Below are 57671 nucleotides of genomic sequence, written 5' to 3' on the forward strand. Positions count from 1 at the left end.
ATCAACTGGTCAAAACCTACCCGGAACTGCGCACCGCACTGGAAAACTACAAACAGCAGATGCTGCCATCGCTGACTCAAGCCTGGGATAAACAGATCGATCTAACCCATCTGCCAGTGGTGCTCGACTGGTTCAATGGCCGCCGCACCCCTTACGCCAACCAACGCCTGAAAGGCACGATCACCGGCCTGAATCTGGGTTCGGATGCACCAGATATGTTCGGTTCGCTGATCGCCTCCACCGCCTTCGGTGCCCGCAGCATCATGGAATGCATGACCAGTCAGGATGTGCCGGTGGAGCAAGTCACCGCACTGGGCGGTATTGCCCGCAAATCTACCACCGTGATGCAGGTGTGCGCTGATGTGATGAACCGTCCGATTCAGGTGGTTGCCTCTGATCAGTGCTGCGCCTTAGGCGCCGCGATTTTTGCGGCTGTGGCTGCCGATATCTACCCATCTATCAATGCAGCACAAGAAACAATGGCCAGTGCCATTGAACGCACCTATCAGCCGCAACCGGAAAAGGTCACTGAATACGAAGCGCTCTACCAGCGTTATCTGAAATGGAGCGAAGCCGCTGAACCACTCTACAACGAGGGGAAATCAGAATGAGCCTGCAACAACTGAAACAACAAGTGCTGGAGGCAAATCTCGATTTGCCTCGTTACAACCTGGTGACGTTCACCTGGGGTAATGTCAGCGCTATCGACCGCGAACGCGGGCTGGTGGTGATCAAACCCAGCGGCGTCAGCTACGAAACGATGAAAGTCAATGACATGGTGGTATTGGATCTGCAAGGAAACCGTGTCGAGGGAACGCTGCGTCCTTCTTCCGATACCCCAACCCATCTGGTGATGTACCGCCGCTATCCAGAACTGGGTGGCATGGTGCATACCCACTCTACCCATGCGACCGCATGGGCGCAGGCGCGCCGTGAAATCCCAATTCAGGGAACGACACAGGCCGACTATTTCCACGGCAATGTTCCCTGCACCCGGCTGTTATCAGAATCAGAAGTTCACGAAGACTACGAAGGTCTGACGGGGCATCTGATTGTTGAAACACTGCAGGAAACACCACCGCTGACCATGCCCGGCATTCTGGTGGCCAATCACGGCCCCTTCAGTTGGGGCAAGGATGCACATGATGCCGTGCACAACGCTGTCGTGCTGGAAGAAGTCGCACGGATGGCATGGATCACTCATCAATTGAACCCACAGGCTGCTGCACTACCTGATTACATGCTGGAAAAACACTACCAGCGCAAACATGGAAAAAATGCTTATTACGGTCAATCAACCGCAAAATAATAGACGAGGAATGAATCATGGAATTTTTAAAACAATTAGAAGTCTGGTTTGTAGTCGGTAGCCAACATTTATACGGCCCGGAAACGCTGAAACAAGTGGCTGATCATGCACAAACCATCACGAATCAGTTAAACGAAGCCGCAGGTTTGCCGTTGAAGATTGTGCTGAAACCAACCGGCACAACACTTGATGAAATATCTGCCATTGCCCGCGATGCCAACCACAGCCAGCAATGCGTTGGTGTCATGGTGTGGATGCACACCTTCTCGCCTGCCAAAATGTGGATCCCTGCACTGACGCAGTTGAACAAACCGCTGCTGCAATTCCATACCCAATTCAATAAAGATCTGCCATGGGGCGAGATCGACATGGATTTCATGAACCTGAACCAGACCGCTCACGGTGGTCGTGAATTCGGGTTTATGGGTGCCCGTTTACGCCTGCCTCGCACTGTGGTGGTAGGTTATTGGGAAGATAAAGCCGCTCACGCCAAAATCGCCCGCTGGATGCGTATTGCAGCCGCTGTCTATGACAGCAAGAACATGAAAGTGGCACGTTTCGGCGATAACATGCGTAATGTGGCGGTGACTGAAGGCGATAAAGTCGAAGCACAGATCCAGTTTGGCTATCAGGTGAACTACCATCCAGTTGGTGATCTGGTCAACGTGATCAATGCAGTTTCCGCTGGCGACATCAACGCGCTGCTGGATGAATATGAAACCGCTTATACGCTGACTGACGCCGTGAAAGTCGGTAGCACATACCGGGAATCACTGTATGAAGCTGCCCGTCAGGAATTGGGGATGAAAAAATTCCTGCAAAACGGCGGTTTCGGTGCCTTTACCACCACCTTTGAAGATCTGTACGGCATCCATCAGTTACCGGGGTTGGCCTGTCAGCGTCTGATGCAACAGGGCTATGGCTTTGGCGCGGAAGGTGACTGGAAAACAGCGGCACTGCTTAGAACATTAAAAGTGATGGGACATGGTCTGCCAGGCGGCACCTCGTTCATGGAAGATTATACCTATCATCTGGAGGAAGGTAACAACCTGGTACTGGGTGCACATATGCTGGAAGTCTGCCCATCGATTGCTGGCAAAAAACCAGTGCTGGACGTTCAACACTTAGGCATTGGTAAAAAAGCACCGCCAGCGCGCCTGCTGTTCTCTGCGCCAGCAGGAAAAGCCGTAAATGCCAGCCTGATTGACATGGGCAACCGTTTCCGTCTGGTCGTCAACAATCTGGATGTGGTCGATCTGCCACAGTCTCTGCCAAAACTGCCTGTCGCCTGTGCGTTGTGGGAACCAAAACCAAATCTGGAAGTCGGTGCAGAAGCCTGGATCCTGGCTGGTGCGGCGCACCATTCCGTATTCAGTCAGGCGCTCGATGCCGAATATCTGCGGATCTACGCTGAAATGACCGGCATTGAATTCCTGCTCATTGATGAGAACACCACGATTCCAGAGTTGAAGAAGGAAATTCTCTGGAATGAGGTTTATCACAAATTTTGTAAATAAATTTAACACCTCCGTTACCAGACGGGGGTATAACATCTGTATAAATTAATTAGAGCCATTCAGAGTGACAAGGAGTCATCGTGAGCAGTTTGTTACAACAATTACGTGCCGTCACCACTGTGGTTGCCGACACTGGCGAACTTCCCGCCATTAAGATGTATTCTCCCGAAGATGCAACCACTAACCCATCATTGATTCTCAAAGCCGTCTCCAGCCCGGAATATGCCCCGTTGCTGGAAACTGTGATTACTCAAGCCAAACAGCTTTCCGGCGACGTGGCGACTCAAATTGAAGAAGCGGCTGATCGTCTGATCGTCGCCATCGGCTGTGAAGTGTTAAAACATGTACCGGGCCGCATCTCGACCGAAGTCGATGCCCGTCTGTCGTTTGATACCCAAGCCACCATCGAAAAAGCCCGCAAACTGATTGGTCTGTATGAATATCAGGGAATTCCACGTTCACGTGTGCTGATAAAGATCGCCTCCACATGGGAAGGTATTCGCGCTGCCGAACAGCTCGAAAAAGAAGGCATTAACTGCAACCTGACGTTGCTGTTCAGCTTCGCGCAAGCGCGCGCCTGTGCTGAAGCCGGAGCCTATCTGATTTCCCCATTCGTTGGTCGAATTCTGGATTGGTACAAAGCGAAAACAGGTCAAACCTACACCGCCGAAACAGATCCTGGCGTGTTATCCGTCAAAGCCATTTACCAATATTACAAACAACACGGCTGTGCCACTGTGGTAATGGGCGCGAGCTTCCGTAATCTGGATGAAGTGCTGGCACTGGCGGGTTGTGATCGCCTGACTATCAGCCCCAATCTGCTAAAAGAATTAGAGGAAACCTCTGGCGAATTGGTTCGTGCATTGTCCGATGACGGCTCTCGTGTCGCGCGTCCTGCCGCCATGACTGAAGCCGAATTCCGCTGGCAACACAACGAAGATGCCATGGCAACCGAGAAACTGGCGGAAGGCATTCGTAACTTTGCCATTGACCAGGTGAAACTGGAGCAGTTGTTGGCGACACGGTTGGCGTAGTTGGTTTGGGCGTAGTGGATGGGGCGTTTGATTCAAGGTCAGTGGCTCGGAACCATATCCCTGTCTCCTGACACGTCATAAACCCATCCATGGGAACTCCGCCGCGCCATCCGTGGCGCGGAGGGTCATCCGACAGGGATATCATTCCTCGTTTCCCATTTGTGTTGTTTCCGCCCCATCAACGCCAGTCTTATCAAGATTCCTATTTATTTAATTGAACTAATTCCTTAGCTTGAAACTGGAGTTTTCTAAATGAGTTTAGATGCTAAAACCCTTGCCAATGCCGTGCGCATGCTCAGTGTCGATGCAGTACAACAGGCCAACTCCGGCCACCCTGGTGCTCCAATGGGCATGGCCGATATCGCCGAAGTGCTGTGGCGTCATCATTTAAAACATAACCCAGCCGACCCACAATGGCTGAACCGCGACCGCTTTGTGTTATCCAACGGTCACGGCTCGATGCTGCTCTATTCCCTGTTACACCTGACCGGTTATGAACTTTCTATTGACGATTTAAAACAATTCCGCCAACTGCATTCCAAAACACCGGGGCACCCGGAACATGGTTATGCGCCTGGTATTGAAACCACCACTGGCCCGCTCGGTCAGGGTATCGCCAATGCCGTCGGTATGGCGCTGTCTGAAAAAATTCTGGCGGCACAATTCAATAAACCCGGACACAACATCATTGACCATTACACCTATGCGTTTATGGGTGATGGCTGTCTGATGGAAGGCATTTCGCATGAAGTCTGCTCTTTGGCCGGAACATTAGGCCTTGGTAAATTGATAGCCTTCTGGGATGACAACGGTATCTCAATTGATGGTCATGTGGATGGTTGGTTCACTGATGATACTCCCGCTCGTTTCCGCGCTTACGGCTGGCAGGTTCTGGATTCTGTCGACGGACACAATCCGCAGGAAATTGAACAAGCTATTCAGGAAGCCCAAGCCGATACACAACGCCCAACCCTGATCTGCTGCAAAACCATTATCGGTTACGGTTCACCGAATAAATCCGGCAGTCATGATTGCCACGGTGCACCCTTGGGTAAAGACGAAATCGCCCATGTACGAGAATTCCTGAAATGGCCTCACGCTCCTTTTGAAATTCCGCAGAATATCTATCAGGCGTGGAATGCCAAAGAACAGGGGCAACATTATCAGGCCAACTGGCAACAACATTTCAGCGCCTATCGCGCCGAATACCCAGAGTTAGCAGCCGAACTCCTTCGTCGATGCTCAGGCCAGTTGCCAACAAACTGGGCCGAACAAGCCAACGCCTATATCGCCGACTTGCAGGCTAATCCGGCCAACATAGCCAGTCGTCAGGCCAGCCAGAAAGCACTGAATCAATACGCCAAGATACTGCCTGAACTATTGGGTGGCTCTGCGGATCTAGCCCCATCAAACCTCACCCGCCACACATCAGCTCTTGATGTGAGTGTCGATGTTCCGCAAGGGAACTACATGCACTATGGCGTCCGTGAGTTTGGCATGTCTGCCATCATGAATGGCATGGCGCTGCATGGTGGGTTTATCCCTTACGGCGGCACCTTCCTGATGTTTATGGAATATGCCCGCAACGCCGTACGTATGGCTGCACTGATGAAGCAACGTTCTATTTTCGTCTATACCCATGATTCGATTGGTCTGGGGGAAGACGGCCCGACACACCAACCAGTAGAGCAACTGGCCAGCCTGCGCTTAACACCGAATATGGAAACCTGGCGCCCATGCGATCAGGTAGAAAGTGCTGTTGCGTGGAAAGCCGCGATTGAGCGGGCAAACGGCCCAAGCGCGCTGATCTTCAGCCGTCAGGCACTGACGCAACAGGCAAGAACAGGCCAACAGCTCAGTGACATCGAACGCGGTGGCTACATCCTCAAAGATTGTGACGGCACGCCGGAGCTCATCATCATGGCGACAGGTTCTGAGGTCAGCCTTGCCATCAATGCCGCCAACACACTCCAGGCAGAAGGTAAGAAAGTCAGAGTCGTTTCGTTACCCTGTACCGAGCGTTTTGACAAACAATCGGCAGAGTACAAAGAACAGGTTCTGCCTAAAGCCGTCCGAGCACGCCTCGCGATTGAAGCCGGTATTGCCGGTTACTGGGAGCGCTACACCGGGTTGGATGGTGACGTGATTGGCATGACCAGCTTTGGTGAATCTGCACCGGCAGACCAGTTGTTCAAACTGTTTGGGTTTAGCGATGAGAATGTTTTAGCGAAAGCGCGCGCATTATTGTCTTAATGCCTCGCCCATACGACAAAGCCACCGATCTCGGTGGCTTTGTTATTTTCAGCGAACGTCTAACCGCCGCTCCACAACAAGATAATCAACAGTTGCGGTGAAATAATGCGTAAAAACATCACCATCGGATAAACCGTCGCATACGATAAGGAAGCCGCATCACAGGTTGGATGGATCGCATTGGCAAAAGCCAATGCTGGGGGATCTGTCATCGACCCGGCCATCAAGCCGCACAACGACAAGTAATTTATCCGCCCGAAGATTCTGGCCAGCACACCCACGATCAGTAATGGGAGTAAAGTGATTGCCGCACCACATGCCATCCAGAGTAACCCGTCACCATGAATCAAAGTCGCAATAAATCCGCCCCCTGATTTCAGACCGACCACCGATAAAAACAAAACGATCCCGATTTCACGTAACGCCAAATTCGCGCTCGGCGGCATAAACCAATACAAAGAACCGACATTACCAATACGGGATAGTATTAACGCCACAATCAGCGGTCCACCCGCCAGCCCCAGTGATAACGCCGCCGAAAATCCCGGTACATAAAAGGGAATCGATCCGACCAATACCCCCAATCCAATACCGATAAATACAGGTAACATCTGCACCTGTTGCAATTTGTTCTGCGCATTCCCCACCACCCCAGCAACGGCATCAATCGCTTCAGGCCGCCCCACCAGATTCAGAATGTCGCCGAATTGCAATCCTGAGCCACTGGTTGGCACCAATTCGATACCCGCCCGGTTTAAACGTGAAACCACCACATCGTATTTATTTTTAAATTGCAGCTCGCCCAGATTTTTACCCAATACTTTCTCATTCGTCACCACCACCCGTTCCACCCGCATGTCTGTGCCCTGGGTTGACAGCGAGGCAGCCACTTCATCACCAATAACCAGTCTGACCTTACGCAGCGCTTTCTTATCACCAACCAGATGCAACAGATCCCCCAACTGAATCACAGTATCTGATTTAGGAACCAGCAATTCGTTATTTCGTTTCAGGCGGGAACAGACCACCTCACCTTCCTCTAAATCCGGAATTTCCTGTAAGGTCAGTCCATTAAGATTCGTATTTTTAACTTCCACATTCATCGTCTGCAATCCGGCATGTCCCAAGCCAGATTGTTGCTGATATAACCGGGCCTCACTGTCTACATTGATCCTGAAAACCAATCTGACCAGCCACATAGAAAGCAGGATGCCGCAAATACCGAATGGATAGGCTACGGCATAACTCAGTGCCATCACATTGGAATCTGCCCCCAGCGAGCTCAACATTAATTGCCCCGCTCCCAATGAAGGCGTATTGGTCACCGAGCCGGAATAAATGCCCAAAATTACAGGTAATGGAATATTTAAGACTTTATGAATAATCACCGCGATCACGGCGCCCAGCACCACCAATAACGCAGCGAACGCATTCAACTTTAATCCCGATGAACGTAACGAAGCAAAAAAGCCCGGGCCGACCTGGATCCCGATGGTATACACAAATAAGATAAGACCAAATTCCCGGATAAAATCGAGTGTATGAAAATCAATAACCAGCCCATATAACTTCGCAAAATGACCAACAGCTATCCCGCCAAATAACACGCCGCCGATGCCTAACCCCACGCCATAAACCCGCAAGTTTCCAAGCCACAATCCCACTATGGCTACCAGAGATAACACACTCACTGCCAACGCAATTTCATTCATGCTAAAGGTCTCCTGACATATTCCAGTATCCCTCAAGCCCGGAACATCTGATCCAAGCCAGAACTTTCCCACATCATTATCAATACGTTAATGTTAGAGAGGATCCTGTGTGCCATTTGGCAAAATCAGTAAATTTCCTTAGAAATGAGAGGGACATCGCCAAAAGAGTTCTAAAATTAATGTGAATGAAGGCACCGCCATCACTACATGAGGGATAACATGATGAAGTCTCAAACATGGATCCTATTCAGCACATTACTCATCACTTCTGCCGCACAGGCTAACGACAGCTTTAATGCTGAACTCAGCCATTTTATCGGCAATACGGCCATCGCAAGTGGAACCACTGTGCTCACCGACAAATATTGGCCGGAAAATAAACACCCCGCCATGACCGGTTTTGTCGTCAGTACATCAGAAGCTTTTTTAGGTGAGGCAGGTGATTATGCCTTGGGTGGGCATTTTTCAGTGCTTGATGTCGTCGTTGGTACTTTTGGCGCCGCAGTTGGTTCTTATGCCACAGATAAGTTGTACATCGCCCCGAAAATAAGTCATCAAGATGGTGACGCAACTTATGGTATGATGATGATCTATCGTTTCTGATCAATACGTGGTGGCGCGGCAACATGGGTGAAGCAAACCATCAGGAACAACTGGAACTCTTTCCTATTCCCAGTCCTTGCATCGGATATTGCCAGACAGATAACAAAGGTTACTGTCTGGGCTGTTTCCGTTCTCGTGAAGAGCGTTTCAACTGGCTGAAATATACGCCGCCACAGCAACGCGAAATTATCCGTCTTTGTAAGCAACGCAAATACCGCCGATTACTCGCGGCACAACAAAAACAGGCAACGCCGGAAGACGAAGCCTCAACCACGTTGCCACTATTTGGTGATGATTACGAAGCCTGAGTAATCTGCTGTAAACGACCGCAAATATCCGCAAATGAAGGGCGATATGCCATTTGAGGTTGTAAACAAGCCGCGATCAATTGCTGCAGCGCTTCCTGAACGGAAACGCTTAAATCATCACAACGCGCCGTCAGTTCCTCTAATAAACAACCAAACGCCCTCACCTCCAGACGCTGGAATTGCTCAGAACGATGCAGCTCTGCCGGGTCAAAAAATGATGCTGCACCAAAATCACTGAGTAAGGCATCACCTGTGTTTGTCCATAAAATATTATGCGCATAAAGGTCACCATGCATGACCCCTTGCTGATGCAGATGACAAGCAGCTCCTGCGATCTGAGCGGCTATTCGCAACAAGACAGATTGAGAACAGCGTAGTTCTGCCGGATAAACATCGCGGGTACATGACTCAAGACTCGGTGGCCCGGCCAGATTGCCAAACTCATTCGGGATCAATGCCATGACCAAACCGTCGACGCCGTCCGGATGATTCTGAATCTGGCCCACCGTTTGTGTCAGACCGGTATGCCGACCGGTTTTCATCGTGGCGGCCATTTCGCACAACGGCAGACCATCACTGGTCATCGCTCCTTTAAACAGTTTCACGGCCACCGGTTGCAAATAATCGTTTTGCCGGAGCGTTGCCCGGTAAATCAGGCCCGACGCGCCCTCACCCAGCAGTTCAGCGATATCTAACCGATGCCAGTCAATTTTTCTTTGCTCAGCGCGCAAAGCCTGTTGTTCCAACTGATGCGAAAATGGATTACCTGCATACGCCAGCCACGTTAAGCGCGGCAATGACAACAACCAGTCAGGAAATACAGCCAAGCGGTTGGCCGCAATCCGGATCAATTCCAAAGCCTGACAGTTAGCCAGTGAGACCGGTAGTTCAGAGAGCTGATTTCCGGCCAGCATGAGCTTTTGTAACGCAGTACAATCGCCGATATTATCAGGCAGGCTTTTCACTCGATTGTCCGTCAGGATCAGCCAACGTAATTGTGAAGGCAACGATTCTGCCGGCACATCCTCAATCTGATTGGATTTAAATCCAACCATACTAAGTGACGGACATTGCCCCAACACAGCGGGTAACTGGGTAAACTGATTCTGTGAACAAAAAATCACTTTCAGCCGGGAAAGCCGAGCGAGGTCATCGGGCAACGATGAGAGATGATTACCCGAAAGATCAAGAATCTCCAGCGAGTCTGCCAGTGAGAAAATCTCTCGGGGGAACTCCGTTAAACCGCAACAGAGCGTTAACCGGCGGATCCCTTTTAATTTCCCCGCCCGCAGTTGTTCAAGTGTGTGCATCATCATCCCTATCAAAAAGAAACCCGCAGATAGCGGGTCTCTTATACAACCTTTGAAAACGACTGGATTATATCAAATACATAAACCACACGGGGGTGCTTTTATTTCTCGATGGTTTTGATTCTCACCACCAGCGCGCTGCCACAGGTAAAAAGTAACATGATCCACGTCATCGTCCATGGAGTCTGATTACCAAAAAAAGCCAGTAATAACGATGAAATAATACCGCTGCCATATTGCAAAGAACCGATCAATGCTGACGCAGAACCGGCTATTTCCGGCACTTCATCTAAAGCAGCCGCTGTTGCTGACGCCGCAATAACTCCATTCATTGAGAAAAAAATGAAGATCAGCCCCAGCATAAGATATAACCCACCGACATCCATTCTGACCGCAATCCCCATCGCCAGCATGGCCAGCGCAGAGATCAGGCTGGAAACCCGTAACAGGCGCTGTAATGAAAATCGCCGAACCAACGTACGATTGACAAAACTGATAGCAACAACGCCCAAAATATTGACCGCAAATAACCAGCCGTAATACTGAGCCTCCACGCCGAAATAAGAAATATAAACGGCCGGAGACCCCGTGATAAACGCATACGCAGCGACATAATATAAGGTCACGCATAAGGTATATTTCATGAAAGCGACGTTTTTCAGTAACCGCGTGTAATTAGTAAACACCGACTGAAACGACGCTTTGGTGCGTTTTTCCGGTGCCAACGTTTCCGATAACCAGGCCAAAGAGATAAACATCAGCGAGCCGATGATCGCCAGTAACCAGAAAATGCTATGCCAATCGGAAAAACGGATGATCTGCCCACCCAACAGCGGTCCGGCAATTGGCGCGATCGCCATGATGATCACCAACGTAGAAAGCATCCGGGCGCCTTCTGTACGAGAAAACAGATCCCGTATCATGGCTCTCGCCAGCATCGGGCCGGTACAAGCGCCAAGTGCCTGGAAGACACGCCAAAAGACAATGCCCGTCATACTGTGCGATGACGCACAACCTATCGAACCAATGACAAACAACACCATGCCAATAAACAAGGGAATGCGACGACCAACATGATCGCTGATTGGCCCCCAGATCAACTGGGCAATCATGAAACCGATGAGAAAGCCTGTTACCGTGAGTTCAACATTCCCATGAAGCTCGCGGGCCATTCCCGGCATCGCAGGCAGATAAATATCCGTCGATAGCGAAGTAAAGGCCATTAAAGCACCCAGAATCGACATCAGCCAGATACTGGTTTTTGCTGTTACCGACTCATCCGGCAGGCTCACGACTTGTTCTGCGGTATTACTCATCAACATCTTCCTCGAAAAACATCAATGACTCTGGATATTCAGAGGCATTCATTTCCAAGAAAGATAATAACAGCGATCGGTTTGCGCATAATCAGTGAAAACCGCAATGCCGTTATGAGTGATATTCATGAATCAATGAAAGGAAAGAAAAATGACTGAAAGCGAGCAAATTAGAGTTAACAAAAACCCCGAATAATCGGGGCTTTTGTTTGAACACAGATGGGAGATTATTCCCACTCGATTGTTGCTGGCGGCTTACCAGAGATATCGTAAACTACACGGCTTATACCATTGATTTCATTGATTATTCTGTTAGAAACATGACCTAAGAAATCATATGGCAGGTGTGCCCAATGAGCAGTCATAAAATCGATCGTTTCTACCGCACGCAGTGAAACAACCCAGTCATATTTACGACCATCGCCCATTACACCCACAGAGCGTACTGGCAGGAATACGGTAAATGCCTGGCTCACTTTGTGATACAGATCCGCCTTGTGCAGTTCTTCGATGAAGATCGCATCAGCGCGACGCAGTAAGTCGCAATACTCTTTCTTCACTTCACCCAGCACACGAACACCTAAGCCTGGGCCTGGGAACGGATGACGGTAAAGCATGTTGTATGGCAGACCCAGCTCCAGACCAACACGGCGAACTTCATCTTTAAACAGTTCACGCAGTGGTTCAACCAAGCCCATTTTCATATCGTCAGGCAGACCGCCAACGTTATGATGCGACTTGATCACATGGGCTTTACCAGTCTTAGACGCAGCAGACTCAATGACGTCAGGGTAAATGGTGCCCTGAGCCAGCCACTTCGCGTTAGTCAGTTTCTTCGATTCATCATCGAATACTTCGACAAACACACGGCCGATTGCTTTACGTTTCAACTCAGGGTCAGCAATGCCTTTCAGCGCAGACAGGAAACGCTCTTCCGCATCCACTTTAATGATGTTCAGACCGAAATGATCGCCGAACATTTCCATGACTTGATGGCCTTCATTCAGACGCAGCAAGCCGTTATCAACGAATACACAAGTTAATTTCTTGCCGATAGCACGGTGGATCAACATAGCAACAACTGATGAATCCACACCACCAGACAGGCCCAGAATCACTTCATCGTCACCTACCTGCTCTTTGATGCGTTTCACGGCATCTTCGATGATGGTGGCTGGCGTCCACAACGCGTCGCATTGACAGATGTCTTTTACAAAACGCTCCAGCATACGGGCGCCTTGTTTGGTGTGAGTTACTTCAGGGTGGAACTGCACGCCATAGAAACGTTTAGCTTCATTCGCCATCGCCGCATGCGGGCAAGTTGGTGTCGCCGCAATAGTCACAAAGTCAGCTGGAATAGTCGCCACTTTATCGCCGTGACTCATCCAAACATCCAGTTCAGGACGACCGTTGTCAGCCAATGAATCTTCAATGCTATGGAACAATTCGCTGTCTTTTACCAGCTGCACTTTCGCGTAACCAAACTCACGTTTGTCTGAGCTTTCTACACTGCCGCCCAGCTGTTCAGACATGGTCTGCATGCCATAACACACACCCAGAACAGGTACACCAGCATTAAACACATACTCTGGCGCACGCGGGCTACCCGCTTCCGTCACAGACTCAGGGCCGCCAGACAGAATGATCCCGTTTGGATTAAACTCGCGGATCTGCTCTTCAGTTACGTCCCACGCCCACAGCTCGCAGTAGACGCCAATTTCACGCACACGACGTGCAATCAGCTGGGTATATTGCGAACCGAAGTCCAGGATCAGAATACGGTGATCGTGAATATTTTTACTCATGGTCGTCCTAATCATCATTAAGGAGTGGCCAATACGACAACATCCGTTGTCGTATGAAATAAATCAGGGCGCTGTGCGCCCTGACTGTTGGTCAATTTAGCCCATGCGATAGTTCGGGGCTTCTTTCGTGATCGTCACATCGTGTACGTGTGACTCCTGAATACCTGAGCCGGTGATCTTCACGAATTCTGCCTTAGTACGCAAGTCCTCTATTGTAGCAGAACCAGTGAGGCCCATGGCAGAGCGTAAACCACCCATTTGCTGATGAATGATCTCTTTTAACCAGCCTTTGTAAGCTACACGGCCTTCAATACCTTCCGGAACCAGCTTGTCAGCCGCGTTATCAGACTGGAAGTAACGGTCAGAAGAGCCTTTCGACATCGCACCTAATGAACCCATACCACGGTAAGATTTGTAAGAGCGACCCTGATACAGCTCGATTTCACCTGGAGATTCTTCAGTACCAGCAAACATGGAACCCACCATCACCAGACTTGCACCAGCAGCAATAGCTTTGGAAATGTCACCAGAGAAGCGGATACCGCCATCAGCGATGACTGGAATACCAGTGCCTTTCGCTGCTTCAGCAGCGTCAGAGATTGCAGTGATCTGTGGCACACCACAACCAGTAACGATACGGGTTGTACAAATAGAACCTGGGCCGATACCCACTTTCACCGCACTCACACCCGCTTCGATCAGTGCTTCAGCACCTTTCGCGGTCGCAATATTACCGCCAACGATAGGCAGATTCGGGAACTGCTGACGAGTTTCACGGATACGATCCAGAACACCCTGAGAGTGACCATGAGAAGAGTCGATCAATAACACGTCAACACCGGCAGCAACCAGTGCAGCAACACGTTCTTCGTTACCCGCACCGGCACCGACAGCAGCACCAACACGCAGACGACCCATCGCGTCTTTACACGCGTTAGGCTTGCGTTCTGCTTTCTGGAAATCTTTTACGGTGATCATCCCTGACAGTTTAAAATCGTCATTTACGATCAGCACTTTCTCGATACGGTGTTTTTGCATCAAAGATTGTACTGATTCACGAGATGCATTTTCATGCACCGTCACCAGACGTGACTTCGGTGTCATCACTTCATGCACTTTCATGCTCAGATCCGTCACGAAACGGACGTCACGACCCGTAATGATCCCCACCAGCGAACCATCGGTATCAACAACAGGAAAACCACCGAAACCACTGCGGAAGGTCAGCTCCTTGATCTGAGCAATGGTCATATCCGGGAACACAGTCACCGGGTCAGTCACGATACCACTTTCGAATTTCTTAACACGGCGAACTTTGTCAGCCTGTTGTTCGATAGACATGTTTTTATGGATGAAACCTAAGCCACCTTCCTGAGCCAGTGCAATGGCCAGACGCGCACCGGTCACGGTATCCATCGCAGCAGAAACCATAGGAATGTTCAGCACGATATCTTTTGTCAGATGAGTGCGCAGATCGGCGGTATTAGGAAGAACAATGGAGTGTGCAGGGACCAACAGAACGTCGTCAAAGGTCAATGCTTCTTTAGCTATGCGTAACATGGCAACATCTCACCGTTAATGTATGAAAGGGGGTGGGTAAAATATTGCAGCGAGATTTTAGGCACTTCATGGGTCGAGGTAAAGCAATTTTGCGTTTTAAATCACAAAATTTTTTACCTCTGTCTCAGGTCATTGTTATTATTAGACTCTATTCCGGCTAATCGAAGAGTGTAACAGTGGCGATTTCTCAACCTGTAATTTATACCGTCAGTCGACTAAACACTGTTGTTCGTCTCCTTTTGGAACAGGAAATGGGCTTGGTCTGGTTGACCGCTGAAATCTCTAATCTGGTACAACACAGTTCCGGTCACTGGTATTTCACGCTGAAAGATCAACAGGCACAAATTAAAGCCGCTATGTTCAAAGGGCAAAACCGTCGTGTCAGTTTCCGCCCACAAAATGGCCAGCAAATACTGGTTCAAGGGCAGTTATCGTTGTATGAGGCGCGGGGCGATTATCAATTGATCGTCGAAAAAATGCAGCCTGCTGGCGATGGTCTATTGCAAATGAAACTGGAAGCCCTGAAAACTAAACTGTCAGCCGAAGGGGTATTCGATTCACAACGAAAGCGTGCTTTACCAACACAACCGAAGCAAGTCGGTATTATCACCTCCCCAACAGGCGCAGCCGTGCACGATATGCTGACGATTCTGGCCCGGCGAGATCCAGCATTACCCGTGATCCTCTATCCCAGTGCCGTACAAGGTGAAAGTGCTGCTCCTGCGCTAATAAAAGCGTTAGAAACCGCCTGGCAACGCAACGAATGTGATGTGTTGATTATCGGCCGAGGTGGCGGTTCTTTAGAGGACCTCTGGTGCTTCAATGACGAAAGCGTCGTAAGGGCCATAGCTGCCAGCCCAATCCCGATTATCAGTGCTGTGGGCCATGAAACAGATGTAACACTCTCTGATTTCGCCGCCGATTTACGTGCTCCCACGCCATCAGCGGCGGCTGAATTAGTCAGTCGGGATCAGCAACAACAATTGCACAAAGTAGCGCAATATCAACATCGTCTGCAGCAGGCAATCCAGCTTCGGTTACAACAGTATCACCTCAGCTGGCAGCAAAAATTTACTCAACTCAATATTCAGAATCCTGAATTTCAGCTCCGGCAAAAAATACAAAAACAAGACGAACTGCAATCTCGTCTGGAAAGAGCTATGGTGCAAAAAATGCGGCAGAGCAGACAACAATGGGAAAGAGAGCACCAGCGATTACAACACCAGTCCCCTCAACAACGTCTACCGCTTCTGACAAAGCAGCATTCTCATCTGCTCCAGCGACTGTTAGCCGCTATACAGAATAAGCAACACACTAGTGAACAAACGCTATCCCGTTTAAGTAGTCAACTCAATGCATTAAGCCCACTGCAGGTTCTTGCCCGAGGTTACTCGGTAACCACAAATGCCAACGGTGAATTGATCCATAACAGTCATCAGGTAACGGAAGGCGAAAAACTCAGTATCCGATTACATGAAGGAACTTTGCTGGTAACAACAGAAAAGGTTCAACCCGGAAGTTAAACCTTAGGAACAACTCTGGACTGCCCTGCATCATCAATGGCGACATAGGTAAACACACCCTCAGTGACACAATAACGCTCGAAACTATCTGATCGAAGCAAGGGCTTTATCCAGACCTCAAGATGAATCGTCATGGATGTATTGCCAATACGAATACATTCACCATGTACGCATACCGCATCACCAACTTTAACCGGTTTGTGAAATGTCATTCCCTCAACGGCAACAGTAGCAATACGGCCACGGGCAATTTCTGTTGCCAGCATCCCACCCGCCAAGTCCATCTGCGACATGATCCACCCACCGAAAATATCCCCATTCTGGTTCGTATCAGCCGGCATGGTCTGGGTACGAATAATCAATTCACCACGGGGATAACGGATTACATCACTCATCGACAACTCTATTATGTAATGAAAGTGTTAAATATACGCCTGAAGTTCATCAACGGCCAGATTCAACAAATACTTAACAGATGATTCATACTATCGATTCAGCATGTACATATATTCATTACGCCAATACGGGAAACATATGTTTAATACCCGCCACCATAATTTCAATCCCAAGGGACATCATAATCAGCCCCATGATACGGGTAACCACGTTGATGCCGGTACGTCCCATCAAGCGAAACAATAAAGGGGCAGCACGAAAAATCAGCCAAGATAAAAAACAAAAAACCACCACAACCAAGCTCATGCCAAGTAACTGTTTTGCTGAGTTAAATTGAGAAGAATAAACAATGGTTGAACTGATCGCACCTGGTCCGGCCATTAAGGGTAATGCCAATGGTACAACCGCTATCGACTCCTTCGCCAAGGTATCACCTTTTTCCTCTTTGTTATGGCGAACCTCACCCAACTTGCCCTGTAGCATTGACCAGGCAATCAACACGATCAATGACCCTCCTGCTATACGGAAAGAGGCAATCGAAATATCGAACGCATCCAGAATTATTTGCCCAAAAAACATAGAGACCCACAAGATCACCATGACTGCAAAATTAGCCGTAGTATTCGTTCGCAAGCGTTCCTGGGGTGTTTGCTGACTAGTCAGACTAACGAAGACTGGTAGCAACCCCAACGGATTAATAATCGCGGTCAGACCAATAAAAAATTTCAGATAAACCGAAAAAGAGAGAGGATCCATAGTACGGCAAGCGGCCTCGTGCAGTAGAAAATAACAGTGAAGGAAACAACAGCAGAGTAACTAAAACAAATCTTTTTCACCAGCAAGATTAATTTATGAGCATAAAGTTTCGGATTAGTTTTTTTTATCCAAATTAGGTAAGTTGTCGTAATTCATACACAGAGTGTCATTGCCAACAAAATACTGGTCAGTCCATCAATATGCGTATGTTTTAGACAAAATTAAATTCTTCAGCAGGTATTGCCTATATTTCTGTCTAAGAAAAGTACAATCCGTCAATAAATCACTCACCGCCTTATCTGGTGCGGCAATTGTGATTTTTTAGTTACAGAAATGTCAAAAAACATCAAATCCTAATCCGTGTTTTTAATATGGTTTTGCCAATGACAATACTTACGTAACTAAAAGAAGGAATTAAGACATTAATTATATCGCTTGCTTACAACTGTTGATTCAGATCAAATTTTTACGCATTACCTACTTCTATAATCGACTACGAAAATTGTTTACTAAGTCACACTATAAAAACAGCTGCTATAGTGATGTACGTGCCTTAATAAACCGTTTTTCAAACTCACTAGGAGAAATGTATGCCAGTAACCAACGTTGCTGAATTGGATGAGCTGATTGCCCGCGTTAAAAAAGCACAACGCGAGTTTGCAACTTTCAGCCAAGAACAGGTAGACAAAATCTTCCGCGCTGCTGCTCTGGCAGCAAACAATGCCCGTATTCCTCTGGCTCAAATGGCCGCTGCTGAATCAGGCATGGGTATCGTTGAAGATAAAGTGACTAAAAACCACTTCGCGTCCGAGTACATCTATAACAAATACAAAGACGAAAAAACCTGTGGCATTCTGGAAGAAGACAAAAACTTCGGTACCATCACCATTGCAGAGCCAATCGGTATCATCTGTGGTATCGTTCCAACTACCAACCCAACTTCTACTGCGATCTTCAAATCTCTGATTGCACTGAAAACTCGTAACGGTATCGTTTTCTCTCCGCACCCACGTGCTAAGAACTCTACTGCAGCCGCTGCACGTATCGTTCTGGAAGCTGCTGTTGCTGCTGGTGCACCTGCTGACATCGTTGGCTGGATCGACGCGCCAACTGTAGAAATGTCAAACTACCTGATGAAGCACAACGACATTAACCTGATCCTGGCTACTGGTGGCCCTGCAATGGTTAAAGCTGCTTACTCTTCTGGTAAACCAGCAATCGGTGTGGGTGCTGGTAACACTCCAGTTGTTATCGATGAAACTGCAGACATCAAACGTGCTGTTGCTTCTATCCTGTTATCAAAAACTTTCGACAACGGCGTAGTTTGTGCTTCTGAACAGGCCGTTATCGTAGTTGATTCAGTTTATGACGCAGTGAAAGAGCGTTTCGCTTCTCACGGCGGCTACATCCTGAACAAAGACGAAGCTGATAAAGTTCGTAAAGTTCTGCTGATCAATGGCGCTCTGAACGCAGCCATCGTAGGTCAGCCAGCGACTAAAATCGCTGAACTGGCTGGCATCAAAGTGCCTGCTGACACCAAGATCCTGATCGGTGAAGGTGCTAAGATCTGCCACGAAGAAGAATTCGCTCACGAAAAACTGTCTCCATCTCTGGGTATGTTCCGTGCGAAAGATTTTACTGAAGCTGTTGATTTCGCTTGCCAGATGGTTGATCTGGGCGGTATCGGTCATACTTCAGCTCTGTACACCGACCAAGACAAAAACGACGATCGCGTTCGTTACTTCGGTGACAAGATGAAGACTGCTCGTATCCTGATCAACACCCCAACTTCTCACGGTGGTATCGGTGACCTGTACAACTTCAACCTGGCTCCATCACTGACTCTGGGTTGTGGTTCATGGGGTGGTAACTCCATCTCTGAAAACGTAGGTCCAAAACACCTGATCAACAAGAAGACAGTAGCTAAGCGAGCAGAAAATATGCTGTGGCACAAACTTCCAAAATCAATCTACTTCCGTCGTGGTTCTCTGCCTGTAGCACTGACTGACCTGGAAGGCAAAAAACGCGCAATGGTTGTTACCGACAGCTTCCTGTTCAACAACGGTTATGCTGACGAACTGGTTCAAATCCTGAAAGACAAAGGCATGGAAGTAGAAGTATTCTACGAAGTGGCTGCTGACCCAACTCTGACCATCGTTAAGAAAGGTGCAGAGATGATGAAGACTTTCAAACCAGACGTAATCCTGGCTCTGGGCGGTGGTTCACCAATGGACGCTGCGAAGATCATGTGGGTTATGTACGAACACCCAGAAACTCACTTCGAAGAACTGGCAATGCGTTTCATGGACATCCGTAAACGTATTTACAAGTTCCCTAAAATGGGCGTGAAAGCTGATCTGGTATGTATCACTACTACTTCAGGTACCGGTTCTGAAGTTACTCCATTCGCAGTTGTAACTGACGACCTGAACGGCGGTGTTAAATACCCACTGGCTGACTACGAGCTGACTCCAACCATGGCAATCGTTGATGCGAACCTGGTTATGAACATGCCTAAGTCTCTGTGTGCGTTCGGTGGTATCGACGCTGTTACCCACGCTACCGAAGCTTATGTTTCTGTACTGGCTAACGAATACTCTGACGGTCAAGCTCTGCAGTCTCTGAAACTGTTGAAAGAATACCTGCCAAGCAGCTATGCGAACGGTTCTAAGGATCCAATCGCTCGTGAGAAAGTACACAACGCTGCAACCATCGCTGGTATTGCATTCGCTAACTCCTTCCTGGGTGTTTGCCACTCAATGGCTCACAAACTGGGTGCTGAGTTCCACATTCCTCACGGTCTGGCGAACGCACTGTTGATCGCTAACGTTATTCGTTACAACGCGAACGACAACCCAACTAAACAAACTGCGTTCTCTCAATACGACCGTCCACAAGCTCGTCGTCGTTATGCAGAAATCGCTGAACACTTGGGTCTGACTGCTGCTGGCGACCGTACTGGTGCGAAAGTTGAGAAACTGTTGACTTGGTTGGAAGGTCTGAAAGCTGAGCTGGATATCCCTGCATCTATCCGTGAAGCGGGTGTGAACGAAGCAGCATTCCTGGCAAAAGTTGACCAACTGGCTGTTGAAGCGTTCGATGACCAATGTACTGGTGCTAACCCACGTTTCCCACTGATCTCTGAACTGAAACAGATCCTGTTGGATTCTTACTACGGTCGTCCTTATGTTGAAGCAACTGCTGTTGCTGTAGCAGAAGAAGCAAAAGAAGCGAAAAAAGACGAAGGCAAAAAGAAAAAATAATTTCTGATGCTGAATATCCCGCCGTAAAATTGGCGGGATATTAAAATTAATGCTTCATAAAAAGCCTTCATGAATTTGAAGGCTTTTTTTTATATATGCGTTTTGGCTTTACCAGTGCTTCATTTTTTGCAATAACCCTGTTGTTGTAAATAATCGAGCATAAACGGTCTGGCTTCTTTACTCAGAATGCCCTTGATCTGGCTTGTCCAGCTATGTTCTTTATTGTTGCTTGAACGAGAAGCATAATAATTTTGTATTTCCTGATCATATTGCTCAAGCACCGCTCTATTGACAGGCTGATAGTGATTTTCATGCAACATCAACGCTTTGGGTAACCGGGGTTTAATCTGCGGATCTTGAGCTGGATGGCCAAGACATAATCCAAATAATGGGATCACCAATTCTGGTAAACCCAGCAATTTGCTGATTTCAGCAGGATGATTACGTACAGCGCCAATAAAAACGCCGCCTAACCCCAACGATTCCGCTGCTACTAACATATTTTGCCCCATCATTGCAGCATCAATGGCGCCAATTAATAGTTGTTCGACGAAACCTGTTTTTGCTTCCGGTGCAATTTGCACGTGTCGATTGAAATCAGCACAATATAATAAAAACTCTGCAGCCTCTGAAATATAAGGTTGTTCTGCAGCAAGATGCATGATTTGTTGACGTATTTGTTTATCGGTAATACGAATAATCGAGACAGCCTGAAGAAAGCTTGAGCTGGGTGCTTGCTGCGCTGCAGCCAGAATAATGTCCAACTGCTCAGATGAAATCGGCTCCCCCGTATAAGCACGGATGGAACGGTGTGCTCTCATCAATTTAATCGTTTCATTCATAATGATTGCTCTTCATTAATTAAATACTGCAATATGGTTATGCCGTACAGATCACGAATCCATGTAAATTAGCCATTTTAGGGGTTCAATAGATGCAGAATAAAGTAACTGTACTGGGTCAATAACGATAGTATGAATCAGGGATAGAAAAATATTCGGTAGCAAAATCTATGATTAAAACTTACACATTAGAAATCGAAAATCATAGCCATTTGTCTTCTGACTTTCAGAATTTTTGTGAGCAGCACCCTCTCTCAGATTGCTCATCAGTGCTGATACAAGTCTTTACTTGCCTGACTCAGATAGAAGAGATCGCCGCGCTCATCCAGACTATCACCTCTTATTTACCCAAAGCCAAAATCTTGGGTACATCCACAGGTGCCTGGATCGCAGGTCAACGTTATCATGATCAACACACGCTCCTTCAAATATGTTCGTTCGAATTCAGCACGCTAAAAACACTGCTAATCCCTAAAATTGAACTCGATATTCCTGATTTAGCGCAGACAATAAATCAGCACTTATTTGATGAACACACACAATTAATGCTGCTGTTTGCCAGCCCTCGGATTCCAAATGCCGGTTTACTACTGGATAGATTGTGCCAGTTAATGCCGGATATTACGTTGGCCGGTGGTTTTTCATCTCAAAGCACGACACAGCATTCGTCGCTACAGTTCACAGAACAGGGGATCACAGAGCAAGGTCTTGCCTTTGTATCCATATCCTCACCGAAGTTATACCTCCTCAATCGGTATGCTTTTGGCTGGAAAGGTGTCGGTAAACAGCTCACGCTCACGTCCGTTGAATACAATCGGGTATTCACCATCGACCATCAACCAGCACAAGATATCTATATGAAATACCTGGGGGCAGAAGTTGGTGCTTGCTTGGCCACGACCATGTCTGATTTCCCGCTATTTCAAGTACAAAATGGAGTAACGTTATCGCGAAGCCCCCGAATATTTCATGAGGACGGTTCAATAACTTTTGATGGAAAACTATTGGAAAACAGTAAAGTGCAATTCGCTTTTGCTGATCTACCCAATATTTCCAAAGAATCACGTTATTTGCTTTCACAGCTCCCATTAGAGCAAGCCGAGGCCACCTTTATCTACTCCTGTGCCGGTCGACTCGATTATTTAAAAGAGAGTATTCAGTCAGAACTCGAAATATTCAGTGACTATCCTTGTGCTGCCGGGTTCTTTTCCTATGGTGAATTCTTCCACCATAACCAAAGCACACATATTCTGGGACATACGCTCACCTGTTTGCTGATGTCAGAATCAACACCGTTAACGACACATGAAGCAGTAGACAAATGGAAACCAAAGACCAATCTGCAGCAATCAGGGCTATATCATTTATTACGCACCACGAGCGAAGAGCTTGATCAGCTCAATAGTTCATTACAGGTAGAAATAAAACGGCAAACACAAACGATCTATGACCAGCTCTACTATCACAAATTAACTAAACTGCCCAATCGTCATCGTTTGCTTCAGGATTTGCGCTATAACCATGATTTCTTTCCTCGTCATTTAGCCATATTAGATATCTTATCTTTTAGTGCTGTTAATGATTTCTATGGTATTGATACGGGAGATCAGGTATTGATTCATGTTGCTGAACGGCTACAACACCTGATTCCTGAGCCTAATAATGACTACCGGATTTATCATCTTACCGGTGGACAATACGCGGTCGCCGCCAATAACAATATTATCGAAGCTGCTTTTACCGATCTTATTACGTTGATACAGGACAATTTCAAACACGCAGATGTACAAATTGGTCAAAACCGATTCAGCATTCAATATTGTACCGGTATCAGCTCTCGCCCATCAAAATGGCACGAAAATGCCACGTCACTATTAACCCGAGCGGATAAAGCACTGAAACAGGCCAGAAAAGACCATACTAACATCGTGTTTTATCATAAGGATTTACCCATACTGCAAGAAATTGAACGTAATCAGATCATGACCCAAACGGTAAAACGAGCCATTCAACATGATCAGCTTTGGGTTCAGTTTCAACCGATTTACAGTGCCAAGGATAATTCCATCTGTCATTTTGAATGTCTGATACGTTTATTCGATGAAAATAAAAAAGTTATCTCGCCGAATGATTTTATCCATGTTGCCAAGAAGGCTAATCTCTATCCGGATATTACCCAAAAAGTACTGACGGAAGCCGTCAGGATGATCCAAAAAACGTCCTATACGTTTTCTGTCAATATTTGTGCTTTTGATTTTGTCGATCCCAATACCGTTAGTCTCATTGACCAAATACTGCAAGATCGCTTTGTTTCTGAACGACTGATATTTGAAGTGGTTGAAACAGAGAGCATGGGTGACTATGAATTGGTTCGTTCCTTTCAAAAACGAATCACTCAAGCAGGCGCTTGCCTGGCTGTCGATGATTTTGGTTCCGGTTACTCAAACTATGCTCATTTAGCCCATTTAGGGGCCCAGCAGCTAAAAATTGACGGTTCGTTGATTAAAGTCTGTCATTACGATCCGTTGATGCTGAATATTGTTCAGTCGATAGTGACATTCGCCAAACATATTGGGGTGAAAACTGTGGCGGAATTTGTCTGCTGTGCTGAGTTAGTGAAAATTTGCCAGCAATTACAGATCGATTACCTACAAGGGTTTTATCTATCCCCTCCTGTGACAGAAAATGAATTGCTACAACTACTTTCTCAGCAAGCACAGCAATTTTGAGTAGTAGTACAGAGTTTCGATAGTAATTAGTGTGAATATATCATTAATACATCATTCTCATTTTATACTCAGGTAAAAGACCAATTTGAGAAATCAGATGCCACTTAATGTATTAATTTGTGATGACTCAGCCTTCGCACGTAAACAGCTTGCCAGAGCTTTACCAACAGATTGGAATGTAAACGTCCATTTTGCGGGTGATGGTCAGGAAGGGCTAGAGCAGATTTTATCTGGTCATGGCGATTTGGTTTTCCTCGACCTGACCATGCCCGTCATGGATGGCTACCAAGTATTACAAGCGCTTCTACATGAATCGTTGAAGACCAAAGTTATCGTTGTTTCAGGTGATATTCAACCAGCAGCCCATGCGCAAGTGACCGCCATGGGCGCATTGGCATTCATTAAAAAACCTTGTTCAAGCGAAGAAATTGTCGCCTTACTGACAGAACTTAATCTTTATCAGCCAGGTGGCGAACCATCCGAGGTTGCAGAACAAACGCTCAATTTGAGTGTAGAAGTACGCGACGTATACCAAGAAATAGCAAACGTCGCCATGGGACAGGCCGCCGATCTATTAGCCCGTATGCTAGGGCAATTTGTGATCCTACCAATTCCAAACGTCAATGTTTTGGAGGTTGGCGAACTGCATATGGCACTCAATTCAGCTTCCGGCGAAAGCACATTATCTGCAGTATGCCAGGGGTTTATCGGAGCCGGTATTGCAGGCGAAGCCTTAGTATTATTTCATGATTCAAGTTTTGCTGATCTGGCCAAGTTGATGAAATATCAAGGCATTATGGATAGGAATGCTGAGCTCGAATTATTGATGGATATGTCCAATGTATTGATTGGCGCCTTCCTGCGTGGTTTTGCCATGCAATTAGATGTTCCATTTAATCAAGGTCACCCCGTCGTATTGGGACAACATCGTCCGGTAGAGGACTTAATCAAAGCCAATCAGCACCGTTGGCGTCGAACATTAGCCATAGAAATTAACTATAAAATCCGAGATCACCAAGTCCAATGCGATCTGCTGCTACTATTTACAGAGGATTCACTGCAGTACATGAACCATAAAATCATGCATCTGCTCTAGGAGGCACCATGGATATCCGTGAATTTCATTGGCTTGCCAATATTATCCAGACTCTGGATGTCGGTTTAGTGGTTATCGATCTGGAAGGCCGTATTCAAATCTGGAATGGCTTTATGGAAAGTCACAGCGGAAAGTTAAGTGGTGAAGTCAAAGATCGTGATCTGTTTGAAGTTTACCCTGAGTTAGACCGCCCTTGGTTAGAAAGAAAGCTCGCCATGGTTCAAACATTAAATACCCGCGCTTTTATTTCATGGGAGCAAAAACCTTTTCTGTTTCGCTTTTCAAATTACCGTCCCATTACTGGTAGTGCTGAATTTATGTACCAGAATGTGACCATCATTCCCCTTCCTGATTTTACGGGGGAAGTTCAGCATATTGGCTTATTAATTTACGATGTCACTGATGAAGCGTTAGGTCGTCAGTTACAAAAAGAATACCCTGTCTCCTGAAATAACTATACCTCGGTTAAACCGAACAATCTCTTCACTTTTCTCTGCTAATAGCTATAAGGTCAGACTGCTAAACTCTCCGGCAGTCTGATTCTTTAAATACGTTGTTGGATAACATGATGCTTGAATGGATTGTCGAACCGTCTGCGTGGGTCGCATTGGCGACGCTGACACTGCTGGAGATTGTCTTAGGTATAGATAACATCATTTTTATCTCCATTTTAGTGGGTAAATTACCGCCCGAAAAACGCCAGAAAGCCCGGATATTAGGATTGGCTGGCGCGATGGTGACCCGGATCATGCTCCTGCTTTCTCTGGCTTGGGTCATGCGCTTAACAGCCCCTTTATTTACGATAATGAATGAAGCCATTTCAGGGCGTGATCTCATTTTAATCATCGGTGGTTTATTTCTGATCTGGAAAAGTACACATGAAATTCATTCCAGCCTGGAAGGGAGTGTCGAAGAGCATCATGATAATAAAAAACAGGTCGGTTTTATCTCAACACTATTTCAAATTGCCATTCTCGACATTGTATTTAGCCTTGACTCGGTGATTACCGCTGTCGGTATGGCGGATCATGTGCCGGTCATGGTGTTAGCTATCATGATTGCTGTAGGGATTATGATGTTTGCCGCGAAACCGATTGGTGATTTTGTCGATGCAAACCCAACCTTAAAAATCTTGGCATTGGCGTTCTTAATTATGGTTGGTATGGCATTGATTGCCGAAGGTTTCGATCTGCATATTTCGAAAGCCTATATTTATACCGCAATGGCATTCTCGTTAATTGTCGAAATGCTGAACATCAAAATGCGTAAAGGTATGGAGAAAACAATCCATCTGCATAAAACGTTTGAAGAAGAGAATCAATAACCGGCCCCAAGATAATAATGAGTCTGTGCAGGCCGATACAGACGTCGCGATAAAAAATAAAGACCGCCTTGGCGGTCTTTATTTATCCCAAAAACTTTTCTATTTCAGTTTTGGCGTAGTCGTGACCACGTCGTAATTTTGAGCACGATGACGTAACAGATGATCCATCAACACCAGAGCCAGCATAGCTTCTGCGATCGGTACGGCACGAATACCCACACAAGGGTCATGACGGCCACGGGTCACCATCTCCATCGGATTTCCCTGTTTATCAATGGTTTCGCCAGGCACCATAATACTGGAGGTCGGTTTTAGTGCCAGACCGACAACGATCTCCTGCCCACTGGAAATACCGCCAAGGATACCGCCGGCATGGTTACTCTGAAACCCTTCTGGCCGCATCGGGTCTCGATGTTCAGACCCATGCTGTTCCACCACAGCAAAACCATCACCAATTTCAACACCTTTTACCGCATTGATCCCCATCATGGCATGGGCAATATCCGCATCCAGACGATCAAAAACCGGCTCACCCAAACCGACAGGCACGCCAGTGGCGACTACTTTCAGTTTGGCGCCAATAGAATCGCCCTGTTTTTTCAAGTCGCGCATGAATGCATCTAAATCATCCAACTTATCCGGATCAGCAAAGAAGAAAGGGTTAGTTTCTATTATTGATTTATCAAAACGTTCCGCTTTGATTGTGCCAAGCTGTTCCAGAAAGCCAAAAATTTCGATACCGCAGTGTTCTTTCAGATACTTTTTGGCAATCGCCCCTGCAGCAACGCGCATTGCCGTTTCTCGCGCAGAAGAACGTCCACCACCACGGTAATCACGAATACCATATTTCTGATGATAGGTATAATCAGCGTGTCCAGGGCGGAACAGATCTTTAATGTCTGAATAATCTTTAGAACGTTGATCCGTATTTTCAATCAGCAAACCGATCGACGTACCCGTTGTTTTGCCTTCGAATACGCCAGATAGAATTTTTACTTCATCATCTTCGCGACGCTGTGTCGTAAAGCGTGAAGTGCCTGGTTTGCGACGATCCAGATCACCTTGCAGATCGGTTTCTGCCAATGCCATACCTGGAGGGCAGCCATCCACAATCGCACCTAAAGCCAACCCATGGCTTTCACCGAAGGTGGTGACCCGAAATAATTGTCCGAAAGTATTACCTGCCATAATGTCCCTAACTTAATGCTTGTGTGAACAAAGTCTGATACTGATCGAGCTGAGCTTTTGTCAGTACAAACACCCCGTCACCACCATGTTCAAATTTAATCCATTCAAATTCGACTTCAGGGAACAGTGCCGCCAGATGAACCCAGCTGTTCCCTACTTCTACAATCAGCACACCATTATCTTTCAACAACGCGCCTGCTTCAGCCAGGATCCTGCGAACCAGATCCAAACCATCATGACCTGCGGCAAGTGCCATTTCAGGTTCATGGTGAAATTCTTCCGGTAGATCATTCATATCTTCCGCATCTACATACGGAGGATTAGAGACGATCAGATCATATTTATCGCCTACAGGTAGTGCATCAAACAGATCTGAGCAAATCGGGATCACTTGTCCCAACATGCCATGCATCTCTATATTCATTTCACAGACCGCCAATGCATCCGGCGACAAGTCTAAGGCATCAACCTCCGCCGCAGGGAATGCATGCGCCATCGCAATGGCGATACAGCCAGACCCCGTACACAGATCCATAATGCGGGTCGGTTCATGTTGCAGCCACGGAGCAAATTGTTTCTGAATCAGTTCTCCGATGGGTGAACGTGGGATCAATACACGCTCATCAACATAGAACTCATACCCAGCAAACCAAGCCTTGTTGGTGAGATAAGGTGCAGGTACACGTTGTTCAATGCGTTGTTGAATCAGATGGACTAAATTTTCACGTTCCGTACGAGTTAAGCGCGCCAGACGCAGATCAGAATCAACGACTGGTGGTAAATCTAATGCGGGTAATAACAATTGAATTGCTTCATCCCAACTATTATCAGTACCATGACCATAAAATAAACCCGCAGCATTAAACTGACTGACAGCCCAACGCAGCATGTCATTGAGGGTTCTGAATTCGTCGATGACTTCATCAACATTGCGATTATCCAAATGCGCCTCCGGTTGATCCGGTTGTCGCAGTAAACCGCACATGGCTGTTTAGAATTATAGGCACGACAAACCGAATTATGAGCAAAAAAACGATACTGGATGACCAAGAACTAGACCTCTTTCGAGAGGCTATAAAAGGAGTCCGGCCAATAAAGCAGGATACCATACGTTTGCATGTTCCGGCGATCAAGCAGAAAGCACAAATCCGTGAAATTCGAGAAACGCAGCAGGCATTACACTACTTTTCGGATGAATATGAACCCCTGTTAAGCCAGGAAGGGCCTGTTCGATATCACCGCGCTGATGTTTCCGCTTATGAAGTGAAAAAGCTGCGTCGTGGCGATTACATACCGGACATGATGTTGGATCTGCATGGATTAACCCAGCAACAGGCAAAATCAGAACTCGGTGCATTAATTGAAGCCTGTCGACGACAGCATGTCCGCTGTGCCTGCGTCATGCATGGTCATGGGAAGAATATTTTGAAACAACGCATTCCGTTATGGCTAGCACAACATCCTGATGTGATGGCATTTCACCAAGCGCCCAAACTTTGGGGTGGTGATGCTGCCATACTGGTTCTTATTGAACAACCGATATAAATAATCTTGCGGTAACAGCACCATTACATGGTTTATGCCGCTTTTCTGGTTATTTCTGCAATTTTGCTGTTTAGTTCTTGAACTGTCGCCCGATGAACCGGATCGGCTTCGGGTGGCATCACTACTTTGCCATTTTCAAACTCATAACCACCCCGGCCATGAATATAAAGACGCCCTCGGAAAAAGGTTCTTACATATTTGGCAATTAATGCCGGAAAGTATTTTTTGAAAATGCGCACAGTCCACCCCCGTATCGCAACTTACCCTTATATTGAGTATAGTCGGGGCAGAAAAACCCCTTTTCAATGCGGGAAATTAAGCGAAATGCGAAAGTTAGAGACTGTGCACAATTCGGAAATTATTATCGAAGCGTATGCGGTCCTTCCAACCAATCCAGATGACCTTTACCTTCCTGTAAGGTTACCTTTGCCATACCAGAGGTCACAAACATAGGAGGAACCGCATTGGCACATAAGTCGTTCACGATGTAACCGACCAAAGGCAAGTGACTGATAATCAAAATATAGTCATCATTCAGAGCCCGTAAATAATCCGTCACTGTTTCAGCACGACCATAGGGCACCAGATCATGAATTTCTTCCACCAGCGCCGGCTCTGGTAAACAAGAGCGGATTGCTTCCCACGTCTGTTGCGCCCGTAAAAATGGGCTTACCAATACGCGATCAAGACGAGGCAGCTCAGTAGAAACCCATTCAGCCATCTTAATGGACTGCTTGCGACCCTTATCAGTCAATGGTCGTAAATCATCACGACCAGCTTCATGAGCCGCTTCACCATGACGCATCACAATAATTTTCATTAAGTCAGCCTTTAATGTCCTTATTCAGGTAAATACTACTGCCTTCAGATCAGGGAAACAATCAACAAGTTATGAAACGGTTTGCACCTTATTAAAATAACGGTCGATAATATAAGAATAATTATCCTTACGGCAGATCCTATGCAGATATTTCAAGCTCCCGAAGACAGATGTGAATACCGCTATCGCGTATTGGCAAACGGATTGCGTGTTTTGTTAATTCATGATCCTGTGGCTGAACGATCTGCTGCATCAATGGCGGTTGCATGTGGTCATTTTTCTGATCCGCCAGAACGGATGGGGATGGCGCATTTTTTAGAGCATATGCTTTTTCTCGGTACGGCTTCCTATCCGCATCCCGGTGAATATCAGGCCTTTATTGCACAACATGGTGGCAATCATAATGCCTGGACCGGGACTGAACATTCGAACTATTTCTTTGACATTGCCACCGAATTTTTTGATGAGGCATTGCATCGATTTTCACAATTTTTCATCTGTCCGAGCTTTAATGCCGATTTAGTCGAACGTGAACGCCATGCCATCGATTCCGAATATCGCTTGAAGATCAGTGATGATGTCCGCCGCTGCTATCAAGTTCACAAAGAGACCGTCAACCCGGCGCATCCATTCAGTAAGTTTTCTGTCGGAAATTTGGATACTCTGCATGAAAACAACGGCGAATCATTGCGGGAAGAGGTCAAAGCATTTTTTGAACGCCATTACAGTTCAGATTGCATGACGTTGGTCGTTCAGTCGCAACGCTCTCTGGATGAACAGGAAAGCACCATTACGCCTTTGTTTTCTGCGATAGCCCGTCGCCCCCCCTCAAATTCAGATGAGATCACCGAACCACTCTATCGGGAGCAAGATCTCCGACTAAGAATTCAAATTAAACCCCTCAAAGAGCTCCGTCGTTTATCTGTGAGCTTCGCTTTGCCTAATGTTGATGCGGATTATCAAACCAAACCGCTGACATACATCAGCCATCTGTTGGGCGATGAAGGTAAAGGCAGTCTATTTGCCTACATGAAACGCAAAGGCTGGATCAGTGCACTTTCTGCCGGTGGCGGTGTTGGTGGTTCCAATTTCCGGGACTTTCAGGTTAATTTTTCCCTCACCCCTAAAGGGCTGAAATATGAAACTTCGATCATCGAACACCTATTTTGTTTTCTACGATTGATTGCAGAACAGGGCATCAATGATTGGCGTTATGGCGAGAAAGCCTCGTTATTGCAAATCATGTATCAGGTTCAAGAGCATCTCAGACCATTAGACAACGTTTCTCATCTGTCGATGAACCTGTTTCACTATGCGCCTGCTGATGTGATCCAGGGAGACTATCTGATGACAGCACTGGATGCAGAAAGAGTCCGTGAGATGTTGGCACTGATATCACCCGATAACATGCGGATCACACTGATAGCGCCTGATGTGACCACCACTAAGACGGCAAAGTGGTATGACACGCCTTATCATGTTGAACCCATTGAAACCGCCTGGTTGAATATCTGGCGTAATGCCGCGTTACCCGATCCTAAACGCTACCGATTGCCAGAACCCAACCCCTTTTTACCAGACCGGTTCACCACACGACCTGATACTGTACACGCACAGATACCTCGCCGTTTGATTCATCGGGCCGGTTTGCGAGTCTGGCATCAACAAGACGCCAGTTTTGCGACACCGAAAGCCAATGTGTTTATTGCGGTAGACAGTGAGCATGCCGTGCTCTCCCCCTATCACATTGCCATGACCAGGTTAATGGTTGATCTGCTGCTCGATCATCTGAATGAGTTTACCTACCCGGCGGAACTTGCAGGGCTCAATTACAATATCTATGCACATCAGGGTGGTTTTACCATTCAACTGAGTGGTTTTAGCTGCCGCTTATATCATCTGCTGGAACTGTTACTGAAGAATCGTACGGCGGGTCATTATGAGCCAGAGCGCTTCTATGCGATAAAAGAACAGCTATTACGCAATTGGCGAAATCAAAATATAGGTCGCCCAATAGCCCACTTATTTAGTCAATTGACCAGTTTGTTACAACCCAATAATCCGCCGGTTGAATCGCTGATTGCACATTTGGAAAGTGTCGAACCATCTGAGTTACCTGAATTCATGCGACGTCTATTTCAGGCCGTTCATCTGGAGGTCTTGGCCCATGGTGACATACAGGCGGATGAGGTCAGACAAATAGCCGGATTGTTAGAACGACAAATCACCCCCAATAGCTTACCGAGCCGGGAAACTCGACGCCGTTTGGTTGATATCCGCAAGGCCGGTACATTACTGTATGAATGCCCATGTCCGCATAATGACTCGGCATTGCTGCTGTACTATCAATCAGCAGAAAAGGATGCCAACAGTATTGCGTGCTACACATTAGCCAACCACATCATGTCATCGCCCTTCTTTCATGATTTGCGTACTCAACAACAACTGGGCTATGTAGTTGGTACAGGCAATCTGCCACTGAACCGGCATCCGGGGTTGGTCTTTTATGTCCAATCGCCAGTGATGGCTCCCGATGGTCTGCTGGCTGCTATCGAGCTATTCATTGATGCATTCCATATGCAGTTGCTGGAGATGAATGAACAAACCTGGTTGAGCAACAAACAGGGATTGATCAGCCAATTGACGGAAGCTGATGCCAATTTACGGGCACGTAGCCAACGGTTATGGGGCAGCATTGGTAGCCGGGATTTCTCTTTCCGTCAGCGGGAATTGGTTGTCACAAAATTAGGCCAACTTTCACGAGCTGATTTCATTCGTTTCATTCGCTCATTACGCTCATCACAAGCTGACCGCGTCGTGTTGTACAGCCAGGGCGATGCACATCAGGAAACAGCAAGCACAATAGAAGGCATGCATATTGATTACTTGGCTGAATTTCAACAGACATCAGCACAGTTCCAATCCATTTGAACTGTGCTGAAAAAATGAATTAACGTTGCGCTGCAGTAAACAGGCGGAAAAAGTTTTCGCTGGTTTGCTCGGCCAATAACTCTGGTGATACGCCACGAAGTTCAGCAACAAATCTGGCAACATCAGCTACATAAGCAGGCTCGTTCTGGTGTCCACGGTGTGGCACTGGAGCCAGATAAGGAGAGTCGGTTTCAATCAGTAAACGATCAGCCGGGATCTGGCGAGTCACCTCCCTCAGCGCATCCGCATTGCGGAAGGTCACGATGCCGGAGATAGAAATGTACATGCCCAGCTCCAAGGCTGCCTTAGCCATGTTCCAATCTTCGGTGAAACAATGCAACACACCGCCCACATCACCAGCCCTTTCTTCCTTCAAAATGGCCAATGTGTCAGCTTTAGCATCACGGGTATGTACAATCACCGGTTTTTTCAATTCACGGGAAACCCGGATATGCTCACGAAATGCCTGCTGCTGTTCCGCTTTGTTTTCAGTGCTGTAGTAATAATCCAGACCTGTCTCACCAATTGCGATAACGCGAGGATTTACAGCCAGTTCTCTTAATTGCTCACCACTCCACGGTGACGACAGATCTAACGGATGCACACCACAAGAAGCAAATACATGAGGGAATGGCAATACCGATGCCAGCATCGCAGGAAAAGCCTCTAGCGTAACCGAGACTGACAAGAAATGAGTAACACCCTGTTGCTGTGCTTTTTGCAGCACATCAGCCACATCGTGGTGTTTTTTTTCATAATCAAGACGATCTAGATGGCAATGGGAATCAACTAACACGTATTTATTCCTTGGAAAACAGTTGAGTGAGCCAGTCGGCAAATAGGATTGAAGGCACGCCAGAGGGCATCTCCGCCAATGATTGCTTAAGTTGCAATAATTGCTGCATGCTGTCTAATAAACATTCTGATGATCGTTGTGCCAAATAAGATAACAACTCGGGATGGTCGGCGGATGCTAACTGTTGCATTACAACGCCTTGTTGAAGTTTCAATGCGTCCAGTAATAATCGACTCAGCCATTCAAATGTTGCTGGCATCGCTGCCACCCAACATTTGGTCAAACCCGATATCGTCCATGGTTGTTGGCGATAAACATCCAGAGCCTGAATAACCATTTGCCGCTGCTGTTCTCCCCCTTCATTCAGATACGCCAATGTTCGCAATGGCGCCCCCTGATTAAGGTGTAATACAGCCGAAGAAAACGCTCGGCCCGGAAGTTGTTGTTGCAGCCAGGTCAATGCTTGTTGTTCGTCAGCCTGCACCGTCCACACCTGACAACGACTCACAATGGTCGGTAACAGTTTCATCGCCGACTCACTCTGTAATATGAGCAAACTATTACCCGGCGGTTCTTCCAACGTTTTTAATAATGCATTTTCTGCGGCTTCAGTCATACGTTCAGCGTGAAGAATGACTGCCACTTTGCCCCGACCAAGCTGGGCACTATTCATGAGTTGCGCCGAAAGTTGACGGATGGTATCTACACTGATCGATTTGGCATCATCCGCACCATAAACATGCCAATCCGGATGCACCTGCTGGCGACTCAACTGACAGGCGTGACATTGACCACACGGGCTATTGTCCTGAGGGTGCTCACATAAAAACAGCGATGCCCACTGCATTGCTAATGCGGATTTGCCAATACCATCCGGACCAACCAGTAAAAAAGCATGCGGCAGGCGTTTATTGGCAAACACCTGTTGAAAACGCAACCAATATGGCATTAGCCACGGATACATAATGCCTGCTCCAGTGCTGCATTAATGGCTGCTTGTACTTGTTCTGGAGTCTGACTGGCATCGATAATCTGTATTTTGGCATCTTGTCTGGCCAACTCAAGATATCGAGCTCGAGTGCGTTGGAAAAAGGCCAACGCCTCTTGTTCAATCCGGTCTAACTCTCCTCTCTGCCGAGCGCGATACAGACCAACCGCCGGATCAATATCCAGATATAGCGTCAGATCAGGAGCAAAATCACCTAAAACAGCCTGCTTGATTTGGGTGATTAATTGAGGATCAATGCCACGACCACCGCCTTGATAGGCTTGAGATGACAGATCATGTCGATCGCCAACAACCCAGCAGCCCCGTTCCAATGCAGGTTTAATTCGATTTTCCACCAATTGTACACGAGCGGCATACATCAATAATAACTCGGCTTGAATGGTCAATGGCTCTTCATGTACTTCTTTGACAATACTACGCATTTTTTCAGCCAGCGGAGTCCCCCCTGGCTCTCGGGTTGTTTCAAGCTGGCTAATGCCATGCTCACGCAACCACGATAGAACATAATTGACCGCGGTACTTTTGCCCGCACCTTCCAACCCTTCTATTACAATAAACTTGCCGCTCATTTACTGCTCCAGCACATAGCGTTTTACCGCCTGATTGTGTTCAGCCAATGACGTGGAGAATTGGTGCGCCCCGCCTCCCTTGGCAACAAAATAAAGATAATTAGTCTTATCCGGATGTAATGCTGCTTGAATTGCTGCTTTACTTGGCATCGCTATCGGTGTCGGCGGTAAACCATCGATGATATAGGTATTATATGGATTAACATCCTCCAGATCGCGGCGATGAATACTACCGTCATACCGATCTTTGATGCCATATATTACGGTTGGATCAGTTTGTAGTTTCATTTTTCTATTTAAGCGATTAATAAAAACAGAAGCAATTCTTGGACGTTCATCCTCTTTTCCTGTTTCCTTTTCGATAATAGAAGCCATGATCAATGCAGCATAATCAGAAGCATAAGGAACAGATTTATCTCTGTTTGCCCAGCTTTGTGCCAAATATTTCAGCATGTCATGATGCGCACGACGCAGAATATCCTGGCACGTTGTACCCACGGTATAAGAATACGTTTCAGGCAAAAACCAGCCATCAATATTTTCTTGTTGAATCCCTAATTCATGGCGCAATCGACCGAGATCATGAACAGTAAGCGGTTGTGTCAAATAGGGCGCTTTGCTCAGTGTAATCAACCAATCATCTATACGTTGGCCTTCCACTAAGGTCACAGAAAACACAGCTTCCTTACCGCTCGCGAAAACCAACATGGCCTGTTTGACCAACCATCCTTTTTCAATCTTATATGTTCCCGCTTTAATCTGGCTAAATTCCGGATGCAGTTTCAACCAAACGACCGACCAGAATGGCGAAACAGGTTCTGCCGCCAGATCCATGAGGACAGCTTTAGCTTTAGCGCCTTTAGCTACCGTAAATAAACGTGAATCACCTTTCAATTGCACTGAGTCAAGCTGCTGCCAGGACCATGTTCCCCATAAAGTGACCACTAGCGCTATTACGGCAATTACCGCAGTACCCAGACGAACGATTTTAGGCCAGCGTAGCCAGCGCGCTTTGCAGGCGCTTAGCAAAGCGATGATCTTCATATTTGACCTCTTTTATTCCTATCACCGGTACAACACCCATCAACGCATTCGTTATCCATATCTCATCGGCATTCAGCAAAGAATCCAGCCCTACAGATACGAGTTCAGCTGGATATTGCCAATCCATCAGTTGCTGCATCACAAAGGCGCGCATCACACCACACACCCCCGTTTGTTGCAAGTCAGGTGTATATACCTTCTCTTCTTTACGCCAGAATAAATTTGCCGTAACAGCTTCAACGACATTTCCTTGCCAATCGAGAACCACAGCTTCCGCCAGCCCTTTATGATCCAATTCATCTTTCAATAAAATTTGCTCTAGGCGGTTTAACGTTTTCAAACCAGCCAGAATTGGTTGCCAACCCACCCGTTGTTCAGCCACATCCAAAATGATGCCCTGCCGTTGCCATTCAAGATAATGAATCGGATAAGGATGCGCTGAGACAATAATACTGGGGGAATGACATCCTTGAGGGCTATAACCTCGCCCGCCAACACCACGAGTCATTATTATTTTGCCGCAAGCATACTCGGTATCAACTGACGCAGCGAGTTGGCAGCATTGTTCATATAATGTATCAAAATCAGGTGGTAATAACTTCAACCGGGCACAAGCCTGTTGTATGCGTTGAATATGTAAATGCCATAACTGGGGTCGCTGCTGTTTCAACAATAAGGTGGTGAAGTGACCGTCACCTAACGTTAGCCCCCTATCCTGAACCGATATCGTGGAGCTAGTAGAACCATTAACCAGAATCATAAGATTCCACAAATAAAAAGGCCTGATAACAGTGTATCAGGCCCTTTAAAACAATATCGAGTGTTAAACGCGTTTAAAAATCAGTGAACCGTTAGTGCCACCGAAACCAAACGAATTTGATAAAGCACACACAAAATTACCTGGTTTAGCTACATGAGGAACCAGATCTAAATCGCACTCTTCATCCGGATTATCCAGATTAATCGTTGGTGGAGCGACTTGATCACGCAGAGCCAGAATAGTAATGATGGCTTCAATTGCACCGGCTGCACCCAACAGATGGCCAGTCATTGATTTGGTTGAACTTACCATTACCTTGTTGGCATGTGCACCAAATGTGCTTTTCACTGCACGCAGTTCCGCTTTATCCCCCAATGGGGTAGACGTACCGTGAGCATTGATATAGCCAATAGCTTCCGGAGCAATACCTGCATCACGAATCGCATTCTGCATCGCCAGCGCAGCACCGCTGCCATCATCAGGCGGAGCAGTCATATGGTGAGCGTCACCACTCATACCAAAACCGATCAGTTCTGCATAAATCTTGGCACCACGCGCTTTTGCGTGTTCGTACTCTTCGAGAACCACCACACCGGCACCATCCCCCAGCACAAAACCATCACGGTCTTTGTCCCAAGGACGACTAGCTTTTTGTGGTTCATCATTACGAGCAGACAACGCTTTTGCCGCCGCAAAGCCGCCCATCCCCATTGGGGTCGACGCTTTTTCAGTACCACCTGCTACCATGGCATCAGCATCACCATAAGCAATCATGCGAGCGGCAAAGCCAATAGCATGTGTACCCGAGGTACATGCAGTGGTGACAGCAATGTTAGGACCACGCAATCCTTTCATGATAGACAGATGTCCTGCCGCCATATTGATAATGGTAGAAGGGACAAAAAATGGACTCAGTTTACGTGGACCACCATTCAGCAGGCTGGTGTGATTTGATTCAATCAAACCCAGACCGCCGATACCAGAACCGATAGTGACACCAACACGATGAGCATTAGCTTCAGTGATTTCAAGACCTGAGTCATTGAAAGCCTGAATACCAGCAGCCACACCGTATTGAATGAATAAATCCATTTTACGGGCGTCTTTTTTGCTGATGCCGTGTTCTTCGGGATCAAAATTCTTCACCAGACCTGCAAATTTGGTTGGGAAGTCAGTCGTATCGAAATGATCGATGGAGGTGATACCACTTTGGCCTTTTAACAAGGTCTGCCAAGATTCTTCAGCAGTGTTACCTACGGGAGACAACATCCCCAGGCCGGTCACCACTACTCTGCGCTTTGACACAGGAAAGCCTCCGGGAGGAAAAAACGGATGTTAAAACAAGAAACAGGAGCGTTAGAACCACGCTCCTGCTGTCAGGCGATTATTCCTGATGAGAAAGGATGTAATCGATAGCAGCTTGAACAGTAGTGATCTTTTCTGCTTCTTCATCAGGGATCTCAGTATCGAACTCTTCTTCCAGCGCCATTACCAGCTCAACGGTATCCAGAGAGTCAGCGCCTAAATCGTCAACAAAAGATGCTGCTGATTTAACGTCTTCTTCTTTAACACCCAGTTGTTCGATGATAATTTTTTTTACGCGTTCTTCGATAGTACTCATGACCTGATTTTTCCTTTAGAAATACGCAAATGCGTGTGTTGTCGTAGTGTATTCAATTGTTCATAGTTTGCAAGACTCTTCGAGGCTGTCCATTCAGGATTTTAGAGATATTCCTCTATTTTCCACCATAAACAGCCCCAAAAGAACCCTAAACCATGTACATACCACCGTTCACATGTAATGTTTCACCGGTGATATAAGCAGCCTCATCAGAGGCTAAAAATGCCACTGCAGAAGCAATTTCCTGAGCTGAACCTAAACGTCCTGCTGGAACCTGGCTCAGAATAGCATTGCGCTGTTCATCATTCAGAACATGCGTCATATCGGTTTCGATAAAACCAGGAGCAACTGCATTCACAGTGATACCTCGTGAGCCAACTTCACGAGCTAATGATTTAGTGAACCCTAACAAACCGGCTTTTGCTGCTGCATAGTTGGTTTGTCCCGCATTTCCCATAGTACCAACAACAGAACCGATACTGATGATACGTCCGTAACGTTTTTTCATCATGGTACGTAATACTGCCTTCGATAGACGATAGATTGATGACAGGTTGGTCTGAATGATATCGTCCCATTCATCATCTTTCATACGCATCAGCAAGTTGTCACGCGTGATACCCGCGTTATTCACCAGAATATCAACTTCGCCATATTTTGCTTTGATTGCATCAAATAAGGCATCAATTGATGATTGCTCAGTAACATTTAATACTAATCCTGTGCCGGCTGCGCCCAGATATTCACCGATCGCTGCAGCGCCTGACTCGCTGGTAGCAGTGCCCACCACGGTCGCACCACGTGCAACAAATGTCTGAGCAATTGCTTTACCGATACCGCGGCTAGCGCCAGTAACCAGTACTACTTTACCTTGGAAACTCATTGTAATTCCTCTTACTGAACTTTGCTCAACGCGTCTTGCAAACCAGCGACATCATTGATTGCACAACCATCAACACGCTTATCAATACGTTTGACCAAACCGGTCAGAACTTTGCCAGGTCCCATCTCGATTTCGAAAGTTACATCTTCGTTCGCCATGCGTTCCACTGTTTCCGTCCAACGAACTGGGCTGTATAACTGACGAATCAATGCATCTTTGATTGCAGCAGGATCGGTTACGGTTGCCACGTCTGCATTATTGATAACAGGGATAGTCGGCGCTTTTACTTCCAGTTTATCCAATGCAATCGCCAATTCTTCCGCTGCAGGTTTCATCAACGCACAGTGAGACGGCACACTAACTGGTAATGGTAATGCACGCTTGGCGCCAGACTCTTTCATCAATACATTGGCGCGCTCAACAGCCTCTTTATGACCAGCAATAACCACTTGACCAGGAGAGTTAAAATTCACCGGAGAAACAACTTGATCCTGCGCTGCTTTTTCACAGTTAGCTGCAATTGAATCATTATCCAAGCCAATGATCGCAGCCATCGCCCCAACCCCTTCAGGGACAGCGCGTTGCATAGCCTGACCACGCAGTTCCACCAATTTAACGGCATCCGCGAAATTCAATGCGCCAGCACATACCAGCGCAGAGTACTCACCTAAACTGTGACCCGCCATAACTGCTGGCATCGCACCACCCTGAGCTTGCCATAAACGCCATAATGCAACAGAGCTGGTTAATAATGCAGGTTGTGTTTTCCACGTTTTATTCAGCTCTTCTGCAGGCCCTTGCATGACCAGTTCAAACAAGTCATAACCTAATACCGCACTGGCTTCTGCGAAGGTGTCTTTAATAATGGAATGGGTTTCCGCCAATTCAGCCAGCATGCCAACACTCTGAGAACCTTGTCCCGGAAAGGCAATTGCAAACTTACTCATTTTTATTTCCTTTATTATCAATAACGAATCAGAGCCGAACCCCAGGTGAAACCACCACCGAAGGCTTCCAGCAACAATAATTGACCACGTTTTATCCGGCCATCACGAACACCTTCATCTAATGCAATTGGCACGGATGCTGCCGAAGTGTTGCCATGACGATCCAATGTCAAGATCACCTGATCCATCGACATACCCAGCTTTTTAGCTGTAGCACTAATGATGCGCCAGTTGGCCTGGTGAGGCACCAACCAATCCAGTTCCGATTTATCAACGTTATTGGCCTCAAGAGTCTGAGTAACCAATTCGCTCAACCGGGTAACTGCCACTTTAAAGACATCATTACCCTTCATATACATATAAGCACTGTCTGCATCATCAGCGCCGCGTTGAACCTGTGGTAATTTTAATAAATCACCATAACGGCCATCAGCAAACAAATGCGTGGAAATAATACCCTGCTGTTCAGTCGCACCTAATACAACAGCGCCTGCACCATCGCCAAATAAAATGATCGTACCTCGATCATTTGGTTCACAGGCTCGGGATAACGTGTCAGCACCAACAACCAGTATGTGTTTGGCATTACCAGCCCGAATAAATTGATCAGCCACACTGAGTGCATAGGTAAATCCAGCACAAGCTGCTGCTAAATCAAAGGCTGGAATACCTGGACGATCAAGCATGGCTTGTAATTCACAGGCTGCTGCAGGAAAAGCATTTTCAGCACTGGTAGTGGCAACGATAATCATATCCAGCTCAGCAGCCGAAATACCTGCCGCAGACAGAGCCAATTGTGCTGCCTGAAAAGATAACGAGGCTACCGTTTCATTTTCATCCGCGATACGACGTTCCCGGATACCGGTTCTTTCCACGATCCATTCATCACTGGTTTCGACCATACGCTCAAGATCTGCGTTCGTACGAACCTTTGCGGGTACATAGCTACCCGTACCAAGAATTTTACTGAACATAAAGTGAATTAGCGCTCGTATGTGTGTTCTGCAGTAAAGCGCTCTGAGATCCGGCGGGGCAATTTCTGTTCGATCTCAGCCACTGCATGCAGAATGGCATTAGATAAAGCCCGCCGTTTGGCGCGCCCATGACTTTTTATTACGATTCCATTTAGCCCCAAAAGACTGGCGCCATTATAATGGTCAGGATGCATCACTGACAAAGAGGTTTGCATTTCTGCAGCTGAATTTGTTTTTTTATTCGTCATCAGGGTCTCATTAAAACCCCTCATTTGATGGTAAAAAAACCGGGCAATCCCTTCCGCTGTCTTAAGTGCAATGTTTCCAGCAAATCCATCACACACGATGACATCAGCAAGACCGGAAATTAGCTGGTCTCCCTCAAGAAATCCAATGTAGTTAAATTGAGTGTCAGATGCTAGTAATTTAGCTGTTTCCTGAACCAATTTACTACCTTTAATTACTTCCGCCCCTACATTGAGCAATGCAATTCTGGGAGACGAAATAGCATGAACATGTTTGGAAACCAAATCGCCCATACATGCAAACTGAAATAACATTTCAGGTGAGCAATTTACATTACAACCTAAATCAAGCATGACTGTATGTTGACCATGCAAATTAGGTAGGGAAGAACATAAAGCAGGTCGTTTTAAATGAGGCAGCATGGTTAATACACGCATTGCCATGACCATCAATGCACCTGTATTTCCACTACTCACGCAGGCCTGAGCTTGTTCTGAACACACTAACTCCAACATCACTCGCATTGATGAATCAGTTTTAGTTCTTAAAGCAATGACAGGACGATCGCTCATCAGTACTGATTGCGAAGCATGAATTAATTGCAGACGAGGATGTTCAGAAAGCGAGTACTGTTCTAGCAGTGGAAGTAGCTGTTCCTGCTCACCAACTAGAAGAATTTTCAGATTTGGCAAAAGCGACAGTGCCTGCGCAGCGGCAGGCACTGTTTCGGTGGGACCGAAATCCCCCCCCATAGCATCTAACGCGACCGTTAGAATAGACAAAAGGTAGATCCGCGTTACAGAACTTAGATTACCTTTTTACCACGGTAGTAACCATCAGCAGTCACATGGTGACGACGATGAGTTTCACCGCTGGTTGCATCAACGCTCAATTGTGCAGCAGTCAATGCATCGTGTGAACGACGCATGCCACGGCGTGAACGGGTTTTACGGTTCTGTTGTACGGCCATTGACCTTACTCCTAATTAACTTTACTTGCGTTTCAAACTAGTTAGAACAGCAAACGGATTCGGACGTTCATCAGCGGGGTCGATCTCACCCCACGTCATTTGTGCGCCCGCCATTGGACATTCGTCCTCTGGGTGCATAGCCACGATCGGCAAACTGAGAATTAACTCATCCTCAATCAGCTCGTGAAGATCAAATTCGCCGTTTTCATCAAGCTCAAGAAGCTCATAAGACTCCGGGATTTCATCCTCTATGGTATTCCTCAAATGAGGAGTATACGTGAAGTCGGCCTTGCAGAGATATTCAAAAACACCAGAGCAACGTTGACACTCAAGATTCAATGTTACCTCTGCAGTTCCCTGCAGAACAATTAAACCTTGCGCATCAGTGAAGAAACTCAGTGTAGCTTCAATATCACTGACAATTCCGTTAGAGGAATCAGCCAGTCGAGGCATGCACTTGGCTTCAACGATTCCTTGATAATCAAGGCGTTTCGCCGTGCAACGGACTGGATCGATCTTTATGGGTAGTTTCACCTTTTGCATAAGGCGGGCATGATATAGATACAACACCCGATAGTCAAAGGAAAAACGAATCAGACGCTGTCTATTAGCTGAAGATTAGGTGCGGTAATTTCTGATAAGTAGCATAGTATGTTAACTCTATTTTCTTGGATATCTGATAGATATATGACAACTCCTGATTTAGTACTGGCCTCTACTTCTGTTTATCGTCGGGCATTATTAGAGAAACTTGCGATTCCCTTCCGTTGTGTGGCACCACATATCGATGAGACACCGCAATATAATGAAAAAGCACATCAGCTTGTTCAGCGGTTGGCACTGGAAAAAGCACAAGCTGTCGCAAAAAATAACCCCCTGAGTTGGATTATAGGCAGTGATCAGGTCTGTACTATTAATGGGAATATAGTGGGTAAACCGGGTTCGGCATCAGCGGCTATTGCGCAATTACAGGCTGCTTCAGGACAGAAGATCAGTTTTTATACAGGATTATGTTTGTATGATGCAGCACAAGATCGCTTTCAACTGTTGGCCGAACCCTTTCATGTTCATTTTCGCGTTTTGTCATTGCCCCAAATTGAATGCTATATAAAAGCAGAAACGCCGTTTGATTGCGCCGGCAGTTTTAAATCTGAGGGACTCGGCATCAGCCTGTTTCAGCAATTAGAAGGGCGTGATCCAAATACATTAATCGGTTTACCGCTGATAGCTTTAGTTGATATGTTGGCTGCTTGGGGATTGGAATTACCACTGTAAGCTAAGATCAGCCCGAGCAGCGAACCTCGGGCCATTCTATGTCATTAATTAAACAGGGTACTGGATAGCTGTTGGTACAATTCAGCAACAGAATCAACTATGGCAATAGGCTGGTGACTTTCTAGCATAGTTTTATTATGTACCCCCCAACTTACCCCAATACTGTCCATTCCAATAGCTTGAGCCATCGCCAAATCATGCACCGAATCGCCCACCATTACAGCTGAATGCACCGGTATGCTTAACTCATGCAGAATCTGTTGCAACATGAGTGGATCAGGTTTTGATTTTGCTTCATCTGCACCGCGACGGGCACAAAACAGGGCAGCCATATCAGTTTCAGCCAATACACGCTCCAAACCATTTCGTGACTTCCCTGTTGCAACAGCAAGCAATTTGCCGTTTGCATATAATTGTTGAACCATGCGTTCAATATCAGGAAACAACGGAGTGGGCGTATCATCAAGATGTTTATAGTAATGGCTATAATGTTGAATTAGCGTCTTATGTTCTTCTTCCGATGTACCAGGAAACAGACGTTGCATCGACACCTGTAAGCTAAGCCCGATAATGTCTTTGACCGAGTTTTTTGACGGCACAGCTAAATTACTGGCTAGTGCCGCTTTTTGCATAGAAGAAACGATCCGCCCGACCGAATCCATCAGCGTACCATCCCAGTCAAAAATGATGAGTTGATACTCTTTCATATTATTTTTCCAATTTATCCAACACTGATTGCAACTCTTTATCCAGCGGTGCCTCAACAGACATTTCCTTCCCAGTAACAGGATGAATAAAGGTCAAACGATAAGCATGCAAAAATAAACGTTGTAAACCTGCCTGTTTTACCTGTTCATCAAATTCACGTTCACCGTATTTATCATCACAAGCAATAGGATGACCGGCATGTAAGGTATGTACACGTATTTGATGTGTTCGTCCGGTAATCGGACTGGCCATCACCAAAGTCGCATGCGCAAATTTCTGCATGATCTGAAAGCGAGTTTCTGAAGGTTTGCCTTCACTATTTACTCGCACAATGCGCTCACCCGATTGCAGGATATTTTTAAGTAATGGCGCACTCACTGTTTTTACATGTGGTTGCCATTGACCCCGCACCAAAGCCAAATATTGTTTACGCATTGTTTTAACGCGTAACTGTTCATGCAAATGCTTCAACGCACTGCGCTTTTTAGCAACTAACAATAAGCCAGAGGTATCACGATCCAACCGGTGCACCAATTCCAGAAAACGACTTTCTGGTCTTAGTGCCCGCAAACCTTCAATGACACCAAAACTAAGCCCGCTACCGCCGTGTACGGCTAAGCCCGATGGTTTATTTAAAACAATAATGGCATCGTCTTCATAGACAATACGATCAGCCAATGCTTGAACTGAACTTAATTTTGAGGAAGGTAATGCATTTTCTTCTGCCACACGCACTGGCGGAACACGGATCTCATCGCCAACACATAGTTTATACTCAGGTTTAATGCGTTTTTTATTAACTCGCACCTCTCCTTTGCGCAAAATACGGTAAATGAGGCTCTTAGGAACCCCTTTTAGCTGAGTTTTCAAAAAGTTATCTATGCGTTGTCCATCTTGCTCAGCATCAATTGTGATGAACTGTACGCCTTGATTTGTATTATTCATGTAGCAATTCTAACTCAGCCATTGATGATTGTCGCAAACTCATTACACCATGCCTTGCACTGATTCAATGTAAAATGGAATAATGGAGCGATTTTCTATATAAAGCGCAAATTTATTCGTTACCTGCGTCTGGAAAATCATCGATTCTTCACCCGCCCCCTTGTCGCAAGGGAGGAAACATGAATGCGCCTACCTATAAAGTGCGCCTCACGCATGTTCCAACCGAGAGGTTGCCAATCACATGCCATCAAGACCCGAGGCCGGTAGTGTCTGTTTCACGCAATGGTGAAGTAAACAATTAAAACAATTTACAAAAACAGAGATTTGAATGAAAAGAATGTTAATTAACGCGACTCAAGAAGAAGAGTTGCGCGTTGCCCTCGTTGATGGACAGCGTATTTATGACCTGGATATTGAAAGTCCAGGGCACGAACAGAAAAAAGCGAACATTTACAAAGGCAAAATCACACGTATTGAGCCAAGTTTGGAAGCAGCCTTCGTTGATTATGGTGCTGAACGCCATGGCTTCCTGCCGCTTAAAGAAATTGCTCGTGAATATTTCCCTGACAATTACACCTTCCATGGTCGTCCTAACATTAAGGAAGTCATCAAGGAAGGTCTGGAAGTTATTGTTCAGATCGATAAAGAAGAACGAGGCAATAAAGGCGCAGCATTAACTACATTTATTAGTCTAGCTGGTAGTTATCTGGTACTGATGCCAAATAATCCACGCGCTGGCGGTATTTCGCGTCGGATCGAAGGTGATGAACGGACTGAACTGAAAGAAGCCATGAATGGTTTGGAAGTCCCGACCGGCATGGGGCTGATTGTCCGTACTGCAGGGGTTGGCAAATCACAGGAAGAGTTAGAGTGGGACCTCAATATTCTGCTCAAACACTGGAACGCTATTAAAACTGCTTCCAGTAACCGTCCTGCGCCATTCCTGATCCATCAGGAAAGTAATGTTATCGTTCGTGCGATCCGCGATTATTTACGTCGTGATATCGGCGAAATTCTGATTGATAGCGAAACTATTTTTGAGCGTGCCAAACAGCACATCGAACTGGTACGCCCAGATTTCATCAACCGCGTCAAACTGTATAAAAGTGAAATCCCGCTGTTCACTCACTTCCAGATCGAAAGTCAGATTGAATCAGCTTTTCAACGTGAGGTTCGCCTGCCTTCAGGTGGTTCCATCGTCATAGATCCGACAGAAGCGTTAACGTCGATAGACATTAACTCTTCCCGCGCAACCAAAGGCGGTGATATAGAAGAAACCGCACTGCAAACCAACCTTGAAGCCGCTGATGAAATCGCTCGTCAATTACGTCTGCGTGACTTGGGTGGTCTGATTGTTATCGACTTTATCGATATGACACCAGTGCGTCACCAACGCGAAGTAGAAAATCGTTTACGTGATGCAGTTCGCCAAGATCGAGCTAGAATCCAATTAGGTCGTATCTCTCGTTTCGGTTTGCTGGAATTATCCCGCCAACGGTTGCGTCCTTCGCTGAACGAATCCAGTACTCATGTATGCCCTCGTTGTAGTGGCCAAGGCTTCATTCGTGACAATGAATCGTTAGCCCTGAGCATTCTCCGTCTAATTGAAGAAGAAGCGCTGAAAGATAACACTGAACAGGTGATTGCACAGGTGCCTGTTGATGTGGCTGCTTATTTGCTGAATGAAAAACGTCAGGCAGTACTGAAACTGGAGCAGCGTCATCAGGTTCAGTTGTTAATTATTCCTAACAGCCGTCTGGAAACCCCTCATTTTGAAGTGTCTCGTTTCCGTTCTGGCGAAGAAACTGATGCTCTCAGCTATGAATTAAAAACTGATGCGCCAGTTGAAGAGTATCAACCTAAACCACAACTGATCAGTGCGCCATCGGAACAGCCTGCACTGCAAGGTTTCGTAGCACCAAGTACCCCTGCTCCAACACCTGTAGCAACGCCAGCGGTAGACAAAGCCGCCACAGACGGCATGTTGTCGCGCTTATTCAAGTTTATCGGCTCCTTATTTAAAGGTTCTTCGGAAGCACCAGCGGAAGAACCACAACCACAGGCTAAAGAGCGTCAACAAACTCGCCGCCGGGATAATCGCAGCAACAACCGCAAACGCAATACCACCTATTCTTCACGTAATCGAGAAGACGAAGGGGCCAACGCTAATGCTACAGAGGAAAAAAATCAGACGGCTCCAGCTCGTCAACCTCGTAGAACCAAAACAGAACGCCCAGAACGACCTGCTCGTGAGAATAATTCTGAAAGAGAATTGCAAACCAAGCAGTCAGAAAGAGCGCCTAAAGAGCGGAAACCGCGCAACGACGCTTCAACCGTGATCGCTGACGAACAGCAAGACATTGCTCGTAAAGAACAGCGAGTTGAAGAACGTCGCGAACGCCGCAATATGCGTAAAAAAGTGCGGATTAGTGATGGTTCGGTTCCAAACGAAGGTGTGGCAGTAACAAGTACCGTTGTGAAATCAGAAAATGATGTCGCAGGAGAAAATCAGCCCCGCACTCGCCGTCGTCGCACCAATGCAGACCGCAGTGTCGAAGACAAATCACAACAAGCCGGTGAAGCTATCGTCACCGAAGCAGGCCCTGTTACTCAGGAAAGCACGCCAATATCGGTAATTGAACCAATTGCTACTGAAACCGTTCAACAGCCCGTTACGGTTGAAAGTGAAAACATTGAATTAAAACCCACTGCACCAGCCGAGACGACAGACAATACAGAAGCTGCGACAGCTCAATTGCCTGTAGACGCGCTAGCTCAGGAAGAAGCAGTAACCGAATTGGCTGACGCTGTTAGCACCGATTCTGTTGTTGCAGAAGAGACGATTGAAAATGCAATACAACCAGCATCAATCACCTCATCTGTAATTATTTCTGCAGAGCCGTCAGTCGAAGCAGCCGTAGTACCTGTAGTCTCAGCTGTTGCAGCAGAACTCATCACTACTCATAAACCGAAAGCATTCGGTTTGATTGAGCGAGTTCGTTTCGCGTATGCAGAAATGACTCGACCAGCTGAAATGCCGTTACCTCCAGCCCAACCGAAAGGCGACTCAGTGCCTTATCAACGTAAACCGGTTAATGGTAGTGGCCGCGCAGCAGGTACATCTTGCTTAAAACAGAAAGCATCTGCACCAGCAGGCCGTCCTGAAGCTTTATAAATAATCCATCCTGCCGCTGAGTATTCTGCGGCAGGATGTTTTCCTCAGTAATATCATTTCCGCAATTAAATCCGCATTATTATTGCTACCCAAAGCACCCCAATTAATGATATATTTTTGACTAATATCAAATTTCAAATAGCGTCAAGATGATCCAGGACAAAGCAAAAGCAAAAAGACCTCCATCATGTGGCGGCGCCATCCATTGTCATGATTGCAGTATCAGTCAACTCTGCATCCCTTTTTCGCTTAACAATTCTGAATTAGACCTTCTTGACTCCATTATCGAGCGAAAAAAACCCATTCAAAAAGGCGAAACGCTGTTCAAAGCCGGAGATGAGCTAAAGTCCTTATTTGCTATCCGTTCTGGAACTGTTAAGTCATACACCATTACTGAACAAGGTGATGAACAAATTACGGGATTTCACCTTGCAGGAGATCTGGTGGGGTTTGATGCAGTAACCAGGCAACACCACCCTTCTTTTGCTCAGGCTTTAGAAACTTCGATGGTCTGTGAAATTCCTTACGAAATTTTAGATGACCTTTCCGGCAAAATGCCGAAGTTGCGTCAGCAAATCATGCGTCTGATGAGTAGTGAAATCATCGGTGATCAAGAAATGATTTTATTGCTCTCTAAGAAAAATGCAGAAGAGCGTCTAGCCGCCTTTCTAAACAGCCTATCCAATCGTTTTTCACAGCGTGGTTTTTCTCCTCGCGAATTTCGGCTCGCAATGACACGTGGCGATATCGGTAATTATCTGGGGCTTACAGTTGAAACTATCAGCCGCCTGCTAGGTCGCTTCCAGAAAATCGGCTTAATAAAGGTCAAAGGTAAATACGTAACCATTCTTGACCCCATGATGCTGTCTCAAATTGCAGGTTCAGCCGGAAATCAAACAAGCGAATAGTTGCTGGGAATAAATAACTTACGGAGTATGCTTGATCTAACGTTTATCTCGCTATAAATCGACTACGCTGAATGTAGTAATCATAGCAATATCGTTACCCCAAGGAGGCTCCTATGATTAAATATCGGAATATCCTGGTCGTAATCGATCCCACCATGCCTGAACAACCTGCATTATTGCGCGCGGTGGAACTGGCCAGGTTAGAAGATACAGCCCGCATAAAAGTGTTTCTTGCGATTTATGATTTTTCGTATGAAATAACATCCATCCTATCTAATGAAGAACGCGAAGAAATGCGGCAAGGCGTGGTAAGCCATCGCCTGGGCTGGCTTTCTGGAATGATCAAGCCTTATCAAACCGAAGGTTTTGAAATTGAACCTAAGGTGATCTGGCATAGTCGGCCTTTTGAATGTGTACTTCAGGAGGTTAAGGATAACGATCACGATTTGGTGATCACCAGTGCTCACCACCATTCTTTGCTGAAATCCTTCATCTTCACCCCTAGTGATTGGCATCTATTACGCAAGTGCCCTTGCCCGGTACTGGTTACCAAACAACACGGCTGGCCAACTGGCGGTAATATTCTGGCTGCAATCAATATCAGTGATGAACCAGAACAAATGGCACTGAATGAACGCATCATCCATGAGGCCAAAGTCATTGCGCAGTTAGTTAAAGCCAACCTCCATTTGGTTAATGCGTTTCCTGCTCCTATTGTGAATATTGCATTAGAGTTACCCGGTTTCAGCCCCGAGTTATATAGCGATGCGATGCAGCAACATCACCAAACAGAAATGGAAGAATACGCAAGGAAGTTCGACATACCACCTGACTGTATCCACATCGTTGAGGGTATGCCAGAGGATGTATTACCCGAATTAGCTCAATCGTTGGATGCTGAACTCACCATTCTGGGTAGTGTAGGACGTACGGGCTGGTCTGCCGCGTTTATCGGCAATACTGCTGAGCGTGTAGTGGACAGTATTCAGGGAGATTTACTGGTCGTGAAAGCGTACGAATAATATTACTTTACTTGCTCCAAAAATGACGGCCGCTATAATTGCGGCCTGTCTTTTTGGGAATTCCGCAACGATGCAAGATCTTTCTGCCAAGCAACAATACAACAATAACAAACTACAAAAACGTCTTCGCCGTCATATCGGTCAGGCTATTGCCGATTACAATATGATCGAAGATGGTGATCGCGTAATGGTTTGTTTATCCGGTGGGAAAGACAGCTTCGCTATGCTGGATATCTTGCGCAATCTTCAAGCCAGTGCGCCTATTCATTTTGAGATTATTGCGGTCAATCTGGATCAGAAGCAGCCTGGATTCCCACCAGAAGTATTACCCAATTATCTCGATAGTATTGGTGTCGAATACAAGATTGTAGAAGAAGATACCTACTCTATCGTGAAGGAAAAAATTCCAGAAGGTAAAACAACGTGCTCTCTATGCTCTCGGTTACGTCGAGGCATCTTGTATCGTACGGCCAATGAACTGGGTGCAACCAAAATTGCGCTAGGCCACCATCGCGATGACATTCTGGAGACATTAATGCTCAACATGTTTTATGGCGGCAAGTTGAAGGCTATGCCTCCGAAATTGGTCAGTGATGACGGGAAACATGTTGTCATTCGACCATTAGCTTATTGCCGTGAAAAAGATTTGATCCGGTATGCCGAATGGAAGGCTTTTCCAATCATTCCGTGCAACTTGTGCGGTTCACAAGAGAATTTGCAGCGCAAAGCCATGAAAGAGATGCTGAATGACTGGGATCGTCGTTTCCCAGGACGTGTCGAAACAATGTTCAATGCAATTCAGAACATTACGCCCAGTCATTTGATGGATCATAACCTGTTTGATTTCAAAGCAATAAATCGTCACAGCGGTGTGATTGATGGAGGCGATATTGCATTTGATAAACAAGATATCCCAGCCGTCCCCCAATCATTAGCAATTGAATCGGATGATCAGGTGGAAATTATCGAGTTGAGCTAAACTCTTTCGCTAGCCATAAAAAAAGCGCCAAATCTTTTGGCGCTTTTTTTATGATACACAGATTAATCATAACGACGAATGTTAGAACGTGTTCCTGTTACTGACCAATATTGTTTATTGGCCCGAATCATCCCTTGGATACGCTTAACATAACCATCGCCCAGTGTAGAATAACTTCTCAGACCTTTCGCCAATACAACGGCATCCATCGGCTGTTCGTTCGCTCTCATATCGGCTCTAAGCTCTCGAACTTTGCTATAGGCGGGATGCGAATTCAGATTCTGCATATATGCCCGAACAGCCATTTCCGGTGAGCTGAAACGTTCAGCTCTTACCACATTGGAACGATAAGGCGTTACACCACAACTAGCACTTTGACAAAAATGGCCAAAGTAATTGTTAGATTTTCTAGCCAGACGAGATGTTCCCCAGCCTGACTCTGCTGCCGCCTGACTTAAAACTAATTCCGGCGGTAATATATCAACACGAACCAGCAAGCGATCAATGTCATCGCTTGGGTTATCAGTCAGCTCCTGACGGTATTGGTTAGCCACATCCTGTAACCAGGAGAGCTGACCATCAGATAACAATATTCCATCATTCAACTGCTGCTGCAATTTTTCCAACTGTTTGCGTTGAGTCAGGATGTCTGATGAGACCTGTTGATAGGACGGCAGTAGATAGGCGACAAAAGCACGCTTACGTTGTTCAGCGTCTTTGATCGCATCAAAATCAGGAACGCTTTGCTCCTGTTCTGCCATGAGTGACGTAGATTTTACAGACTCTAAGTTGTCTGCACTATTTACTGTCAGGGGTAGCAGAGCACTTAATACTCCACACACCAGAAATAGCCTGGCAAATAACTTCATGCAACGATGCTCCCAGAGTTTTTCAGCTACCGAAAATGGCGCTGATTCACCTGATTGAAATAAACCGCTCCTTTGCGGCACTACGCTCCTTCGTAGTTTTTATCAGTTAATTTGAACAAGTAATGCTCACTATAGCATCGCTTTAATAAAAATCGCAAATTTTTTGGTTTTACCGAGAAAATAGGCACGTTTAATGCGTGTATGAAAACGTATCCATATTGCACAATAAACGATCACGCATCTGTATAAAAAATCATGTTATTCAGGGCGATACGAACGTTCACTGCCATCAGGCATTGAACGAAAATATTTCAAAAACCACATGTATTGTGCTGGATGATTTTTGAGCAGCATTTCAATCTCGGCGTTCATATAACGGACATCGTCCATCAGATCAGACGTCGGATAGGGCTCCATTGCTGGCCGTATTTGTAATTCATAACAATAGGTTGATTCGTTGTACGTCGCCAATACGGGCAACACAATGGCACCGGATAATTTGGCTAATTTAGGTAACGCGGGTAATGTCGCTTTAGGTACGCCAAACAATGGCACAAACACACTGGCTTCGTGCCCATGATCTTGATCGGGTAGATAGAAGAAGTGATAGCCATTGCGCATATCTTTGATAATAGGTTTAAGTCCGGCGCTGCGTTCATACACCTTCCCGCCAAAACGTACTCGCTGACGATTCAAAAACCAGTCATACACGGGATTACGTGCACTGTGCATCATGGTGCACATGGGCAATCTCACACCAGTGAAATAAAGCCCACAGGCATCAATGGTCCAGGTATGCGGGATCATGAAAATGATCGGTTTGCCTGACTGCAGGGCTGTTTCAACATGTTCCCAACCGTTGGCTTTAATACGACGAAGGAACATAGATGCAGGTAAAAAGGTCGGCTCACCCAATGCGAAAAATCCTTTCAAACCAATGCAGATACTACGATATAACATCGCCTCCCGTTCAGCCTGAGTTAATTCGGGAAAACACAACTTGATGTTAAGACGTGCGGCATAACATTGCTTGGCTGAAAATCGGAGTAATAAATTGGCAAAAGATGCCGCTAGCGCATCTCGCAAACGAACAGGAAGCCAAGCCAATAAAGCCAATAGCCCAATACTGAACCATGTTGGCCAATAGCGTGGATGTAATAATGAGACAGAGAGTTTATGGTCTAATGCGGGGTCTTTGGTCATTTTAAATCTAATCAAATCGATATACTGGCACGCATAATAGAAAAAATTTACTCATGCGTCATCGATCTGACGAATAGAAACGACGATGCGTACTATCCCTGTACGCAAAGAGACTCAATGCTGTGAGTGTTCAGACATAGGCCAGGATACGATTACGTAACACTTCTTTCTCTTTTTCCGGTAACCAACAAGCCTCAACACTGTTTAATGCCAAACGACGTAACTGTTCTTTAGATGCCATCAGGGCGTCAGCCAAAGCCTGATAGTTTTCATTCATATATCCACCGAAATAGGCTGGATCATCTGAATTCACCGTGACACAAACACCTTTATCCAACAAATCAAGAATATTGTGATCTGCCATCGAATCAAAAACACGCAATTTTAAATTCGATAACGGGCATACGGTTAACGGTATACGTTCAGCAACCAGACGCGCCACCAGCAACGGATCATCGACACAGCGAACACCATGATCAATGCGTTCTGTTTTCAGCACATCCAGCGCATCCCAGATATAACTGGCAGGCCCTTCTTCACCCGCATGTGCAACGGCCCGGAAACCTAATTCACGAGATTTGGCAAATACGCGAGCAAACTTTTGCGGCGGGTTCCCCACCTCTGATGAATCTAAACCGACACCATCAATCCATGCTTTGAACGGCAACGCTTTTTCCAGCGTTTCAAATGCCGACTCTTCGCTGAGATGACGCAAGAAACACATGATCAGACATGAACTGATCCCCAGCGTTTTCCGACCAGCAACCAGCGCAGAGTGAATACCACCAATCACCGTGGCAAAATCAATGCCCCGCTCCAGATGTGTTTGTGGATCGAAGAAAATCTCTGTGTGCATGACACGGTCCTGACGGCAGCGCATCAGATACGCCCAAGTCAGATCATAAAAATCCTGCTCGGTTTGCAACACCCCCGCACCTTGGTAATAAAGGTCTAGGAAGGATTGGAGATTAGAAAAATTATACGCAGCACGTAAACTGTCTACGTTAGCATACGGTAGTGTTATTCCATTTCGCTCAGCCAAAGCAAATGTCAGTTCAGGCTCTAACGTACCTTCTATATGTAAATGCAATTCAACTTTGGGTAGCCCCGCAATAAATGACTCCACGCCATAGCCCTCCTGATTAAGTGTATCGGGTGTAATGAAACTGATTCAGACACCGAAAACAAGAGTTCAAAGTGAAAAAAGTCTTGTTTTCCTGATAATTCGATATTTAAAGCAGTTTCCCGCCTGTTTTGTGCAAAGAAAGTGAGTGAATGCAGGAGTAATGGTATAGTCATGGAAAATCAGAGTTGTAAAATCGAAGAAAAAGCCAGCTAATGCTTTAACTATTCAGTTTTATACTTGCAGGATCAGCCCTCTCTCTGGCAAATTGATTGTTCGGTCGTAATGGCCTGCGTGGGGCCCTATTATTCGAGGAAAAAGGAAGTATGTGTTCGATATTTGGTATTCTGGACATTAAATCCGATGCTGGCGCACTGCGCAAAACAGCACTGGAAATGTCTAAGCGTCTGCGTCACCGTGGTCCAGACTGGTCCGGCGTGTACAGCAGTGACAAAGCTATTCTGGTTCATGAACGTCTCTCCATCGTTGATCCAGGTAATGGCGCGCAACCTTTATATAACCCTGAACACACCCACGTATTGGCCGTTAATGGCGAGATCTATAATCACAAAGATCTGCAAAAAAATCTGACCGTTGATTTCAAATTCCAGACTGGTTCTGACTGCGAAGTTATTCTGGCGCTCTATAAAGAAAAAGGCCCAGCCTTTCTGGATGACCTGAGCGGTATTTTCGCTTTTGCACTGTATGATGCAGAACAGGATGCGTACCTGATTGGTCGTGACCACATGGGGATCATTCCTCTGTATACCGGTCGTGATGAACACGGTAACTTCTACGTTGCCTCTGAAATGAAAGCACTGGTTCCTGTTTGTAAGACCGTCGCTGAATTCCCACCAGGACATTTCCTGTGGAGCAAAAACGGCCCAGAGCCAACCCAGTATTACACGCGTGACTGGATGGAATTCAGTGCAGTAGAAAACAATGTCACTGACAAACTGGCACTGCGTGATGCGCTGGAAGATGCCGTAAAACGTCAGCTGATGTGTGACGTGCCGTATGGCGTACTGCTCTCCGGTGGTCTGGATTCATCCGTTATCTCTGCAATCACCAAACGCTTTGCAGCTCGTCGCGTCGAAGACGATGGTAAATCTGAAGCCTGGTGGCCACAACTGCACTCATTTGCAGTAGGTCTGGAAGGCTCTCCTGATTTAGCAGCTGCACGTAAAGTGGCTGATGCACTGGGCACCATTCACCACGACATCCACTTCACCGTGCAGGAAGGTCTGGATGCCATTCGTGATGTGATTTATCACATCGAAACTTACGATGTAACCACCATTCGAGCTTCCACCCCAATGTATCTGATGGCGCGTTTCATCAAAGCCATGGGTATCAAGATGGTACTGTCAGGCGAAGGTTCTGACGAGCTGTTTGGCGGTTACCTCTATTTCCATAAAGCGCCAAACGCCAAAGAGTTCCACGAAGAAACCGTGCGTAAGCTGAGCCAGCTGCACATGTATGACTGCCTGCGTGCCAACAAGTCTATGGCAGCATGGGGTGTCGAAGCGCGTGTACCGTTCCTGGACAAAGAGTTCATGGATGTGGCCATGCGTCTGAATCCGAAAGACAAAATGTGTGGTAACGGCAAGATCGAGAAACACATCGTTCGTGAATGTTTTGAACACTATCTGCCGAAAGAAGTGGCATGGCGTCAGAAAGAACAGTTCTCTGACGGTGTTGGTTACTCCTGGATCGACAGCCTGAAAGCACTGGTCGAACGTGAGGTCAGTGACCAGATGATGGAAGCAGCAGCTTATCGCTTCCCAATCAACACACCACTGACCAAAGAAGCCTACTACTATCGCTCTATCTTTGAAGAACACTTCCCACTGGAATCTGCAGCACTGTGTGTTCCTTACGGCAAGTCTGTCGCATGTTCAACACCGGCAGCACTGGAATGGGATGCGAAGTTCAAAGAACTGGCTGACCCATCAGGTCGTGCGGTACTCGACGTACACAACGACTCACTGAAATAATTTCAGACCAAGACCCGCTCCGGCGGGTCTTTTTTGCTGCCCACTTTGTTCTGTCGTGATAAAATGTGATTTACATCCACTTTATCCCAATTATTCATGTCTGCTATTCGCTTTGTCTCACACCGGATACTGCGTATTACTCGTGATTTTCTGGTGATCCTTGCCTGTTTTCAGGCTGGTAAGGCCATTTCTGCCATCTTGCCTTTTCGTTTCCCTGACAGCATCCTTGGAATGTTATTGCTGTTTTTGCTGCTGAATCTGCAAATTGTCAAACTTCGCTGGATTGAAATGGGTGCCAGCATTTTATTGAAACACATGGCTTTGTTGTTCATTCCGGTTGCCGTTGGACTGCTGGGTTATATGGATACCTTCATGAGCGCCCTTGGCACCATTATGTTTAATGTCTTTCTGGGTATTGTGTTAATTGTGTTCGTTGTCGGACGGTTATTTCAAAGGATGAACCAATGATGTTATATCTGGCCCTGCCGCTGACTATCTTGCTTTACTG

At 46.5% G+C, this 57671-nt stretch carries 53 protein-coding genes (2 of these 53 cut by a window edge); 23 read left to right on the forward strand and 30 right to left on the reverse strand.

Going from position 1 to position 57671, the window contains the following annotated elements:
- From H027_RS0102940 to tkt, 5 genes are all read left to right on the forward strand, one after another.
- Positions 1-611, forward strand: the end of a protein-coding gene (locus H027_RS0102940) for a ribulokinase (RefSeq protein WP_024871042.1). 1066 nt of this gene lie to the left of the window's left edge; only the last 611 of its 1677 coding nucleotides appear in the window; the start codon falls outside the window, past its left edge; the stop codon is at positions 609-611.
- Positions 608-1309 (forward strand): L-ribulose-5-phosphate 4-epimerase, encoded by a 702-nt coding sequence (locus tag H027_RS0102945; protein ID WP_038149143.1) that lies wholly within the window; start codon positions 608-610, stop codon positions 1307-1309. Before H027_RS0102940 ends, H027_RS0102945 begins: the two co-directional genes overlap by 4 nt.
- Before the next feature lie 17 nt (positions 1310-1326).
- Positions 1327-2826, forward strand: a complete 1500-nt coding sequence (gene araA / locus H027_RS0102950) for an L-arabinose isomerase (protein ID WP_024871044.1) — start codon at positions 1327-1329, stop codon at positions 2824-2826.
- Positions 2827-2906: 80 nt separating this feature from the next.
- Positions 2907-3860: a transaldolase gene (gene tal / locus H027_RS0102955; protein WP_024871045.1), complete on the forward strand. Its 954-nt coding sequence runs from the start codon at positions 2907-2909 to the stop codon at positions 3858-3860.
- 252 nt (positions 3861-4112) lie between these two features.
- Positions 4113-6113, forward strand: coding sequence for a transketolase (tkt, locus tag H027_RS0102960; protein ID WP_024871046.1), 2001 nt, complete (start codon positions 4113-4115; stop codon positions 6111-6113).
- A gap of 59 nt (positions 6114-6172) precedes the next feature.
- On the opposite strand, the gene H027_RS0102965 is transcribed toward tkt, so the two are convergent.
- Complete coding sequence (locus tag H027_RS0102965) at positions 6173-7825, reverse strand: putative transporter (RefSeq protein ID WP_024871047.1); 1653 nt, start codon at positions 7823-7825, stop codon at positions 6173-6175.
- A gap of 222 nt (positions 7826-8047) precedes the next feature.
- Between H027_RS0102965 and H027_RS0102970 the strand changes: the two genes are divergently transcribed.
- Positions 8048-8428 carry a hypothetical protein gene (locus H027_RS0102970; protein WP_038149415.1) on the forward strand — a complete coding sequence of 127 codons (381 nt, stop codon included), beginning with the start codon at positions 8048-8050 and terminating at the stop codon, positions 8426-8428.
- A gap of 23 nt (positions 8429-8451) precedes the next feature.
- On the forward strand, positions 8452-8736 hold the full coding sequence (locus H027_RS0102975; protein ID WP_024871049.1) for a DUF1289 domain-containing protein: 285 nt from the start codon (positions 8452-8454) through the stop codon (positions 8734-8736).
- On the opposite strand, the gene H027_RS0102980 is transcribed toward H027_RS0102975, so the two are convergent.
- The 4 genes from H027_RS0102980 to guaB form a co-directional block, all read right to left on the reverse strand.
- Positions 8724-10046 carry a leucine-rich repeat-containing protein kinase family protein gene (locus H027_RS0102980; RefSeq protein ID WP_024871050.1) on the reverse strand — a complete coding sequence of 441 codons (1323 nt, stop codon included), beginning with the start codon at positions 10044-10046 and terminating at the stop codon, positions 8724-8726. The two genes, H027_RS0102975 and H027_RS0102980, sit on opposite strands and share 13 nt — an antisense overlap.
- Positions 10047-10147: 101 nt before the next feature.
- On the reverse strand, positions 10148-11362 hold the full coding sequence (locus H027_RS0102985; RefSeq protein WP_024871051.1) for a multidrug effflux MFS transporter: 1215 nt from the start codon (positions 11360-11362) through the stop codon (positions 10148-10150).
- Between the two features lie 227 nt (positions 11363-11589).
- Positions 11590-13167 (reverse strand): glutamine-hydrolyzing GMP synthase, encoded by a 1578-nt coding sequence (gene guaA / locus H027_RS0102990; protein ID WP_024871052.1) that lies wholly within the window; start codon positions 13165-13167, stop codon positions 11590-11592.
- A gap of 96 nt (positions 13168-13263) precedes the next feature.
- Positions 13264-14727: an IMP dehydrogenase gene (gene guaB, locus H027_RS0102995; protein ID WP_024871053.1), complete on the reverse strand. Its 1464-nt coding sequence runs from the start codon at positions 14725-14727 to the stop codon at positions 13264-13266.
- 176 nt (positions 14728-14903) lie between these two features.
- Here guaB and xseA point away from each other — a divergent pair, with 176 nt between their 5' ends.
- Positions 14904-16250 carry an exodeoxyribonuclease VII large subunit gene (xseA, locus tag H027_RS0103000; protein WP_024871054.1) on the forward strand — a complete coding sequence of 449 codons (1347 nt, stop codon included), beginning with the start codon at positions 14904-14906 and terminating at the stop codon, positions 16248-16250.
- On the opposite strand, the gene yciA is transcribed toward xseA, so the two are convergent.
- Positions 16247-16645, reverse strand: a complete 399-nt coding sequence (yciA, locus tag H027_RS0103005) for an acyl-CoA thioester hydrolase YciA (protein ID WP_024871055.1) — start codon at positions 16643-16645, stop codon at positions 16247-16249. The two genes, xseA and yciA, sit on opposite strands and share 4 nt — an antisense overlap.
- A 118-nt stretch (positions 16646-16763) precedes the next feature.
- Entirely contained in the window at positions 16764-17402 is a 639-nt protein-coding gene (locus H027_RS0103010) for a YchE family NAAT transporter (protein ID WP_024871056.1), read from the reverse strand.
- Between the two features lie 590 nt (positions 17403-17992).
- Here H027_RS0103010 and adhE point away from each other — a divergent pair.
- The gene (gene adhE, locus H027_RS0103015) at positions 17993-20665 is read left to right on the forward strand and encodes a bifunctional acetaldehyde-CoA/alcohol dehydrogenase (RefSeq protein ID WP_024871057.1); all 2673 of its coding nucleotides are present in this window, start codon (positions 17993-17995) and stop codon (positions 20663-20665) included.
- Positions 20666-20784: 119 nt separating this feature from the next.
- Here the strand turns inward: adhE and nfsA are convergent, their stop codons facing one another.
- On the reverse strand, positions 20785-21507 hold the full coding sequence (gene nfsA / locus H027_RS0103020; protein ID WP_024871058.1) for an oxygen-insensitive NADPH nitroreductase: 723 nt from the start codon (positions 21505-21507) through the stop codon (positions 20785-20787).
- A gap of 170 nt (positions 21508-21677) precedes the next feature.
- On the opposite strand from nfsA, the gene H027_RS0103025 reads away from it, so the two are divergent.
- From H027_RS0103025 to H027_RS0103040, 4 genes are all read left to right on the forward strand, one after another.
- Positions 21678-24236 (forward strand): bifunctional diguanylate cyclase/phosphodiesterase, encoded by a 2559-nt coding sequence (locus H027_RS0103025; RefSeq protein WP_024871059.1) that lies wholly within the window; start codon positions 21678-21680, stop codon positions 24234-24236.
- Positions 24237-24333: 97 nt separating this feature from the next.
- Positions 24334-25332: a response regulator gene (locus tag H027_RS0103030; protein ID WP_024871060.1), complete on the forward strand. Its 999-nt coding sequence runs from the start codon at positions 24334-24336 to the stop codon at positions 25330-25332.
- An 8-nt stretch (positions 25333-25340) separates the two neighbouring features.
- Positions 25341-25781, forward strand: coding sequence for a PAS domain-containing protein (locus H027_RS0103035; protein ID WP_024871061.1), 441 nt, complete (start codon positions 25341-25343; stop codon positions 25779-25781).
- A gap of 119 nt (positions 25782-25900) precedes the next feature.
- Complete coding sequence (locus H027_RS0103040; RefSeq protein ID WP_024871062.1) at positions 25901-26656, forward strand: TerC family protein; 756 nt, start codon at positions 25901-25903, stop codon at positions 26654-26656.
- A gap of 99 nt (positions 26657-26755) precedes the next feature.
- Here H027_RS0103040 and aroC read toward each other — a convergent pair whose 3' ends face one another.
- Positions 26756-27844 carry a chorismate synthase gene (gene aroC, locus H027_RS0103045; RefSeq protein WP_024871063.1) on the reverse strand — a complete coding sequence of 363 codons (1089 nt, stop codon included), beginning with the start codon at positions 27842-27844 and terminating at the stop codon, positions 26756-26758.
- A 7-nt stretch (positions 27845-27851) separates the two neighbouring features.
- Entirely contained in the window at positions 27852-28829 is a 978-nt protein-coding gene (prmB, locus tag H027_RS0103050) for a 50S ribosomal protein L3 N(5)-glutamine methyltransferase (protein ID WP_420804626.1), read from the reverse strand.
- Between the two features lie 35 nt (positions 28830-28864).
- Between prmB and smrB the strand changes: the two genes are divergently transcribed.
- Positions 28865-29389 (forward strand): endonuclease SmrB, encoded by a 525-nt coding sequence (gene smrB, locus H027_RS0103055; protein WP_024871065.1) that lies wholly within the window; start codon positions 28865-28867, stop codon positions 29387-29389.
- A 32-nt stretch (positions 29390-29421) separates the two neighbouring features.
- Here smrB and H027_RS0103060 read toward each other — a convergent pair whose 3' ends face one another.
- Together H027_RS0103060 and sixA are read right to left on the reverse strand one after the other, a co-directional pair.
- Positions 29422-29628: a DUF1107 domain-containing protein gene (locus H027_RS0103060; protein WP_024871066.1), complete on the reverse strand. Its 207-nt coding sequence runs from the start codon at positions 29626-29628 to the stop codon at positions 29422-29424.
- A 122-nt stretch (positions 29629-29750) separates the two neighbouring features.
- Positions 29751-30209, reverse strand: a complete 459-nt coding sequence (gene sixA, locus H027_RS0103065; RefSeq protein ID WP_024871067.1) for a phosphohistidine phosphatase SixA — start codon at positions 30207-30209, stop codon at positions 29751-29753.
- Between the two features lie 141 nt (positions 30210-30350).
- Between sixA and H027_RS0103070 the strand changes: the two genes are divergently transcribed.
- Positions 30351-33140, forward strand: a complete 2790-nt coding sequence (locus H027_RS0103070; RefSeq protein ID WP_024871068.1) for an insulinase family protein — start codon at positions 30351-30353, stop codon at positions 33138-33140.
- Between the two features lie 19 nt (positions 33141-33159).
- On the opposite strand, the gene H027_RS0103075 is transcribed toward H027_RS0103070, so the two are convergent.
- The 13 genes from H027_RS0103075 to yceD all read right to left on the reverse strand — a co-directional run bounded on the left by H027_RS0103075 (position 33160) and on the right by yceD (position 43502).
- Complete coding sequence (locus tag H027_RS0103075) at positions 33160-33936, reverse strand: TatD family hydrolase (RefSeq protein WP_024871069.1); 777 nt, start codon at positions 33934-33936, stop codon at positions 33160-33162.
- Between the two features lie 4 nt (positions 33937-33940).
- Complete coding sequence (holB, locus tag H027_RS0103080) at positions 33941-34900, reverse strand: DNA polymerase III subunit delta' (RefSeq protein WP_024871070.1); 960 nt, start codon at positions 34898-34900, stop codon at positions 33941-33943.
- Complete coding sequence (gene tmk / locus H027_RS0103085; RefSeq protein WP_024871071.1) at positions 34885-35514, reverse strand: dTMP kinase; 630 nt, start codon at positions 35512-35514, stop codon at positions 34885-34887. Before tmk ends, holB begins: the two co-directional genes overlap by 16 nt.
- Positions 35515-36558 (reverse strand): endolytic transglycosylase MltG, encoded by a 1044-nt coding sequence (mltG, locus tag H027_RS0103090; protein WP_024871072.1) that lies wholly within the window; start codon positions 36556-36558, stop codon positions 35515-35517.
- A complete protein-coding gene (gene pabC, locus H027_RS0103095; RefSeq protein ID WP_038149146.1) occupies positions 36503-37318 on the reverse strand; it encodes an aminodeoxychorismate lyase in 816 nt (271 codons plus the stop codon). Before pabC ends, mltG begins: the two co-directional genes overlap by 56 nt.
- Before the next feature lie 63 nt (positions 37319-37381).
- Positions 37382-38623, reverse strand: a complete 1242-nt coding sequence (fabF, locus tag H027_RS0103100; protein WP_024871074.1) for a beta-ketoacyl-ACP synthase II — start codon at positions 38621-38623, stop codon at positions 37382-37384.
- 79 nt (positions 38624-38702) lie between these two features.
- Complete coding sequence (acpP, locus tag H027_RS0103105; RefSeq protein ID WP_024871075.1) at positions 38703-38939, reverse strand: acyl carrier protein; 237 nt, start codon at positions 38937-38939, stop codon at positions 38703-38705.
- A 148-nt stretch (positions 38940-39087) separates the two neighbouring features.
- Positions 39088-39822 (reverse strand): 3-oxoacyl-ACP reductase FabG, encoded by a 735-nt coding sequence (gene fabG / locus H027_RS0103110; protein ID WP_024871076.1) that lies wholly within the window; start codon positions 39820-39822, stop codon positions 39088-39090.
- A gap of 11 nt (positions 39823-39833) precedes the next feature.
- On the reverse strand, positions 39834-40769 hold the full coding sequence (gene fabD, locus H027_RS0103115; RefSeq protein ID WP_024871077.1) for an ACP S-malonyltransferase: 936 nt from the start codon (positions 40767-40769) through the stop codon (positions 39834-39836).
- A gap of 17 nt (positions 40770-40786) precedes the next feature.
- Positions 40787-41743, reverse strand: coding sequence for a beta-ketoacyl-ACP synthase III (locus H027_RS0103120; RefSeq protein ID WP_024871078.1), 957 nt, complete (start codon positions 41741-41743; stop codon positions 40787-40789).
- Between the two features lie 8 nt (positions 41744-41751).
- The gene (gene plsX, locus H027_RS0103125) at positions 41752-42771 is read right to left on the reverse strand and encodes a phosphate acyltransferase PlsX (RefSeq protein ID WP_024871079.1); all 1020 of its coding nucleotides are present in this window, start codon (positions 42769-42771) and stop codon (positions 41752-41754) included.
- A gap of 23 nt (positions 42772-42794) precedes the next feature.
- Positions 42795-42959, reverse strand: coding sequence for a 50S ribosomal protein L32 (gene rpmF / locus H027_RS0103130; RefSeq protein WP_024871080.1), 165 nt, complete (start codon positions 42957-42959; stop codon positions 42795-42797).
- A gap of 21 nt (positions 42960-42980) precedes the next feature.
- Positions 42981-43502 carry a 23S rRNA accumulation protein YceD gene (gene yceD, locus H027_RS0103135; protein ID WP_024871081.1) on the reverse strand — a complete coding sequence of 174 codons (522 nt, stop codon included), beginning with the start codon at positions 43500-43502 and terminating at the stop codon, positions 42981-42983.
- Between the two features lie 144 nt (positions 43503-43646).
- Between yceD and H027_RS0103140 the strand changes: the two genes are divergently transcribed.
- Positions 43647-44234, forward strand: coding sequence for a Maf family protein (locus H027_RS0103140; RefSeq protein WP_024871082.1), 588 nt, complete (start codon positions 43647-43649; stop codon positions 44232-44234).
- Positions 44235-44278: 44 nt separating this feature from the next.
- Here H027_RS0103140 and H027_RS0103145 read toward each other — a convergent pair whose 3' ends face one another.
- Positions 44279-44941: an HAD family hydrolase gene (locus H027_RS0103145; protein ID WP_024871083.1), complete on the reverse strand. Its 663-nt coding sequence runs from the start codon at positions 44939-44941 to the stop codon at positions 44279-44281.
- Between the two features lies 1 nt (position 44942).
- A complete protein-coding gene (gene rluC, locus H027_RS0103150) occupies positions 44943-45887 on the reverse strand; it encodes a 23S rRNA pseudouridine(955/2504/2580) synthase RluC (RefSeq protein WP_024871084.1) in 945 nt (314 codons plus the stop codon).
- A gap of 328 nt (positions 45888-46215) precedes the next feature.
- Between rluC and rne the strand changes: the two genes are divergently transcribed.
- The 4 genes from rne (at position 46216) to ttcA (ending at position 51971) form a co-directional block, all read left to right on the forward strand.
- A complete protein-coding gene (gene rne / locus H027_RS0103155; protein ID WP_024871085.1) occupies positions 46216-49062 on the forward strand; it encodes a ribonuclease E in 2847 nt (948 codons plus the stop codon).
- A gap of 149 nt (positions 49063-49211) precedes the next feature.
- Complete coding sequence (locus H027_RS0103160; RefSeq protein ID WP_024871086.1) at positions 49212-49970, forward strand: FNR family transcription factor; 759 nt, start codon at positions 49212-49214, stop codon at positions 49968-49970.
- A 113-nt stretch (positions 49971-50083) separates the two neighbouring features.
- Positions 50084-50992, forward strand: coding sequence for a universal stress protein UspE (uspE, locus tag H027_RS0103165; RefSeq protein WP_024871087.1), 909 nt, complete (start codon positions 50084-50086; stop codon positions 50990-50992).
- A gap of 70 nt (positions 50993-51062) precedes the next feature.
- Complete coding sequence (ttcA, locus tag H027_RS0103170) at positions 51063-51971, forward strand: tRNA 2-thiocytidine(32) synthetase TtcA (RefSeq protein WP_024871088.1); 909 nt, start codon at positions 51063-51065, stop codon at positions 51969-51971.
- A 62-nt stretch (positions 51972-52033) separates the two neighbouring features.
- Here ttcA and H027_RS17420 read toward each other — a convergent pair whose 3' ends face one another.
- From H027_RS17420 to H027_RS0103185, 3 genes are all read right to left on the reverse strand, one after another.
- The gene (locus H027_RS17420; protein ID WP_152536687.1) at positions 52034-52840 is read right to left on the reverse strand and encodes a glucosaminidase domain-containing protein; all 807 of its coding nucleotides are present in this window, start codon (positions 52838-52840) and stop codon (positions 52034-52036) included.
- A gap of 258 nt (positions 52841-53098) precedes the next feature.
- Entirely contained in the window at positions 53099-54043 is a 945-nt protein-coding gene (gene lpxM / locus H027_RS0103180; protein ID WP_024871090.1) for a lauroyl-Kdo(2)-lipid IV(A) myristoyltransferase, read from the reverse strand.
- 130 nt (positions 54044-54173) lie between these two features.
- Positions 54174-55169: an adenosine deaminase gene (locus H027_RS0103185; protein ID WP_024871091.1), complete on the reverse strand. Its 996-nt coding sequence runs from the start codon at positions 55167-55169 to the stop codon at positions 54174-54176.
- A 323-nt stretch (positions 55170-55492) separates the two neighbouring features.
- Here H027_RS0103185 and asnB point away from each other — a divergent pair, with 323 nt between their 5' ends.
- From asnB to H027_RS0103200, 3 genes are all read left to right on the forward strand, one after another.
- Entirely contained in the window at positions 55493-57163 is a 1671-nt protein-coding gene (gene asnB / locus H027_RS0103190) for an asparagine synthase B (RefSeq protein WP_024871092.1), read from the forward strand.
- Positions 57164-57259: 96 nt separating this feature from the next.
- Positions 57260-57631 carry a CidA/LrgA family protein gene (locus H027_RS0103195; RefSeq protein WP_024871093.1) on the forward strand — a complete coding sequence of 124 codons (372 nt, stop codon included), beginning with the start codon at positions 57260-57262 and terminating at the stop codon, positions 57629-57631.
- Positions 57628-57671: the 5' portion of an LrgB family protein gene (locus tag H027_RS0103200; protein WP_024871094.1), read on the forward strand. It continues 652 nt past the right edge of the window; 44 of the gene's 696 nt are visible here — the first part of the coding sequence; it begins with the start codon at positions 57628-57630; the stop codon falls past the right edge of the window. Before H027_RS0103195 ends, H027_RS0103200 begins: the two co-directional genes overlap by 4 nt.

It is taken from the genome of Tolumonas lignilytica (genome assembly GCF_000527035.1).
Taxonomy (GTDB): domain Bacteria; phylum Pseudomonadota; class Gammaproteobacteria; order Enterobacterales; family Aeromonadaceae; genus Tolumonas; species Tolumonas lignilytica.

Bases quoted from the DNA above. Each gene is read 5' to 3' on its own strand.
- H027_RS0102945 (WP_038149143.1), top strand. From the start codon at position 608: ATGAGCCTGCAACAACTGAAACAACAAGTGCTGGAGGCAAATCTCGAT.
- araA (WP_024871044.1), top strand. From the start codon at position 1,327: ATGGAATTTTTAAAACAATTAGAAGTCTGGTTTGTAGTCGGTAGCCAA.
- tkt (WP_024871046.1), top strand. From the start codon at position 4,113: ATGAGTTTAGATGCTAAAACCCTTGCCAATGCCGTGCGCATGCTCAGT.
- H027_RS0102965 (WP_024871047.1), bottom strand. From the start codon at position 7,825: ATGAATGAAATTGCGTTGGCAGTGAGTGTGTTATCTCTGGTAGCCATA.
- H027_RS0102970 (WP_038149415.1), top strand. From the start codon at position 8,048: ATGAAGTCTCAAACATGGATCCTATTCAGCACATTACTCATCACTTCT.
- H027_RS0102975 (WP_024871049.1), top strand. From the start codon at position 8,452: ATGGGTGAAGCAAACCATCAGGAACAACTGGAACTCTTTCCTATTCCC.
- H027_RS0102980 (WP_024871050.1), bottom strand. From the start codon at position 10,046: ATGCACACACTTGAACAACTGCGGGCGGGGAAATTAAAAGGGATCCGC.
- H027_RS0102985 (WP_024871051.1), bottom strand. From the start codon at position 11,362: ATGAGTAATACCGCAGAACAAGTCGTGAGCCTGCCGGATGAGTCGGTA.
- guaA (WP_024871052.1), bottom strand. From the start codon at position 13,167: ATGAGTAAAAATATTCACGATCACCGTATTCTGATCCTGGACTTCGGT.
- guaB (WP_024871053.1), bottom strand. From the start codon at position 14,727: ATGTTACGCATAGCTAAAGAAGCATTGACCTTTGACGACGTTCTGTTG.
- yciA (WP_024871055.1), bottom strand. From the start codon at position 16,645: ATGAGTGATGTAATCCGTTATCCCCGTGGTGAATTGATTATTCGTACC.
- H027_RS0103010 (WP_024871056.1), bottom strand. From the start codon at position 17,402: ATGGATCCTCTCTCTTTTTCGGTTTATCTGAAATTTTTTATTGGTCTG.
- adhE (WP_024871057.1), top strand. From the start codon at position 17,993: ATGCCAGTAACCAACGTTGCTGAATTGGATGAGCTGATTGCCCGCGTT.
- nfsA (WP_024871058.1), bottom strand. From the start codon at position 21,507: ATGAATGAAACGATTAAATTGATGAGAGCACACCGTTCCATCCGTGCT.
- H027_RS0103025 (WP_024871059.1), top strand. From the start codon at position 21,678: ATGATTAAAACTTACACATTAGAAATCGAAAATCATAGCCATTTGTCT.
- H027_RS0103030 (WP_024871060.1), top strand. From the start codon at position 24,334: ATGCCACTTAATGTATTAATTTGTGATGACTCAGCCTTCGCACGTAAA.
- H027_RS0103035 (WP_024871061.1), top strand. From the start codon at position 25,341: ATGGATATCCGTGAATTTCATTGGCTTGCCAATATTATCCAGACTCTG.
- H027_RS0103040 (WP_024871062.1), top strand. From the start codon at position 25,901: ATGCTTGAATGGATTGTCGAACCGTCTGCGTGGGTCGCATTGGCGACG.
- aroC (WP_024871063.1), bottom strand. From the start codon at position 27,844: ATGGCAGGTAATACTTTCGGACAATTATTTCGGGTCACCACCTTCGGT.
- prmB (WP_420804626.1), bottom strand. From the start codon at position 28,829: ATGTGCGGTTTACTGCGACAACCGGATCAACCGGAGGCGCATTTGGAT.
- smrB (WP_024871065.1), top strand. From the start codon at position 28,865: ATGAGCAAAAAAACGATACTGGATGACCAAGAACTAGACCTCTTTCGA.
- sixA (WP_024871067.1), bottom strand. From the start codon at position 30,209: ATGAAAATTATTGTGATGCGTCATGGTGAAGCGGCTCATGAAGCTGGT.
- H027_RS0103070 (WP_024871068.1), top strand. From the start codon at position 30,351: ATGCAGATATTTCAAGCTCCCGAAGACAGATGTGAATACCGCTATCGC.
- holB (WP_024871070.1), bottom strand. From the start codon at position 34,900: ATGTATCCGTGGCTAATGCCATATTGGTTGCGTTTTCAACAGGTGTTT.
- tmk (WP_024871071.1), bottom strand. From the start codon at position 35,514: ATGAGCGGCAAGTTTATTGTAATAGAAGGGTTGGAAGGTGCGGGCAAA.
- mltG (WP_024871072.1), bottom strand. From the start codon at position 36,558: ATGAAGATCATCGCTTTGCTAAGCGCCTGCAAAGCGCGCTGGCTACGC.
- pabC (WP_038149146.1), bottom strand. From the start codon at position 37,318: ATGATTCTGGTTAATGGTTCTACTAGCTCCACGATATCGGTTCAGGAT.
- acpP (WP_024871075.1), bottom strand. From the start codon at position 38,939: ATGAGTACTATCGAAGAACGCGTAAAAAAAATTATCATCGAACAACTG.
- fabG (WP_024871076.1), bottom strand. From the start codon at position 39,822: ATGAGTTTCCAAGGTAAAGTAGTACTGGTTACTGGCGCTAGCCGCGGT.
- fabD (WP_024871077.1), bottom strand. From the start codon at position 40,769: ATGAGTAAGTTTGCAATTGCCTTTCCGGGACAAGGTTCTCAGAGTGTT.
- H027_RS0103120 (WP_024871078.1), bottom strand. From the start codon at position 41,743: ATGTTCAGTAAAATTCTTGGTACGGGTAGCTATGTACCCGCAAAGGTT.
- rpmF (WP_024871080.1), bottom strand. From the start codon at position 42,959: ATGGCCGTACAACAGAACCGTAAAACCCGTTCACGCCGTGGCATGCGT.
- yceD (WP_024871081.1), bottom strand. From the start codon at position 43,502: ATGCAAAAGGTGAAACTACCCATAAAGATCGATCCAGTCCGTTGCACG.
- H027_RS0103140 (WP_024871082.1), top strand. From the start codon at position 43,647: ATGACAACTCCTGATTTAGTACTGGCCTCTACTTCTGTTTATCGTCGG.
- H027_RS0103145 (WP_024871083.1), bottom strand. From the start codon at position 44,941: ATGAAAGAGTATCAACTCATCATTTTTGACTGGGATGGTACGCTGATG.
- rluC (WP_024871084.1), bottom strand. From the start codon at position 45,887: ATGAATAATACAAATCAAGGCGTACAGTTCATCACAATTGATGCTGAG.
- rne (WP_024871085.1), top strand. From the start codon at position 46,216: ATGAAAAGAATGTTAATTAACGCGACTCAAGAAGAAGAGTTGCGCGTT.
- H027_RS0103160 (WP_024871086.1), top strand. From the start codon at position 49,212: ATGATCCAGGACAAAGCAAAAGCAAAAAGACCTCCATCATGTGGCGGC.
- uspE (WP_024871087.1), top strand. From the start codon at position 50,084: ATGATTAAATATCGGAATATCCTGGTCGTAATCGATCCCACCATGCCT.
- ttcA (WP_024871088.1), top strand. From the start codon at position 51,063: ATGCAAGATCTTTCTGCCAAGCAACAATACAACAATAACAAACTACAA.
- H027_RS17420 (WP_152536687.1), bottom strand. From the start codon at position 52,840: ATGAAGTTATTTGCCAGGCTATTTCTGGTGTGTGGAGTATTAAGTGCT.
- lpxM (WP_024871090.1), bottom strand. From the start codon at position 54,043: ATGACCAAAGACCCCGCATTAGACCATAAACTCTCTGTCTCATTATTA.
- asnB (WP_024871092.1), top strand. From the start codon at position 55,493: ATGTGTTCGATATTTGGTATTCTGGACATTAAATCCGATGCTGGCGCA.
- H027_RS0103195 (WP_024871093.1), top strand. From the start codon at position 57,260: ATGTCTGCTATTCGCTTTGTCTCACACCGGATACTGCGTATTACTCGT.